Source organism: Agromyces sp. NPDC004153 (assembly GCF_053603635.1).
Window position 1 is genome coordinate 653 of the sequence record NZ_JBSGFY010000002.1, and the last position, 54,077, is coordinate 54,729.

Below are 54,077 nucleotides of genomic sequence, written 5' to 3' on the forward strand. Positions count from 1 at the left end.
CCGGGATCAGAAGCGTCCGTACGGTGACCGGGATCAGAAGCGTCCGTACGGTGACCGGGATCAGAAGCGTCCGTACGGTGACCGGGATCAGAAGCGTCCGTACGGTGACCGGGATCAGAAGCGCCCGTACGGCGAGCGGTCCGGCGCCGGCCGCCGCACCGACGATCGACGCGGCGGGCGTCCCGACGCTCGCGGCAGTCATCACGACGGTCCGCGCGAGACGCACGGTGCCTCTGATCGCGCGGTCCGTCCGCGTCACGACGACCCGATGCTGCCCGACCGGATCGAGGCGAAGCAGCTCGACAAGGGCGCCCGCGCGGAGCTGAAGACGCTCAGCAAGGACAACGCCGACTGGGTCGCGCGGCACATGGTCGCGGCATCCGAGTACCTCGACAGCGACCCGGAGCTCGCGCACCAGCACGCGCTCTCCGCCGCCCGTCGCGGCGGCCGGATCGCCGTCGTCCGCGAGACGCTGGCGATCACGGCCTACGCGACCGGCGACTTCGCGCTCGCGCTGCGCGAGCTGCGCACGTACCGGCGGATCTCGGGAAGTAACGACCAGCTGCCGCTCATGGTGGACAGCGAGCGGGGCGTCGGCCGTCCCGACCGCGCGCTCGAGGTCGGCCGCTCAGTCGACCGCGCTGAGCTGCCCGCCGCGGTGCAGGTCGGGCTCGCGATCGCCATGTCGGGCGCGCGCCTCGACCTCGAGCAGCCCGAGCTCGCCCTCGCGGAGCTCGAGATCCCGCAGCTCGACCCCGATCGCGCGTTCTCGTACAGCCCAGCGCTCTTCTCGGCGTACGCCGAGGTGCTCGAGGAGCTCGGGCGCGGCCCCGAGGCCGCCGCGTGGCGTGCCCGCGCCGACCGCGCCGAGGAGGTGCTGAACCCGCCGACGGAGTCCGAGCTCGTCGAGATCTTCGAGGTCGAGCTCGAGGACGAGGCGGACGAGGTCGACGAGACGATGGAGAGCGAGCCGGGGGCGGGCGAGTCCGTGGCGAGCGAGCTCGAGGACGAGGCGGACGAGGCATCCGGTGTCGCCGACGCCGTCGACGCGGCATCCGGCTCGGACGAAGCGACCCACGACGACCTGCCCGAGGACTTCGGTGCCGTGCTCGAGGAGGACGTCGCCGCGGTGCTCGCGGAGGGCGAGGCGCTCGAGCGCGGTGAGACCCTCGAAGCCGGCGACGCGGAGGTAGCGGACGTGGCCGCCGACACCGACGAGGACGGCGCCCGTGGGCCTGTTCCGACCGAGGACTGAGGCGACGACACCGCTCGAGGGGATCGACGCGGTGTTCGCGGACCTCGACGGCGTCGTGTACGCGGGTGCGGGCTCGATCCCGCACGCCGTCGACAGCCTGAACCGCACGAAGCGGGAGCGCGCCGTCGGCTACATCACGAACAACGCGTCGCGCAGCGACGCCTCGGTGGCCCAGCACCTGGCCGAGCTCGGCCTCGACGTGGTGCCCGACGACGTCGTGACGTCGCCGCAGGCCGCGATGACGCTGCTCGAGGAGCGCGTCGAGCCCGGCGCCCTGGTCTTCGTCGTGGGCGGCGAGGGCATCGTGACCGAGCTCGAGAAGCGCGGGTACCGGGTCACGCGGTCGGCCGACGACGGCCCGGCCGCCGTCGTGCAGGGCTTCGCGCCCGAGATCGGATGGCGCGAGCTCGCCGAGGCCTCGTTCGCGCTCAACGCGCACGGCGGGCCCGACTCGACCGAGGCCGGCATCCCGTGGATCGCGACGAACATGGACTGGACGATCCCGGTCGCGCGCGGCATCGCGCCCGGCAACGGCACGCTCGTCTCCGCGGTGCACACCGCGGTCGGGCGGTTCCCGGTGGTCGCCGGCAAGCCCGAGACGCCGATCTTCGAGGAGGCGAAGCGTCGCTTCGGGGTCGAGCACCCGCTCGTGGTCGGCGACCGGCTCGACACCGACATCCTCGGTGCGAACCGGGCGGGCATGGCCAGTGCGGTCGTGCTCACCGGCATCGACCGGGCGAAGCAGGTGCTCGCCGCGGATGCCGCGAGCCGGCCCGACTTCATCCTCGGCGACCTGCGCGGACTGCACGAGCCGTATCCGGTCGTCGAGACCGTACGCGACGGCGCCGTGCGCGTCGGGAAGGCGCGCGTGCGCGTCGACGGACGCCGCGTCGTGATCGTGTCCGACGGCGACGGCGGGCTCGACCTGCTGCGTGCCGCCTGCGCGGCCATCTGGCAGTCGGGCACCAAGATCCACGCGCTCGACGTGCCGGCGAGCCTGTACAGCTGAGCGGTCGGGGCGGCGAGGCCGAGCCCCGCCACGTCCGGTCGGCGGGTCGGGGTAGCGTTGGTCGGGTGAGCACTGACGACGACACCCCCGATGCCGAGGCCGTAGACGCGCGCGATCGGGCGTCGTCGACGGATGCCGCCGGGCCGAACGCGGGCGACGAACGCGCCGGGGCGGCATCCGATGAGCTGCGGGCCGCCCTCGACGAGCTCGAGTCGCAGCCGCTCGCCGAGCGCGCCCCCGGCTACCTGCGGCTCGCCGAGCAGCTCCGCAGTCAGCTCGAGGAGTCCGACCCGGCCCGCGGCACGAACGGGCGATGACCGAGCAGCGACTCGACGCGGCCCTCGCCGCACGCGGACTCGCCCGTTCCCGCACGCACGCCGCGACGCTCATCGCGGCCGGCGTCGTCACGGTCGACGGGAAGGCCGTCGTGAAGCCGTCGGCCAAGGTGGGCGACGCGAGCGAGATCGTCGTCGCGGCATCCGATCACTACGTCAGCAGGGCCGCGCACAAGCTCATCGCGGCGCTCGACGGGTTCGGCGTCGACCCCGAAGGCCGCGTCGTGCTCGATGCCGGCGCGTCGACGGGCGGGTTCACGCAGGTGCTGCTGGAGCGCGGCGCCCGCACGGTGCTCGCCGTCGACGTCGGCCACGGCCAGCTCGCCCGTGAGCTGCACGGCGCACCCGGGCTCGTGCTCGTCGAGGGATGCAACGTGCGCACGCTCGATCGGCCGACGCTCGCGAGCCTCACGGGCGTCGACGAGCCGCCGTCGCTCGTGACCGCCGACCTCTCGTTCATCTCGCTCACCACCGTGCTGCCCGCCCTGCGCAGGACGGCGACGGATGACGCGGACTTCGTGCTGCTCGTGAAGCCGCAGTTCGAGGTGGGGCGCGGCGGGGTGCGCGAGGGAGTGGTGCGCGACGCCGCGCTGCGATCGGAGGCCGTCGCGAACGTGCTCTGGGCCGCGTTCGACCTGGGCCTCGGCACCGTCGGCGTCCTGTCCTCCCCAATCGCGGGGAGCCACGGCAACCACGAATACCTCGCGCACCTCAGCGCGACCCGCGGGGTGAATCCGACAGAATGGATGCGTCGGGTGGACCAACTGGCAGGAGGCGCGAACGCGTGAACGACGCACGGCACTTCCTCGTGGTCTCCCACACCGGCCGGCAGAACGCCCTCGAGGCGACCGGTGAGGTGTGCACGCAGCTCCTCGCGTCCGGCGCGGTGCCCGTCATCGCCGCCGAGCACTGGGACGACGTGCACGCGTTCGTGCCCGAGCTCGACGGTGCCGTCAAGCGGTTCGAGGAGGTCGATCCGGCGCGCATCGAGCTCGTCATCGTCCTCGGCGGCGACGGCACGATCCTGCGCGCGGCCGAGCTCATGCGCGACCACCCCATCCCGCTGCTCGGCGTCAACCTCGGTCACGTCGGCTTCCTCGCCGAGAGCGAGCGCGACGACCTCGGCTACACCGTCGCCCGCGCCCTCGCGCGCGACTACGCCGTCGAGGAGCGCATGACGCTCTCGGTGCGCGCGAAGGTCGGCGAAGAGGTCGTCTACGAGAGCTGGGCGCTCAACGAGGCGACCGTCGAGAAGGCCGAGCGCGAGCGCATGCTCGAGGTCGTGGTCGAGGTCGACCGCCGCCCGCTCTCGTCGTTCGGCTGCGACGGCATCGTTATGTCGACACCCACGGGCTCCACGGCGTACTCGTTCTCGGCCGGCGGTCCGGTCGTCTGGCCGAGCCTCGAGGCCCTGCTGCTCGTGCCGCTCAGCGCGCACGCCCTGTTCGCCCGGCCGCTCGTGGTGGGCGCCGACTCCTCGCTCGCCGTCGAGATCCTGCAGCGCACCGAGGCCGCGGCCGTGATCTGGTGCGACGGCCGCCGCACGTTCGACCTCCCGCCGGGCGCGCGCGTGATCGTGCGCAAGTCGTCGGTGCCCGTGCGGCTCGCACGCCTGCACGAGGCGCCGTTCACCGACCGGCTCGTCAACAAGTTCCAACTGCCCGTCACGGGCTGGCGAGGGCCGGTCGGCCGTGAGTGAGGGCGGCGCATGATCGAAGAGCTCGGCATCCGCGACCTCGGCGTCATCGCCGAGGCCACGCTGCCCCTCGGCGCGGGGTTCACCGCCGTCACCGGTGAGACCGGCGCCGGCAAGACCATGGTCGTCACCGCGCTCGGCCTGTTGCTCGGAGCCCGGGCGGATGCCGGCGCGGTGCGCTCCGGCGCGAAGCAGGCGTGGGTCGAGGGTCGCTGGCTCGTGCCCGACGACGGCGCGATCGCCGAGCGCGTCAGCGAGACCGGCGGCGACGTCGAGGGCGGCGAGCTGCTGCTCGGACGCTCCGTCTCGTCCGAGGGTCGAAGCCGCGCCGTCGTGGGCGGCCGCAGCGCGCCCGTGGGCGTGCTCGGCGAGCTCGGCGAGGAGCTCGTCGTGGTGCACGGCCAGGCCGACCAACAGCGGCTCCGCTCGGCGGTCGCCCAGCGCGAGGCGCTCGACCGGTTCGCGGGCGCGCCCCTGCAGCAGGCCGCCGCCGAGTACCGCGAGGCGTTCTCGGCGTGGCGCGCCGACTCGGCCGAGCTCGAGCGGCTGCGCGAGGCGCACGACACCCGCGCCCGCGAGGCCGAAGAGCTGCGTGAGGCGCTCGACGAGGTCGAGGCCGCCGACCCGCAGCCCGGTGAAGACGTCGAGCTCGCCGAGCGCGCCGACCGCCTCTCGAACCTCGAGGAGCTGCGCCTCGCCGCAGCCCAGGCCCGCAGCCTGGTGTCCGCCGAAGAGCTCGTCGACGGTGCGCCCGACGCGATCGGGCTCGTCGACAGCGCCCGCAGGCACCTCGAGCGCGTGGTCGAACACGACGCCGCCCTGGCGCCGATCGCCGAGGCGCTGCAGACCGCGGGATTCCTGCTCGCCGACGCGTCGACCGAGCTCTCGGGCTACCTCGACGGCCTCGACGCCGACAGCGGGCGCGAGCTCGAGGTCGTGCAGGAGCGGCGCGCCCTGCTCGCCGCGCTCGTGCGCCGGCACGGCGGCACGCTCGACGACGTGATCGACTTCCGCCGCAACGGCGGGCTCCGGCTGGTCGAGCTCGACGGCGACGATGAGCGCATCGAGGAGCTCGCGGCATCCGTCGACCGGCTCACCGCCGAGGTCGACCGACTCGCCGGTCGCCTCACCGAACTGCGCACCGAGGCCGCGTCGCGGCTCGCCGACGCGGTGACGGCCGAGCTCGGCGCGCTGGCGATGCCCGACGCCCGGCTCACGGTCGACGTCGACGCCGAGCACGAGCCGACGGTCCACGGTCGCGACCAGGTCGCGATCCTGCTGCGGCCGCATCCGGGCACGGAGCCGCGGCCGGTGTCGCGCGGCGCCTCGGGCGGCGAGCTCTCGCGGGTGATGCTCGCGATCGAGGTCGTCATCGCCGGCAGCGACCCCGTGCCCACGTTCGTCTTCGACGAGGTCGACGCGGGCGTCGGCGGCGCCGCGGCGATCGAGATCGGCCGCCGGCTCGCCCGGCTCGCCGAGCGCTCGCAGGTCATCGTCGTCACGCACCTCGCGCAGGTCGCGGCATTCGCCACGAACCACCTCAGCGTCGTGAAGGGCACCGACGGGCAGGTCACGTCGTCCAGTGTTCGTCAGCTCGCCGGTGCCGAACGCGAGGCCGAGATGGCGCGGTTGCTCTCAGGGCTCAGCGACTCCGAGAGTGGGCTCGCGCACGCGCGCGAGCTGCTGGAGATCGCCGCGGATCGGGCGGCCTGACGGAGGCTGCGAACGCGCAGGCGGAGGCGGCGGACGAGAGCGGACGGGGACGCCGCAGAAGGAAAAGGGGGACCGCGTGGGGCATGTCGGCGCAGACGGTCAGGATCGTGGGTTAGACTACAAGCCCGTGGTGGATGATCGCGGCAGAGACAATTCGAACGGCACGACCAAGCACATCTTCGTGACTGGTGGTGTCGTTTCTTCGTTGGGCAAGGGACTCACGGCGGCGAGTCTCGGCAACCTCCTGACGGCCAGGGGCCTCAGGGTGGTCATGCAGAAGCTCGACCCGTACCTCAACGTGGACCCGGGCACGATGAACCCGTTCCAGCACGGCGAGGTCTTCGTGACCGACGACGGCGCCGAGACCGACCTCGACATCGGGCACTACGAGCGGTTCCTCGACATCAACCTGAGCCAGGCCGCGAACGTGACGACCGGCCAGATCTACTCGACCGTGATCGCCAAGGAGCGGCGCGGCGAGTATCTCGGCGACACCGTGCAGGTCATCCCGCACATCACCGACGAGATCAAGCGCCGCATGCGGCTGCAGTCCACCGAGACGCCCAAGCCCGACGTGATCATCACCGAGATCGGCGGCACGGTCGGCGACATCGAGTCGCAGCCGTTCATCGAGTCCGCGCGCCAGGTGCGCCACGAGCTCGGACGCAAGAACGTGTTCTTCGTGCACGTCTCGCTCGTGCCGTTCATGGGCGCGTCGGGGGAGCAGAAGACCAAGCCCACGCAGCACTCGGTCGCCGCGCTCCGCTCCATCGGCATCCAGCCCGACGCGCTCGTGCTCCGTAGCGACCGCCCGGTCACCGACGCGAACAAGCGCAAGATCGCGCTCATGTGCGACGTCGACGAGGCCGCGGTCGTGAACGCGGTCGACGTGCCGTCGATCTACGACATCCCCACGATGCTGCACGACCAGGGCCTCGACGCCTACATCATCGAGTCGCTCGGCCTCGACGGCAAGGCCGACGACGTCGACTGGTCGGGGTGGCGCGAGCTGCTCGAGGTCGTGCACGACCCGAAGCACGAGGTCACCATCGGCCTCGTCGGCAAGTACATCGACCTGCCCGACGCCTACCTCTCGGTCACCGAGGCGCTGCGTGCCGGCGGGTTCGCGAACGACACCAAGGTCAACATCGAGTGGATCCCGTCCGACGAGTGCCGCACGCCCGAGGGCGCGCAGAAGCACCTCGCGCACCTCGACGGCATCTGCGTGCCCGGCGGATTCGGCGTGCGCGGCATCGAGGGCAAGCTCGGCGCACTTCGCTTCGCCCGCGAGAACGGCATCCCCGCGCTCGGACTCTGCCTCGGCTTGCAGTGCATGGTCATCGAGTACTCGCGCAACGTCGTCGGCCTCCACGGCGCGTCGTCGAGCGAGTTCGACCCCGACACCGAGTTCCCGGTCATCGCGACCATGGAGGAGCAGGTCGAGATCATCGCCGGCGGGGATCTCGGCGGCACCATGCGCCTCGGCCTCTACCCGGCCAGGCTCGCCGACGGCTCGATCGCCGCCGACCTCTACGGCAGCAGCGAGGTGAGCGAGCGGCACCGCCACCGCTACGAGGTGAACAACGGCTTCCGCGACCGCATCGCCGACGCCGGGCTCGTGTTCTCGGGCCTGTCGCCCGACCGAAACCTGGTCGAGTTCGTCGAGCTGCCGCGCGACGTGCACCCGTTCTACGTGGGCACGCAGGCGCACCCCGAGCTCCGCAGCCGCCCCAACGACGCGCATCCGCTGTTCCGTGGGCTCGTGGGCGCGGCCCTCGAGCGGCAGCAGGCGAGCCTGCTGTTCGACGTCGCCAATGGCTGACGCCCCGTCGGCCGACGTTCCGGCGGTCGACCTCCCGCCGATCGCCGACGAGCCGTCCGCGCTGCCCGTGCGGTCGAGCGAGCAGGTCTACAACGGACGCGTCTGGGACCTGCGCCGTGACGAGGTGGAGCTCGGCGACGACACGATGGTGCGCGAGTACGTCGACCACCCCGGCGCCGTCGCGGTGCTCGCGCTCGACGACGACGATCGGGTGTTCCTGATCTGCCAGTACCGGCACGCCGTGCGCAGCCGCGACTGGGAGATCCCCGCCGGCCTGCTCGACGTGCCCGGCGAGGAGCCGCTCGCCGCCGCGCAGCGCGAGCTCGCCGAGGAGGGCGACCTCGCGGCATCCGACTGGGCGGTGCTCGTCGACTTCCACACGTCGCCCGGCGGCAGCGACGAGGCGATCCGCATCTACCTCGCCCGCGGCCTCACGCCGACGCACGAGCCGTTCGCGCGCGAGGAGGAGGAGGCGCACATGGAGACGCGCTGGCTCGACCTCGACGCGTGCGTCGACGCCGTGCTCGAGCGTCGCGTGCAGAACCCGTCGCTCGTGATCGGCGTGCTCGCCGCGCAGGCCTCGCGCGCCCGCGGGTGGGCCGGGCTCGCCCCCGCCGACGCCGCCTGGCCCGGACGCTCCACCCCGCGAGAGGAGCCCGCGCCCCGATGACGGATGCCGCGTGGACCGCCGGGTACCTCCGGCACCTCGCGGTGGAGCGCGGCCTCGCGCGGAACACCGTCACGTCGTACCGTCGCGACCTGGTGATCTACGCAGACTGGCTCGCGGCGCACGGCTTCGAAGGCCCCGGCGCGGTGACCGAGCAGGACCTCGCGGATTTCGTGCGCTTCCTCGGCGCCGAGCGGCAGCCGCCCCTCGCCACGTCGTCCATCGCGCGCGTGCTCTCCGCCGTGCGCGGCGTGCATCGATTCCTGGCCGACGAGGGCGCGATCGCGACGGATGCCTCGAAGGACCTGCGCCCGCCGAAGCTGCCGATGCGGCTGCCCAAGGCCATCCCCGTCGAGGACGTCGAGGCGCTCATCGCCGCCGCCGGCGGCGAGGAGCTGCACCAGCTGCGCGACGCCGCACTGCTCGAGCTGCTCTACGCGACGGGCGCGCGCGTCTCCGAGGCCGTGTCGCTCAACGTCGACGACCTCGTCGACGACGAGGTGGTGCGACTCTTCGGCAAGGGCGGCAAGCAGCGCGTCGTGCCGCTCGGCTCGTACGCGCGTCGTGCGGTCGACGCGTACCTCGTTCGGGCGCGTCCGACGCTCTCGGCGCGGGGTCCGGCGACGCCCGCGCTGTTCCTCGGGCTCCGCGGCCGACGGATGTCGCGCCAGGCGGCATGGGACGTCATCCATCGCGCGGCCGAGCACGCGGGGCTCGCGGCATCCGTCTCACCCCACACCCTGCGTCACTCGTTCGCGACGCACCTGCTCGAGGGCGGCGCCGACGTGCGTGTGGTGCAGGAGCTGCTCGGCCATTCGTCGGTCGCGACGACCCAGATCTACACGCTGGTCACAGCCGATACACTCCGGGAGATGTACACGGCTGCCCACCCTCGTGCTCGCTAGAATCGACCAAGCGCTCGGACCGGAGCCGGCTCGCAGGACGCAGGAGAGAGACCAGACGTGACCCACCAGACGCACGACCCGGCGGACGGAGTCCTTTCGCTGGAGCCGGAGGTCGGTCCGACCGGGCGTCCCCTTCGCGACTTCCCCGAGCCGAAGCGGCTGCGCTCGCACGGGCCGGCCCGCATCATCGCGCTCTGCAACCAGAAGGGCGGCGTCGGCAAGACCACGACCACCATCAACCTCGGCGCGACCCTCGCCGAGTACGGCCGCCGGGTGCTCGCCGTCGACTTCGACCCGCAAGGCGCCCTCTCTGCGGGCCTCGGCGTGCAGACGCACGACGTGCCCACGATCTACGACCTGCTGCTCTCGCGCGGCATCGACCCCGCCGACGCGATCCAGCACACCGGCCTCGACGGCCTCGACGTGATCCCGGCGAACATCGACCTGTCGGCCGCCGAGGTGCACCTCGTCACCGAGGTCGCCCGCGAGCAGATCCTCGCGAGCGTGCTGCGCCGCGTCGCGCCCGACTACGACGTCATCCTCATCGACTGCCAGCCGTCGCTGGGCCTGCTCACGGTGAACGCGCTCACCGCGAGCCATGGCGTGGTGATCCCGCTCGAGTGCGAGTACTTCGCGCTGCGCGGCGTCGCGCTGCTCATCGAGACGATCGACAAGGTGCGCGACCGCCTCAACCCCGCGATCGAGCTCGACGGCATCCTCGCGACCATGTACGACGCGCGCACGCTCCACTCGCGCGAGGTGCTCGAGCGCGTCGTCGACGCGTTCGGCGACAAGGTGCTCGAGACCGTCATCACGCGCACGGTGAAGTTCCCTGACGCGACCGTCGCCGCGACCCCGATCACCGAGTTCGCCCCCGACCACCAGGCGTCGCGGGCGTACCGGCAGCTCGCGAGGGAGCTGGTGTTCCGTGGCGCGGTCGCCTGAGGCCGAGCCGGCTTCGGGGGAGCGCGTGACCGGCGCGACGGCGCCGGCGGAGGACACCGTGGTCGATGGCGGGGGCGCGCCCGCGGGCGCGACATCCGAGAGCGAGGCATCCGACCCCGGCTTCCGGGTGGCGCTCTCGAACTTCGAGGGACCCTTCGACCTGCTGCTCTCGCTCATCGCGGAGCACGAGCTCGACATCACCGAGGTGTCGCTCTCGGCCGTGACCGACGAGTTCATCTCGTACCTGCGCGGCCTCGACTCCGAGGAGGAGCTCGACCGCGCCTCGGAGTTCCTCGTGGTCGCCGCGACACTGCTCGACCTCAAGGTCGCCGGCCTCCTGCCGCAGGGCGAGCTCGTCGACGCCGAGGACGTGGCGCTGCTCGAGGCCCGCGACCTGCTCTTCGCCCGACTGCTGCAGTACCGCGCCTTCAAGGAGGCGTCGCGCTGGTTCGCGGGGCACCTCGAGGCCGAGGCGCGACGACACGCCCGCACGGTGCGGCTCGAGGAGCGGTTCCGCCAGCGCGAGCCCGAGCTGCGATGGACGCTGACGCTCGAGGACTTCGCGGCGCTCGCGACCCTCGCGCTCACGCCGCGCGAGCTCCCCACGGTCGGGCTCGACCACCTGCACGCGCCGCTCGTGTCGATCCGCGAGCAGGCGGCCCACGTCGTCGCGGTGCTGCGGCGCGGCGACGCCGTGACCTTCCGCGAGCTCATCGCCGGCATCGGCCAGCCGGGCGTGGTCGTCGCCCGCTTCCTCGCCGTGCTCGAGCTCTACCGCCACTCCGCGATCGGCTTCGACCAGGTCGAGCCGCTCGGCGAGCTCACGCTGCACTGGGCGGCCGAGTCGTGGGACGACGCAAACCTCGAGAGCCTGGGGGCCGACTATGACGAATGACACGGATGCCGCGGGCATGACGGATGCCGCGACGAACGGCCCAGAGCTGTCGATCGTGACGCCGCTCGACGTGCCCGGCCAGCCGCGGCTCGACCTCGACCGCGCGCTCGAGGCGATCCTGTTCATCGCCGACGAGCCGCTCAGCGTCGTGACGCTCGCCGCGGCCGTCGCGCGTCCGGTGGCGGAGATCCGCGCGGCGATCGCGCGCCTGCGGACGGACTACGACGGCGAGGGCACGTCGGGGGAGCCGCGCACCGACGTGGCCGACGAGGAGCATGCCGCGCGCGGCATCCGTCGCGGCTTCGAGCTGCGGGAGGTCGGCGGCGGCTGGCGCTTCTACGTGCGCGAGGAGTACGACGCCCTCGTCGCGGACTTCGTGCTGACCCAGTCGTCGACTCGGCTGTCGCAGGCAGCGCTCGAGACGCTCTCGGTCATCGCCTACAAGCAGCCGATCTCGCGGTCGTCGATCGCGTCGATCCGCGCGGTGAACGTCGACTCGGTCGTGCGCACGCTGCTCGGCCGCGGCCTCATCACCGAGGTCGCGACCGACGCCGAGACCGGCGCGATCCTCTACGGCACGACCGACCTGCTGCTCACCAACCTCGGCATCAACTCGCTCGACGAGCTGCCGCACATCTCGCCGCTGCTCGACGACGGCCAGGAGGGGTTCGATCGTGACTGACCGGGAGCCGGGCGACCGGGGCGACGGCGTCGAGGGCGGCGCACGGCCGCCGGCCGGGGAAGGACAGCGGCTGCAGAAGGTGCTCGCCGCCGCGGGCGTCGCGAGCCGCCGCGTGTCGGAGCAGCTCATCGTCGAGGGCCGCGTCGAGGTCAACGGCCGTGTCGTGACCGAGCTCGGCTCGCGCATCGACCCGGCGACCGATCTGGTCGCCGTCGACGGCGTCGCCGTGCAGCTCGACACCGCGAAGCGCTACTACATGCTCAACAAGCCGCGCGGCGTGGTCTCCTCGATGCGCGACGAGCAGGGTCGGCCCGACCTCACGCGGTTCACGAAGGACCTCGACGAGCGGGTCTACAACGTCGGCCGGCTCGACGCCGAGACGAGCGGCCTGCTGCTGCTCACGAACGACGGCGAGCTCGCGCACGTGCTCGCACACCCGTCGTTCGGCGTCGAGAAGACGTACATCGCGAAGGTGCGCGGCCGCGTGACGCCGGCCACGCTGCAGCGGCTGAAGACGGGCATCGAGCTCGACGACGGCCCCATCCACGCCGACCGCGCGCGGATCCTCCAGGCGCAGGGCGACGCGCGCCACACCATGGTGGAGCTCACGCTGCACTCCGGACGGAACCGCATCGTGCGGCGCATGCTCGACGCGGTGGGGCATCCGGTGGTCGACCTCGTGCGGCGCAGCTTCGGGCCGCTCAACCTCGGTACCCTGCGATCCGGCGCCATGCGCGAGTTGACTAAGGTGGAACTCGGCCAGCTCCTCACCCTCTCCCGTGCGGCGGACGCCGGCCGGAAGGGGAAGCGCTGACGTGGTCGAATCACGCCTGATCGGGCCCGTGCGCGTCGTCGGCGCCGGCCTGCTCGGCACGAGCGTGGCGCTCGGCCTGCGCGCCCGCGGCATCGACGTCATCCTCGCCGACGCGTCGCCCACGCACGTCGCGATCGCGGTCGACCTCGGCGCGGGCCGGCGGGCGCAACCAGACGACGCCCCGCAGCTCATCGTGGTCGCGGTGCCGCCCGACGTCACGGCCTCGGTCGTCGCCGCCGAGCTGGCGGCCTTCCCCGAGGCGATCGTGACGGATGTCGCGAGCGTGAAGTCCAGCATCCTCGACGAGCTCGTCGAAGCCGGCGCCGACGTCTCGCGGTACATCGGATCGCACCCGCTCGCGGGCCGGGAGCGCGGCGGACCGCTCGCGGCGCGCGCCGATCTCTTCGCCGGCCGGCCCTGGGTGGTCGCCGCGCACGACGAGATCAGCTACCGGCGCGCGAGCGCGATCGACGACCTCATCCTCGACCTCGGCGCGACGCTCGTGGAGATGACGCCCGACGAGCACGACCGCGGCGTCGCACTCATCTCGCACGTGCCGCAGGTGGTCTCGAGCATCATGGCTCGGCGGTTCATCGAGGCGCCGAACGCCGCCCTCGGTCTCGCCGGCCAGGGCGTCCGCGACGTCACCCGCATCGCGGCGAGCGATCCCGACCTGTGGGTGCAGATCCTCGGCGCGAATGCCGCGCCCGTGCGCGACATCCTCCTCGCTTACCGCGAGGACCTCGACCGCTTCATCGATGCGCTCGACGATCCGGCCGCGCCCGGGGCCCGACGCCGCGTGGCGGAGGAGCTGACCGGCGGCAACACCGGCGTCGAGCGCCTGCCCGGCAAGCACGGCACCGACAAGCGCTTCACGACCATCGTCGTGATGGTCGACGACCGCCCGGGGCAGCTCGCCCGGCTCCTCGCCGAGATCGGCGAGATCGGCGTCAACCTCGAGGACCTCCGGCTCGAGCACTCGCCCGGGCGGCAGGTGGGCCTCGCCGAGATCGCCGTGCTCCCCGAGGCGGCCGACCGACTCACCAACGAGCTGGCCGAGCGCGGCTGGCGGATCGCAGGATGAACGTGACCCACACCCCCGTCATTCCCCTCGTCGTCGCCGTCGACGGGCCAGCCGGCAGCGGCAAGTCGAGCGTGTCCAAGGAGGTCGCGCGCCAGCTGGGCTACGGCTTCCTCGACACGGGCGCCGCGTACCGTGCGCTGGCGTGGCACGCCGAGGCATGCGGGATCGACACCGACGACGCGGCATCCGTCGTCTCGAGCCTGCCGAGCTTCGCCTACCGGATCGGCACCGACCCGGCCGGCTACGCGGTGCACGTGGGCGAGGTCGACGTGACGACCGCGATCCGCGAGCCGCACATCTCGGCGATCGTGAGCCGCGTCGCCAAGGTCCCAGAGGTGCGCACGCACCTCATCGAGCTGTTCCGCGGCATCATGGCCGACGAGCGGCATCCGGGCATCGTCGTCGAGGGACGCGACATCACGACGGTCGTCGCGCCCGATGCGCCCGTGCGGATCCTGCTCACCGCGTCGGAGGAGGTTAGAATTGCGAGGCGCTCCGCCGAGCTCGTCGACGTTCCGACCGAGTACACGGGGGAGCAGTTGCGCCGGCGCGACGAGGCCGACGCCAAGGTGGTCGACTTCATGACCGCCGCCGACGGCGTGACGACCGTCGACTCGACCGAGCTCGACTTCGAGCAGACGGTCGAGGCCGTGATCGGCGTGATCCGGGCCGCGCAGCCCGAGGCGGTGCGCTAGCGCCGCGACGGGCCGGAGCCCGGCGCATCCAGACTTCCGAGGAGACACCATGACCGACCAGCGCGACGAGTACGACGACGAGTCCGTCGCCGACGATGACCTCGCCGAGCGGCTCGCCGACGTCGACGAGGACCTCGCCGAGCAGCGCGCCGCCGCCCTGCGGTCGGGACTCTCCGACTACGAGCTCGACGAGGACGACCTCGAGGTGCTCGAGATCTCGGAGGAGGGCGAGGAGGGCATCCGCTACCTCCCGGCGCTCCCCGTGATCGCGATCGTCGGCCGCCCCAACGTCGGCAAGTCCGCCCTCGTGAACCGCATCCTCGGCCGCCGCGAGGCGGTCGTCGAGGACACGCCGGGCGTCACGCGCGACCGCGTCTCGTACAAGGGCGAGTGGCTCGACCGGCGGTTCACGCTCGTCGACACCGGCGGGTGGGAGCCCGACGCACGCGGCATCGACGCCTCGGTCGCAGCGCAGGCGGAGGTCGCGATCGACCTGTCCGACGTCGTGCTGTTCGTCGTCGACGCCATGGTCGGCGCGACCGCGACCGACGAGCACGTCGTGCGACTGCTGCGCAAGACGAAGAAACCCGTCTTCCTCGTGGCGAACAAGGTCGACGATGCGCGCCAGGAGCCAGAGGCCGCCGCGCTCTGGAACCTGGGGCTCGGCGAGCCCTACCCGGTCTCGGCGCTGCACGGACGAGGCGTCGCCGACCTGCTCGACGAGGTCTTCAAGGTGCTGCCGCAGGTCTCGGCGGTGGCGAAGGAGGAGTTCGGCGGGCCCCGCCGGGTCGCGATCCTCGGCCGTCCGAACGTGGGCAAGTCGAGTTTGCTGAACAAGGCTGCGGGAGAGGAGCGCGTGGTCGTCAACGAGCTCGCCGGCACGACCCGCGACCCCGTCGACGAGCAGATCGAGCTCGGCGGCAGGATCTGGCGGTTCGTGGACACCGCCGGCATCCGTCGTCGCGTGCACCTGCAGCAGGGCGCCGACTTCTACGCGTCGCTGCGCACGCAGGCCGCGCTCGAGAAGGCCGAGGTGGCGGTCGTGCTGCTCGACGTCTCGCAGCCGATCTCCGAGCAGGACGTGCGCATCATCGACCTCGTGCTCGAGTCGGGCCGGGCGCTCGTGCTCGCCTACAACAAGTGGGACCTGCTCGACGACGACCGTCGCCGCTACCTCGAGCGCGAGATCGAGCAGGACCTGCACCACGTCGCCTGGGCGCCGCGCGTGAACATCTCGGCGAAGACCGGGCGGCACCTCGAGAAGCTCGTGCCCGCCCTCGAGCTCGCGCTCGACTCCTGGGACACGCGCATCCCCACGGGCAAGTTCAACGCCTTCCTCACCGAGCTCACGCAGGAGCATCCGCACCCCGTTCGCGGCGGCAAGCAGCCGCGCATTCTGTTCGGCACGCAGGCGGCGACCCGCCCGCCGACGTTCGTGCTCTTCACGACCGGGTTCCTCGACCCGGGCTACCGCCGGTTCATCCAGCGGCGCCTGCGCGAGATCTACGGCTTCGAGGGCTCGCCGATCGTGCTGAACATGCGCGTGCGCGAGCGTCGCCAGCGGTAGCATCACCGCAGGCCACGGGGGATTCCGCAGGCGGGGCGATCGCACTACGGAGGAGACCCATGGAGATCACCGTCCGCGTGAAGCCCGGCAGCCGGCGTGGCCCGTTCGTGGATGAGACGCCCGAGGACCCCGGCGCCTCGCTCACCGTGCACGTGCGCGAGCGCGCCGTCGACGGGGCGGCCAACGAAGGTGTCATCCGCGCCGTCGCCGCGCACTTCGGGGTGCGCCGTGGCGACGTCGTGATCCTCCGAGGGCACACCGCACGCATCAAGCGCGTGTCCGTCGGCGGGGTCGACTGACGGTTCGCGACGCCCGCGCCTACGATGGCGACATGGGCGACGCCGAGGACGAGCGCGAGGACGCGGGCGGATCCGCGACGCAGGCGTCGGAGCTCGCCTGGATGGACGCCGGCGAGACGGTGCTCGCCGCGGTGCGCGCGATCGGAACTCGGCTCGAGGAACTCGAACCGGCCGCGCTCGACGACGAGCCCGACGCGGTGCACCAGCTGCGCACGCACGTGCGGCGCCTGCGCAGCGTGCTCGCCGCGTACGCGCCGCTCTTCGACGCGGGGGTGGTGCAGGCGGTGCGCCGCTCGTTCCGCGAGCTCGGCCATGAGCTGGGCACGGTGCGCGACATCGAGGTCCGCGTGCAGGTGGCCGAGGAGGCGCTGCAGCTGGCCATGGACGAGTGGGGGCTCGACTCCGACGACATCGCGTCGATGCGTGCACGACTCGTCGACGACGAGGTCGTGGCCCATCGCCTCGCGCACGCCCGCCTCGTCGAACGGCAGCGGATGCCGCGGGCGGCCGCTCGGCGCGAGGTGCTCGCCGCGTTCCTCGAGGCTCCCGCCCGCACGCCGAGGTCCGACGAACCGGCTCGCGAGGAGCTCGGGCGCCTGCTCGGACGGGAGGCGAAGCGCGCCGTCCGCCGTGCCCGGCGGGTCGACGCGGCATCGGGCACCGACCGGCTGCACGACGCGCGAAAGGCGGGCCGGCGCCTGCGCTACGCGGCCGAGGCGGTCGTCGAGGAGCCCGTGGCGCTCTTCGGCGATCGCGCGAGTGCCCTCGCGGAGGCGGGGGAGGCCGTGCACGACGTGCTCGGCGACCACCGCGACGAGGTGCTCTTCGCGGAGCACGTGCGGCGGGCCGGGGCGCACGCGGCGCACGACGGCGAGCCGATGGACGCGTACGAGCGGCTCGCGGAGGCCGCCGACCTGCGGGCCGCCGATCGGCTCGACCACCTGACGAAGGTCGTGCACGAGCTCGAGCACGCGGCGAAGGAGTGGTCGTCGCGCTGACGGCCGGGCGCTGCGCGCCGCGACCGGGCGGTCGGGGTTCGCGGGCTCGCGGTCAGTCGCGCAACCGGAGCTGCATGATCGCCCGGTCGGGCTTGGGTCGGGCCACCTCGGTGAACCCCGCACGCTCGAACATGCCGACGGTGCCGTGGAACAGCTCGGCGGCCGGGACCTTCTGTCGTGCGGTCGGATCGACGGCATAGGCCTCGAGCACCCGGGCGCCGTGGTCACGGGCGTAGGCGACCGCCGCCTCGGCGAGGACCCCGCCCACGCCGCGCTTGCGGAACGCCCGCGGCACGACGAAGCACGAGACCGCCCAGATGTCGGGGTCGCCGAAGTCGGGGTCGGGCGTTCCGCCTGCGACGAGGCGGCTGTGGGGGAGTCGCACGAGGTTGCGGCGCGGCTCGACCGCGCACCAGCCGACCGGCGTGTCGCCGTCGTAGGCGAGCAGCCCGGGACCGGTGTCGGAGGTCGCGAGTTGCGCCTCGAGGCGGTCGGACAGGGCGTCGTCGCCCACGGAGCGCCAGTTGCTGCCGGGGATCTTGTACCACTGGCACCAGCAGTGCGCCGGGTCGCCCTTCGTGCCGAACACGGCCTCGACGTCGGCGAACGGCGCCTCCTGCGCGGGCACGACGCGAAGCTCGCCGGTGCGGGGGTCGTCGGTCGTGGCTTGCTGCATGTCGTCACCGTAACCCGGGCGTGCGACATCCGTCGAGCGGGCGCGGTCGGGCTCAATTCGTGAAGTGAGGTAACGATGTAGTAGCATCACGATATGACCAGCGAACCCATCGATCGAACTGCCGCAGCCGCGCCCGTGCCGACCGTGCTCGATCGGCTGATCGAGATCGGCGAGCTGTTCCAGCACGACATGGCGCGGGCGTTCGAGGGCACGTCGCTCACGCCGGCCCGGGTGCGCGTGCTCTGGGAGCTGTCGCACGCGGGCCCGATGACGCAGCAGGCACTCGCCACGCGCCTCGAGGTGAGTGCGCGCAACATCACCGGTCTCGTCGATGCGCTCGAGGCCGGCGGTCACGTCGCCAGGTCGCCCCATCCGACGGACCGTCGGGCCACGATCGTCTCGCTCACGGCGCAGGCCCGTCGACGCATGCGCGAGATGCAGCGCGAGCACGCCGAGCTCACCGCCGACCTGCTCGACGCCGTCGACCCCGCCGATCGACCGGCCCTCGAGCGCGGCGTCGACGCGATCGCTGCTCGCCTGCGGGAGCTCGTCGAGGCCGACGTCGCCGCGCGGGCCGCGCGTGAGGCGGCCGGGGCATGAGCGTCACGTCCGAACGCCGCGTCGCGGCATCCGCCTGGCTGCGCACCGGGTCGTTCCTGAAGCGCGCGCTCCTCGTCGAGCTCAGCATCTACGCGAACATCGGGCGGTTCTTCGCCCGGCGGCCGGCGATCCCGCGCGGGGCTGCGGGATTCGGCTACCACAAGCCCGTGCTGACCGTGCTGGTCATCTTCATCGTGCTGTCGGCGGTCGAGGTCCCGATCGTCGACCTCATCGTGCACCGGTGGCCGGCGGTGCGCATCGGGTTCCTCATCCTCGGGATCTGGGGCGTCACCTGGATGTTCGGGCTGCTCTGCGCGTACCTCATGCGGCCGCACACGGTCGGGCCCGAGGGCATCCGGGTCAGGCAGGGCCTCGAGGTCGACCTGCCGCTCGCATGGGACGACATCGCGTCGGTCGCCCGCGTGAAGCGTGTCGACGAGCCGAAGTCGCCCCGCATCGTCGAGTCCGACGGCGGGCGCACGCTCGCGTTCCGGATGCAGGACGAGACGGTCATCGAGATCGAGCTCGAACGGCCGACCGTCGTGCGCCTGCCGGGTCTGCCGCCCAAGGGCGGCGAGCAGGAGATCACCGCCGTGCGCATCTGGGTCGACGACCCGAAGGCGTTCATGGACGAGGTGCGGAAGCACCTCTGAACGCCTCCGAGTCGCGTCCTCGGGTCAGGCCTTCGGGCGGTCGGTGTCGGATGCCGCGGACTCGTCGGTCTCGTCGGTCTCGTCGGTCTCGGCCGCGGCGGGCTCGGCGTCGGATCCGGGCGTCTCGGTCGCCGTGACGGCGGCGGATGCCTCGGCGGCCTCGTCGCCCGTGGTCTCGGCGGATGCCGCGGCGGGCACGGTGGCGGCAGCGGCCTCGTCACGCGCCGGAACGTCGGCTGCGGCATCCGCGTCGTCGAACTCGTCGAACTCGTCGACCTCGACGAACCCGACCGGCGCGGCGGCGGCGAGCGCCCCGCGCGCCACGACCGAGGCGTGGCGGTTGCGCGCGTGCACGGCCAGCGCGACGAGCACGCCGACGATGCCGGCGATGATCAGCATGCCGCCGATCGTTGACTGCGTCTGCAGGTCGAGGAAGGTGAGGTAGTCGGATCCGCCGGTGTTGTAGAAGTCGGCCTGGCCGGCGTTGCCCGCGCGCAGCTGCCAGTAGCCGATCGCGCCGACCGCGATCGAGGCGACCCACAGCACGATGAGCGGGATGTTCAGGGCGAGGCGGCGGGGGGTGGCGTCAGGCAAGGTGTCCTCCGGGGATCGGTCCGCGCGGGCGCGGGCATTCGACGATCGAATGCATGGGTCGTGCCGAGCCTATGCCTGAACCCTATGTGCGGGGTATGTCCCGGCGATGCATCGGCTGGGTGGTTCCCGTCGCGGCCCCGGGCGGCAGGCGGGCGGGCGCGTGCACGAGCACGCCTCCGGATGCCGCTATGATGGTCGAGTTGCCTTCCGAGGAATCGGTCGGCATCGGGCTGTGGCGCAGCTTGGTAGCGCACTTGACTGGGGGTCAAGGGGTCGCAGGTTCAAATCCTGTCAGCCCGACCGGGACGAAAAAGCCCCGGTGAGATGCGATTTCTCGCCGGGGCTTTTCTGCGTCTCGATGCGGCGTCCGATCTGTGGTGAGGGCCGGAGAGGAACCAACCGGTGTCGACCGGGAGTACTCGGAACGCCCGGCACCGGGCTTGTCGTTTGCTCAGTGCAGGAGTTCCGTCCCATTTCGGGTCGTCTACGAGGCCGCCAGCGACCGAGTCGGCCTCGGGCACCGTTGGCACTGCCTTCGCGAGCGTGGGAGCGACGGCGGAATCACTCGCCATGCGGTCACGACAGACCGGACGTCCACTGCTGGCGAGGGGTCGATGCCGCGAGAATCCCGGCCGGGGTGTCAGGATGTCCCCATGACGCTGTCGCCGTGGCCTGACCTGATCGAGGAGGCACGGCGCTATCCGTCGCCGCACAATTCCCAACCCATCAAGGTGCAGCCGATCGGCGACCGCGCGGCGCGGGTGTTCTACGACCTCGACCTGGGCCTTCCGGCAGAGTCGTACGGTATTCCGTTCGGCCATGTGTGCGCCGGGGTCTTCCTCGAGAGCCTCGCGACCGTTGCCGCCGGCCATGGGTTCGCCGTGGTCGAAGACCTCCGCCATGCCGATATGGACTTCGGAGCCGCCGATCGCCTGCATCCGATCGGTACGGTTCGCCTGGAGCCCGCACCGGTCACCGCCGAGGCATCCCGGCGGCTGGAGGCCTTTCGCGAACGACGCACGTCGCGACGGCCCTACGATCGAACCCTCGTTCGGCCAGACGTCATCGCCCGGGTCCGCGAGGTCGCCGCTGCGGACGGGCAGCGCTTCGAGACGACGGCTGACGAGCAGACGGTGCGCGACCTCGTGCACATCAATCAGGCAACGCTGTTCTCCGACCTACAGAACGACGCGGTATACGCGGAGATCATGCACTGGCTGCGCTTTTCGCGGTCTCAGGCGGCGGCAACCGCCGACGGCCTGTCCGCCGAGACGATGCTCATCCCCGGCGGCATCCTGAAACCGGCGATGGCCCACCGCGAGTGGTGGTCGGCGCCCGTCGTCGGGCGAATCATCCGCTCGATCTACCTGAACACCATGCGGGGGGTGCGTCAACTGGGCTGGCTGACCGGCCCGTTCGACGGCCCCGCCGATTTTGTCGAGGCCGGTCGCACGTTCATGCGGGTGTGGTTGGAGTTCACCCTGCATGGGGTGCGGCTGCACCCGTTCGGCACCGTCATCACGAACCCCGACTCCCATGCACGATTCGCCGAGGCCGTGGGCGTCGTCGAGAGCGAGGGACGCATGGCGTGGATGCTGTTCCGGTTCGGCCACTCCGCCGAGCCGCCGTTCGCGCACCGGCGTCCCGCTGCCGCGATGCTCCTTCGGGAGGAATCCGCGTGAAACCGTTCATCTTCGCTTTCGTCTGGGCGCAGGACGCCGTCGTGCGGCTCTTCACGCACAGCGTGCACACGCACAAGGTTCTGCTCGGTCCGGGCATCGAGCCGGTGCGCTGGGTGCTCGGCCGCTGGCGGGCCTGGCGGACGTTCGAGTTCGCGGCGCGTCGGGTGCCCGCATATCGGGCGTTCCTCGACGAGCGGGGCACGCCGAGCAAGCTGCGGCCCAAAGGCGATCTCAGTGCGGCATTCGCGGCGTTGCCGGAGATGGACAAGGACAGTTACGTCAAGCGGTGGCCGATCGCCGAGCGCAGCATCGGCGGACACCTGCCGCGGCGCGGTGTCGTCGTCGACGAGTCATCCGGCAGTTCGGGAACGCCGACGAGTTGGGTGCGCGGCCCAGATGAGCGGCTCGCGACACGGCAGCTCCTCCAGGTCGGCTTCTGGCGCACGGCGCACACGCTGAGGAAGCAGCCGTTCGTGCTGAACGCATTCTCGCTCGGGGCCTGGGCGACGGGCATGAACGTGACGACGAGCCTCACCGAGGTCACGATGATCAAGTCGATCGGGCCCGACCGGAACAAGATCATCCAGACGATGGCCGAGTTCGGCACCGACTATACATACATCATCCTGAGCTACCCGCCGTTCCTGAAGGCGCTCTTCGAGGACACGCGCATCGACTGGGAGCAGTACGACATCGTGGCGGCGTTCGGCGGTGAGGGAATCAGCGAGAGCATGCGCGCACACATCCTGCGCTATGCGCACAGCGCGTTCGGGTCGTACGGGGCATCCGACCTCGAGATCAACATCGCGATCGAAACCGACTACACGGTCGAGCTCCGCAAGGCGATCGCCGCGAGCCCGAAGCTCGCCAAGCGCATCACCAGGCACGCCGAGTACGGGGTGGTGCCGATGGTGTTCCAGTTCAATCCGTACGACTATCTGATCGAGACGAACGAAGCGGGCGAGCTCGTCATCACGATCGTGCGCAAGCAGAACATCAACCCGCGCATCCGCTACAACATCCACGACCGCGGGCACGTCATGCGCATCCGGGAGTTGACGCCCATTCTCGAGGAGTTCGGCCTGCATCGCCTGGTGCGTCAGCAGTTCCTCGACCTGCCGCTCCTGTTCCACTACGGCCGCAGCGACATGTCGATCGACTACAACGGTGCGGTCGTCGCCCCCGACGCCCTGCGCGACGTCATCTACGGTGACGCGAAGCTGCTCGAGGCGGTCGAGAACCACCGGCTCATCAGCTTCGAAGACGAGCGCGGCGACCGTCAGCTCCATATCGCCCTGCAGCTGACGGATGCTCCGGCCGCCGCCGCGATCGACGAGGCCGCGTATCGCACGCACATCGTCGCGGAGCTCCGCGCCCTGAACGGCGATTTCAACAACGCGATCCTCACTGCTCCCGATCACACGATGCCCACCGTCGCGTTCTACCCGCACCGCACGGGGCCGTTCTCGGGCGATGGCCGAAAGCTCAAGAACGAGTACGTGTGGCAACTCGAGGCGGACGAACTCGCCCAGTGGGACGTCGACCTCAGCCACCCCGCCGAGCGCTAGGCCGTATCTTCGTTATCGGTGGTGAGTCTCGCGGGATGCTGGCTGGATGAGTGAATCGCCCCGGGTTCGGCAGGGTCAGCTGGGCTGGAGCCGGCCGCGGAACGTTATTGGGACGGCGGCATGTGGACGGAGCACCGGCGGACCGCCGTAGCACCGGTCCATTACGCGGCCCCCGCGAATCGGCAGCCGGTGAAGAACCCGCGGGCGACCACGGCGCTCATCCTCGGGATCGTCGGGATGATCTTCGGCTTCTGGGGCATCATCTCCCTGATCGCCCTCATCTTCGGGATCGCCGGCCTCTCCAACAGCCACGAGCTCCCGCACCCCGACCAGCCTGGCAAGTTCGTCGGGAAGGCGGCTTCCATCTGGGGCATCGTCCTAGGCAGCATCGGCATCATCTACGGCATCTACACCCTCACGCAGCTCGCATAACCTCCCACGCGAGCGAGGCTGGAGGCGGAACGGTGACGAACCGCTCCTCCCGAGAAGCCCGAACCTTTGCGGGTGGTGCGTGCGCGCGTGGAACGCACGTGTGCACGGTCCCTGGTGGCAGTGCCCCGGTGGGGATGCGTGACGTCAGGCCACCAGTGAATGTTCGGGGGCGGAGGAGCGCTGCAGGACGCCCTGCGTGATCCCGCGGATGACCAGCCATGCCAGCGGCACGGCCGCCAGTGTGAGAATCTCGCCCGCGATGCTCATCCACATCGCGACACGGAACTGCTCGAGGTCCTCGGCCGTCGTGTAGATGCGGGCCGAGATCTGGACGAGGTAGTTGCTGACGACAAAGAGCAGCCACCAGGTGATCTGCCACGGGGGCCGAGTGCGCCCGACCGCTTGCCAGAGGTCTGAGATGTTCTGGTACGGGAACCAGAGGCTGACGATGGGCACGAACCAGGATCCGGCGTGCCAGCCGGCCGAGCGCCGCGTTCGGCCCGTGACCTGCTTGGCGGCTCGGTACTGCCACATGGCCCAGAGCACGCCGGTGACGACATAGGCGAGTACGGACAGCATGCTGACCACGAACGCACCTTGGTCGTACGTGTTCATCATGTCGATGGCCGCGTCGTGACCGTTGAGGTAGCCCGTGACCGAACTGATCCCGAATGTCTCGATCCCGATCGTGGTGACGGACATGACGCCGCAGACGATCAGGAGCGCTTGGGTCGCGATCGCGAGCTTGGCGATGGCGTTGGTCGTCGCGGGTTGCTGGCCGGCCTCGTGGTGCGGCAGCGCCCATCGTGTGCCGTCCCACCACCACGTTGCCGACGATCCGTCTGTCGCTGGGTACCAGCCGGCGGGCGGCGGCGGGGTGGGGGTGTCGGTCATCGGCTGGCTTCCTGGGGGTCTTCGAAACGTCGTGCGATCCGGACAACGCTGTTCGCTGGATCGCGTGCAACTCTAGTGATCCATCCGGGGGATCAGGACCACCGGCCATACTGTGTTGAGATGCGCAGCCGGGGGAGCACCTCTACGACACGGGGTGCTCGTGCACGGCTGACTCCAGCATCGTGCCGTTGACCTCGAGGTACATGCGGCGCTCGGTGATCGAGAGCGCGATCGAGTTGCGTCGTTCGAGCTCGGCGACGGCGGCGTCGACGAAGCCCGGGTCGAAACTGAACAGGGTGATCTCGTCAGCTCGGTGAATCCGCTTGCCGGCCCACGCCGCGGCGACCTTCGCAGGATCGCGGTGCGTGTAGACGACGGTCCGCTCGGCCTGCATGCTCCCGTAGTGCAGCCGGGCCGCGTCGGGCGCGCCGACTTCGATCCACGCGGTGAGCTTTCCGGTGAGGTCGCGCACGTACACCGCCGGCTCGTCCGTGGCGGCGATCCCGTCGCTGAACGCGATTCCCTCGGAGAACTCGAGGCAGTACGCGAGCACACGCATCATCATGAACGCGTCCGTCTCGGAGGGATGGCGCGCGACGCGGAGCGTGACGTCCTCGTAGACGCCGCGGTCCATGTCGGCCAGTTGTACCGCGAAGGTGTGGATCGTTGCGCCAGTCGCCATGGTGAGCGAGCCTACGCGGAGTTGTGACGCTGCCCGCGACCGCGGGGATCGCGATTCTCGTAGTCACGCCGAGGCCGTGGTGGGCAGCGCCCCGATCTGATTCATCAGGATGAAGAGGTCGCAGTACTGGGTGATCTCAGCCACACGCCCGTCACGGATGACCATGAGATCCCAGGCCGCGAATCTGACAGCACTCCCCGTGGGGGACACGCCCGCGAATTCGCCCTGATGCCGCCCCTCATACCTCAGCCAGGTTGAGACCAGATCCCCCTCGACCACGACGTGCTTCGGCGTGATGATCAGGTCGGGGAAGGCGGCCACGAACGCGCCGATGGACGCCTTGAGTGCCGCGAGGTCGGCACCCGCTCCGCCGTGGCCCTGGAGGTCGGGCGAACAGATCTCGTCGAGCTCGTCCAGCGCACCGGAGTTGATCGCCTCGTAGAAGCGAGCGGCCACAGCGTGCCCTTCTCGTGGATCGGTCATCTCAGCCGTCTCCGCTCCGTGCGGCCTCGGTCTTGCTCGCCCGGCTCTCGATGATCTCCTTCGCCCTGCGGAACTGCGCCTCGTCGGCTCGGCGGGCATCGATCGCGATCAGCGGCGCGAGCATCCGAAGGAGCGCCCGCCGGGGGTGAAGATCCGTGACGCAGGTCATGATCGTGCCCGCGCCGGACTCCGTCTCCTCGAACGTGAAACGGGACGTCGCGCTCAACGCACCACCGAACTCGATCTCGATCGACGCGGGCGGCAGGTATTCCGTGACCTCCCACGGGGCGACCAGGACGCGCCCGAGAGAGCGCAGCTCGTCCACTCCGGTGGTTCCCAGTGCGATGCGGTCTCCATCGACGGTCTTGCGCAGCAGTTCCGTGCTCCATTCCGTCGCATTGCGCGGATCGGTCAGGTATGCGAACACCTCGGGCCGTGGTCGGTCGATCTGGACTGTGGTCGTGATCCCAGTCATCGTCGGCCTCCTCTCATCACCGACCACGCTTCCAGCGACGGCCGTCTTCAGCATCGGGAAGCTGCCCTATTCCTGCGCCGGCTCTGTTCGCACCTGGGACGCGTTGACCACGGCGAACGCCGCGACCTCGGTTCGGCTGCGCAGGCCGAGCTTCTGAAGGATGCTGCTGACGTGATGGCCGGCAGTCTTGCGGCTGATGAACAGGCGCTGGGCGATCTCGGGGTTCGAGAGCCCCTCGGCGACGAGTCGCATCACCTCGCCTTCCCTGGCCGACAGGCGCCCGACATCGCGCGCTCCCGGCCCGGTCGGCACACCCATGCCCCGCAGGAACGCGCTGGCTTCGTCCGTGTCGATCGTGGCGCCCATCCGATGGAACGCGGCGCGAGCAGCTCGGGCCTCGGCGACGGCTGACCCGGGATCGGACTGCGCGGTGGCTCTCGCATACAGGAGCCGAGCGCGGGCGGCCGGCAGCGCCATCGCCACCTCGCTGAATCCGAGCATCGCCGCACGGAGCTCGGCCGGAGCGGATGCAGAGGCCTCCTGCAAGGAGATCTTGCCCGCCGCCAGATGCGCCTGCGCCGCATGCCGTGGGCTGCGGGTGCGGGCGGCGACCCTGGAGATGCGGACCGCGGTCCGATGGGCGGCCGCGACGTCGCCCTCGGCGAGCAGCGCGTCGACGAGCAGCGTCAGCAGCGGCAGTGATGCAACGGCATCGGTCGGCAGCTGCCCAGCCGCTTTCGACAGTCGGCTGACGGCGGATGGAGCATCTCCGGTGGCCAGGTCCAGGGAAGCCAGCGGGCGAACCGCCTCGGGGAGATCGGCGATGGAAGTGAGCAGCGCCGACGCCTCCTCGAACCTGCCCTGAACGGTCCGCAGGTCGGCGAGCAGGGCACGTGGGTGGACGCATCGAGATCTCAAGCCGGACCGCTCGAGGCCAGCGTCGGCCGTCAGCAGTGCGCCCTCCGCGTCGTCGAGTCGGCCGACCGCCAGGAAGATCCCGCCGCAGCACGATCCGCAGAACGCCGAGAGCGTGGCTTGGGCGCTGACCGCTCCGAACCCTGTGAGCGGACCGAGATCCAGCTGCTGGGTTCGCATCAGGTCGGTGCTCCATTGCGTCAGGGACTCGCTCCCGCCCAGCAGTTCGGTCGCGTCGACGAGTGCGCAGTAGACCTCCGCCAGCGTGCGTCGCTCGCGCGTCTCGCCGCTCACGGCGGCTGCCATCGCGCCATCCAGATCGCGGATCCCGTCGTCGGGGTCCGCCTGTCCGACGACGAGCAGGCCACGGCGGGCCAGCGCCAGGCACTCCAGGTCGGCATCGTCAGACGCTCGCGCCACCGCGATCGCCTGATCGTATTCGGACGCGGCGAGCACGACGTCCGCGGTGGACTCCGCGTCGGCGATCAGCACCCAGCCGAGAGCGGACGTGCGGGGCGCCCGCTCGGCAGCCTTGCGTGCGCGGACCCGCCATCCGCGGGGAACGGATCCCTCACCACGTTGGGCGCGCTTCTCACGCGCCACCCAAGCCGCTGCGCGAGCCGCCATCTCGTGGTCGCGGACCCGTGCGTACGCAGCGTAGGACTGGCTGCGCACGTCCGCGGCCTTCTCCACTTCGCCGAGCCACCAGAGTGCTTCGGCCAAGCCGTCGAGGCTTGCGCCGTCCGGTGAGGCGGCGGCGGCCCTCGCGTATGCCTCCCGTGCGGCGAGGTAGTCACCCAGCGCGAGACGCTCGGACCCGAGCTCGAGGAGCGCCGACGTATCAGTCATCACCTCTATCGTCCTCTCGGATCGGATCCCCGGCCAGACCAAGGAACGTGGCAGCGTACGAGAGGAACCGAGGAGTCGGCTCGCGGCCCGTTCAGGCTCGGCGCGGAACGTCCCGGCGGATCAGGAGACCTGCCGGGACTTCTCCATCTGGACCGATCAGCCGGTCACCAATCTCGGGCAGGACTTGAACGCCGGGAAGTCTGGATCGGGCGCGATCAGCTCCAGGTAGATCGGCCCCGGGCCGATGACCACGAACACGCCGGTCCCGACGACCTTCACGTTCGGCAGGTCGTAGTTGAACTCGACGAGGAGTCCGGGCCCTGCATCCCCGGTGAAGGGGACGAGGTCACCAGTGACGAAGCCGGACGCGATCAGGGGCCTCGCGAAGTTGTCCGCGTTGCTTCCGCCGGAGATCCCGGGCGGTGCGAGCTCATCCTGGCCGGAGCACCACTGGCCGACGATCTCGTGCACGGTGGCCGACGCCGGCGCCGCCTGAACGAATACGAGGCCGACCGTCGCGGCCACGGCGATCAGAGTTCGCGCGACGAGGTGTTTCCTGTGATGTGGCATGTTCGCCTCCTGGGTCGCAGTTCCGTCCGGTCGACCGGCCGGACGTCCTCTGCGAGGCGACGGGTTGTGATGGAACGCGCATCGCCCCGTAGGGGTCACTCACGCCACTCCGCACGTTACACCCGGGCACGCAGTGCAGGGAATCATCGTCGAGGATGCCTCATGTCAATCGACGGGTTCGTGGAGCCGAGCGTCCTTCGTGGCTACGGTGCCTTCGACACCTCGAGGACGACCTTCCCGGGAGGGCCCGCCAGGCCCCTGCTCGCGTAGGCGGCACGCCCGTCGGAAAGCGGATAGGTCCGCGCGACCGCGACCTCGATCCCGCCTTCGGACAGCAGCGCCGCAAGACGGCCGAGGTGCTCGGCATCGGGGCTGACCACGAAGAACTGCGCATCCACGTCGAACGCTCGGGCGACGTCGGCGTCGGGGGCTTCCTGCAGCGTGATGACGCGCCCCCGGGGACGAACCGCGCGATAGAGCCACTCGGGCGTGCCGGCCCCGACCGCGTCGATCGAGGCGTCGAAGCTCGCCGGCGCGATCGCGGCGGGCTCGTCGGCGACGAGCACCTCGTGCGCACCGAGGTGCTCGACGTACTCGACGGCAGCGCTCGACCGCACGGTCGCGGTGACCTCGATCCCCATGCGGCGCCCGAACTGGATCAGGAACGAGCCCACGGCACCGGTGCCGCCGCGGATGAGCAGGCGCTGCCCGGGTTCGAGTCGCAGGTGCTCCTCGAGCGCCTCCATCGCCGTGAGCGCGGGGAGCACCGCCGCAGCCGCCACGACCGCCGTGACGTTCGCCGGCTTGCGGGCGAGGTTGGCGGCCGGGACGCGAACGACTTCCGCGGCCGCACCGTCGTGGTCGAACGGCGCGAGCCCGAAGACCGCGTCGCCGATCGAGAGGTCGCGCACGTCGGGCCCGACCGCGGTGACGACCCCGGCGAACTCGTGCGACGGGATGACCGGGGTCCGGTCGACACCATCGGACTCCCACGTCTCGGGCCAGGTCAGCTCATCGAACGTGACGGCTGCAGCGCTCACCCGCACGCACACGTCCGAACCGGTCGGCGCGGCGGGCAGGGGCGCGTCCTCGTAGACGAGTTGCTCGGGCCCGCCCCGCGCATGCGCGCGGAGGGCCTTCATCAGTCGAGGCTGTTCGTCGGGAGACACTGCGGTGGTCATGGGCACACTCCTCTCGTAGCGTAGCCGGGCGGATGCCGCGACGCGCAAGGTTGACCGAGGCGCATGCATAGTTAATGTTATCGGATAAGCTTAACCACGTTCGCCGCTTGATGAAGGATACGTGGATGCCCCGATCGACGACGCCGCAGTCCGCCGCCGGCACGGCCGTGCGCTTCGAGACGCGTCCCTGGCACCCCATGGTCGCCCAGGACGTCGTCAGCCGACGCGTCTGGGAGCAGATCACCCGCCCGTACGAGGCATCCGTGCCCGCCGTCATCGCGGATCTCGAGTTCGACCTGCCCGACGAGGTCGTCGAGGACGTGACGAACGCCCAGCAGCAGCTCGTGCGGTTCGACACCGAGGTCGGCTCGATCACCGCGCCGTTCGCGTCGATCCTCCTGCGGAGCGAGTCGGCGTCGAGCTCGCAGATCGAGAACCTGACCAGCGGCGCGCGTGCGATCGCGGAAGCGGAACTCGGCGAGCGCGCCGACGGCAACGCCCCGCTGATCGTGAACAACGTCCGAGCCCTGCAGGCGGCGCTCGATGCCGCCGACGACCTGAACGCCGCGACGATCATCCGGATGCACCGGGAGCTGCTGCATCGGACGGATCCGGGCATCACCGGCAGCTACCGGACACAGCAGGTGTGGATCGGCGGCGGCAGCTACAGCCCGCACGACGCGGACTTCGTCCCGCCGCATCACGAGCGCGTCGCTGCAGCCATGGCGGACTTCGAGGCGTACTCCGGCCGGGTGGCGACGCTTCCGCTCGCGAGCATCGCGATCGCGCACGCCCAGTTCGAGACGATCCACCCGTTCCCCGACGGCAACGGCCGCACCGGCCGCGCGCTCGTGCAGGCGGCGCTCCGACGCACCGGCCTGACGAGGAGCGTGACGGTTCCCATCTCGGCCGGCATCCTGCAGCAGCGGAACCGCTACTTCAGCGCGCTCGACGCCTACCGGGCGGGTGACGTGGTGCCGATCGTCCGGGTGTTCGCCGACGGCGCCGTGCTCGCGATCGTGAACGGACGACAGCTCGTCGACGACATCGAGGCTACCCAGACGCACTGGGCCGACCGGATGTCGGGGCTGCGCGCGGATTCCGCAGCTCGCGAGATCGCCCGGCTTGCGATCGGCCACCCGGTGCTGACGTCGGCCTTCGTGCGGCGCGAGGTCGACCGGTCGGGCCCCGCGGTGTTCCGCGGCCTCGACCAGCTGGTCGAGCGCGGCGTGCTCACCGAGACGACGTCGCAGAGCCGCAACCGCCTGTGGGTGGCGCAGGACGTGATCCGCAACCTCGACGGGTTCGCGAAGCGGAGTATGCGCACGCGCTGAGCCGCCGAGCCCTACGACTCCGTCACGCAGCGCTCGGAGAGGGCGTACCGCAGCAGCGCCATGTCGCCGACCTGACGGCTCTCGGCGAGCACGGCGTGGCGCTCGGGCGTCCACGGGAACGTGCCGTCGCCGATCAGCCGCGGCGCTCGCGGGTCGCCGACGAAGAACGGGGCGATCGCCAGCTGCAGCTCATCGACGAGGTCGGACGCCAGGAACTGCGTGATCATCGTGCGGCCGCCCTCGACCAGGAGCGTGCGCACGCCGCGGCCGCCCAGGTCGTCGACGAGATCGGCCATCGTGATCTCCTCGCCCAGCCCGACCACCGTGGCGAACCCACCGAGCCGGTCGCGGATGCCACGGGCCGCCGATCGCGGGCAGTAGACCAGCTTCCCGCTGGTTCCGACGGCGAAGAACCTCGACTGCGGATCGAGGTCGCCGGTCGCGGTGACGGTCACCTTCAGGGGCGTCGGCGACAGGCCCTCGGCCTCGCGTCGGTCACGTCGCTCGTCGCTGCGCACCAGCAGCCTCGGGTTGTCGAGGCGCACGGTGCGCGCACCGACGAGGATGGCGTCGCTGTGCGCCCTCACCTCGTCGACGCGATCGAAGTCCGCCGCGTTCGAGAGGGCGAGGCGGGGCGGGGCCGCGGTGTCGAGGTACCCATCGATCGACATCGCCGCGCTGAGGATGACGTACGGCCGATCCGTCACGATCCCACCCTCTCATGCGCTCCCTCCGAGATGGCGGGGGATGCCGGCGCAGGGGTCCGCGGGCGGCGGAGGGCGGATGCCACGGCGAGCACGAGCCCGGGTGCGACGGCGATCATCGCGAGCACCCCGAAGAGGGCGGATGCCGCGACCCCCGTCGCCGCGCCGAGACCGGCGACGGCGAACGTCCAACCGGCGACTCCCTCGCGCGGGCCCCACCCGCCGAGGTTCAGCGGGATCGATCCGGCGAGCAGGATGACGAGCGCGAGGGCGGCGAGGCGCGGCGGCGGCACGCTCGCCCCGACGGCGGCGACCGCGACGCCGAGGGTCGCGACGTGGCATCCGACCACGACGATCGAGGCGACCACGACGCGCACGAACGCACCGGGTGAGCCCAGGCCCGCCGCGAGCTCGCCGAGCTCGCGTCGCAGCGCGCGTCGCGCTCGGGCGCTCGCCGCGGCCGTCGCGAGCACGGCCACGGCGAGCACCGTGAGGCCGATGCCGAGCACCGGGAGCACGTACCCCTCGAACTCGAGGCCGAAGCCCGCGAGCACGACGACCGCCAGCGCGATCTGCACGACCTGCCCGGCGGTGCGCTCGATGACGACGGCGCGCGCGGCCTGCGCGACGTTCCCCGCGTCGCGCCCATGGGTGACCGCACGCTGGACGTCGCCGACCACCCCGCCGGGGAGCACGGTGTTGAGGAACTGCGACCGGTAGTAGTGTCCGACCGCGTCGCGAAGGCGGACGCCGACGCCGAGCCGCCCGGCGATGACGCTCCAGCGCCAGGCCGCCGCGATCGTCGCCACGGCCGAGAGCGCGAGCGCGACCGCGATCACGGGGAGGTCGATGCTGGCCAAGCCGTGCAGGAACGGCTCGGACCCCACCTGGGCGACGACTGCGACCAGCACGGCGACGCCCACGAGCGAACGAACGGCGAGACGAACCCACGTCCTCGACAGGATCGCGCGGACCCGGGATGCGCTCGCCGACGCGAACATCACGGCCACGCTAGGAGGTCGGTGTGCACGACGACGGCCGAGAGCTCGCCGCGGCGGAGCTGCTCGGAACGCAGCGCCCGGTACGCCGCGCCCTCGTCGCGGAGGTCGGCGCGCTGCTCGAGCGCCGCATCGACCCATCTGTCGAACCACTGCTCGAGGAGGACGGGATCGTGATCGCCGAGCCGCCAGCGAGTGTCAGCGGTCCGGATGCTCCAGCCCGCCTCGCGGAACAGGCGCTCGGCGCGCCCGGCGGCGGCCGGCCCCAGGAGGCGGCGCCCGCCCGCGAGCCGCTGCTGATGCGCGTTGAAGGATGCCGCGAACACCTCGTCGCGGGGATCCGGGGGATCGAGGCGCACCTCGCCCGTGACACTCAGGCTCAGCAGCACGGGGCATCCGACCGCGACGCATGCCCGGATCACTGCGCGAAGCTCCCTCGTCGTCAGCACGTCGAGCAGTGCCGACGCGGTCACGAGCGACGCGCCCGCGAGCGCGCCCGCATCGAACCGTTCGAGTTCCCCGGTGCGCGCGCGAACGGAGACGGGCCGTCCGTCACGATCGAGCGGGACGACGCCGTTCGTCGCACGCTCGGTGAGGTCGGGGTTCCAGTCATGCAGCACCCAGGCCTGCGGGCCGGGCAGCAGGGGTGCGAGCCACCGCATCATCGAGCCCGTGCCGCTGCCCAGGTCGTGGACGACGACCGGAACCGATCCGAGCCTGCCGGATGCCGCGACGGCGAGTTCGCGGGACCGGGCGCGGGAGTCCTCCGCCTCGCGCAGGGCGAGCCAGTCGCTGCTGACCGCGATGATCTCGCTCATGCGCTGCGCCGCCGCTCGCGTCCCATGGCGTCCGTCGACGGGCGGACCTCGCGCAGCACCACGGCGACGGCGGTCGCCGTGGCCCCCCAGGTCCGCGTCGCGAAGACGGTTCGCGAGCGCATCGCCTCGGCCTTGAGCACCGCACCCCACCCGCGATCCACCTGCCAGCGACGCAGCACCGCGCGGAGCGCCACCGGGTCGTCCGGTCGGGTGAGGATGCCGCCCCGACTGCCGGCGATCGCCTCGGCCACGCCGCCGACCCGCGCGGCAACCACTGGGATGCCGCGAGCGAGCGCGTCGGCGACGACCATCCCGTAGCTCTCGGACCGCGACGGGACGACCACGAGATCAGCGCTCCGGTAGGCGTCCCCGAGTCGGCGACCGGTGAGCACCCCCGTCAGGTCGACGCGCTCCGAGAGCGCTGCCGACCGGATCACGGCCCTCACGCGGTCCGCGAACTCGCGATCGGCGTCGAGCGAGCCCGCGATCGTGCAGCGCCAGCCGGGCAGGTCGGTCATGCCCGCCAGCGCGTTGACGAGCACGTCCTGTCCCTTGTGCGGTGCCACGGCCCCCACGCACAGCAGGTGGCCGCCCGATCCCGATCCGGGCGTCGCCGTGACCGGGTCCGTTCCCGGGATCGCGACGGCGATCCGATCGGGCTCCGCGAGCCTGCGTGCGATGAGCTCGGCGCGGGTCCACTCGCTGGTGGTGATCACGCGCCGCGCGGCCTGCAGGGCCACCCGCTCGCGCTCGGCCGTTCGGGCATGGCCGGGCGCGCGATGCAGGGCACCGGCGACCATGTGGGCCAGCACGACGATCCGAAGGCGCGGCGCGTGCGCGCGGAGCACCTCCGACGCCGCGACGGCGATCAACCCGTCGACCAGCACGAGGGCGCCGTGGGGGAGCGCGGACATCGCGCTCGCGGCATCCGTCACGCGGTTCGCGGCCACTGGAACCAGCCGCATGTCGAGGCCCTGCGCCCGCAGGCCCTCGGCGAGGCGCCGGTCGTAGACGTTGCCACCGCTGACGCGGTCGTCGTCGTCGATGCCGTCGGGGACGAGGAAGTGCGCGGTCGGGTCCGTCATCCGTTCACCTCCCGCTCGTAGCTCGCCCACGCGATGTGCGACTCGTGCAGGGTCACCTCGATCGACGAGATGCGACCGCCGGATGCCCCGAGCCGGCCGTCTGCGACACGCTCGGCGAGGCGGTCGGCGATGACCTGGCACAGCCGTTCGGTCGTCGTGTTGATCCCGGCGAACTCCGGTACCTCGTCGAGATTGCGGTAGGTCAGTGCACCCGTGATCTCGCCGAGCGCCTCGGACGCCAGCGCGATGTCGACGACCACGCCGTCGGCGTCGAGCTCGCTCGCACGGAACGACGCGTCGACGATGAAGGTCGCACCGTGCAGGCGCTGCGCCGGGCCGAAGGTCTCTCCCGAGAAGCTGTGGGCGATCATCATGTGGTCTCGCACGGTCAGGGTGAAGGTCACGAGGCGTCCGTCCAATCGATGGTGCGGCAGAGTTCGGCGTCGGGTTCGGCGGCGAGTGCCGCCATCACCCCGGGCAGCTCGCTCCATGGGGAGTCGCCCGTGAGCAGGGCGTCGAACGCGTCGTCGCGCAGGAGCTCGAGGGCGAGCGTGAGCCGGTCGCGCGTCGACCGCGAGCCGCGTCGGCGTCGGGCCACCGCGCCCACCTGGCTCGACCGGATGGTCAGGCGGCGCGAGTGGAAGTCGGCGCCGAGCGGCAGGGTGACCGGCCGGTCGCCGTACCAGCTGGCCTCGATCACCTCCCCGTCGGTCACGACGGACTCGAGCGCGAGCCGCAGCCCGGCCTCCGACCCGCTCGTGTTGACGACGAGGTCGCGCTCGCCCGGTGCGTCCCCGGGTGCGGCGAAGCCGACGCCGAGTCGGTCGGCGACCGCGCGCCGCGACGGGTCCACGTCGACGAGCACGACGTCGAGACCCGGGATGCCGCGGGCCAGTCGGGCCACGCAGCATCCGATCATGCCGGCGCCGACGATCGTGACCCGGTCGCCCAGGAGCGGCGCGGCATCCCACAGCACGTTCACCGCGGTCTCGACGGCCCCGGCGAGCACCGCGCGTCGGGCAGGCACGCCGGACGGCACGGGAACCACGGCGTCGGCGGGAACGATGAACGCCGACTGGTGCGGGAACAGGGTGAAGACGGTCCGGCCGCGGAGCGCTTCGGGCCCGTCCTCGACGACCCCGACGTTGAGGTAGCCGTACTTCACCGGCCCGGGGAAGTCGCCCTCCTGGAACGGCGCGCGCATCCGCTCGTGCTCGCCGACCGGCACGCGACCCAGGAAGACGGATGCCTCGGTGCCGCGGCTGATGCCCGTGTACCGGGTGCGCACGAGCACCTCGCCGGCGCCCGCGCGCGCGATCGGCTCGCGGCGCAGGGCCCCGACGCCCGGTTCGTCGATCCAGAACGCCACGGCCTCACGCAACGGTGCTTCCCCCTCGGTGAACCATCCGGCGATCTCCTCCGTATACATGAATATGCTCCGTGCGACGCTCCCGAACAAGGACACGTGATGGCGGGCGACGAGGTTCAGCTCCCACCCATCGGGTCGGCCCTCCTCGGGGCGGTGGGCGTCGCGGCGATCTGGACCGCCGGCGGACTGCCCGCGATCGGCTGGATCGCCGCGCTGGCGTACCTGACGGTGAGCACGGCACTCCTGCTCCGCGCGCTGCGCCTCCGGCACACCCTGCGCTTCGGCTGGGCGAACGTCGTCACGGCCACGAGATCGGCACTGGTCGGCATCATCACCGGCCTCGTCGCCGCGTCCTTCGTCGAGCCGATCCCAGTGCCGCTGCTCATCGGCCTGGCGGTTCCGGCGCTCGCGCTCGACGCCGTGGACGGCTGGGTCGCACGGCGCACCGATTCCATCACCGAGCTGGGGGCGCGCTTCGACATGGAAGTGGATGCGTTCCTCCTCCTGGTGCTCAGCGTGTACGTGGCGCAGGTCCTCGGGCCGTGGGTGCTGGCGATCGGCCTGATGCGCTACGCGTTCGTCGTGGCCGGATGGATGCTTCCGTGGCTTCGCGCGCAGCTCCCGGCGCGGTACTGGCGCAAGGTCGTGACCGCCGTGCAGGGGATCGCGCTGACGCTCGCGGCATCCGGCCTGGTCGCTGATCTCTCGGGCGTGCTCGTGGTCGTCGCACTGGCCCTGCTCGTGGAGTCGTTCGGCCGTGACGTGGTGTGGCTGGCGCTCCGCAGCCGCAGCAGCGTGCGCACCCGCAGCCGCGCTCGCCCGGCGGAGGTGGATGCGTCGTGATCGACGCGCCCACCGGTCCGGGTGAGGAGGAGCTGCGGTCACGCCGTACGCGGCGCGCGGAGCACCACGGCCGTGGCGAAGGCGAGCACCACGATGCCGATCGACTCGATGACGACCGTCTCGGGGACGAGCGTGAAGTTCCACGTCTCGGTGATGCCGAAGAACCCGACCGTCAGCGCGAGCAGGAGCGCCGAGAGCGTCGCGATGACGAACAACAGGCTCAGGACCGTCGTGATGCTGAGGAGCCGCCCGTGCAGGAACAGCATCCCGATCGCCAGCACCAGGCCCGCGATGGCGTTCAGGACGAACAGCACGCCGAGCAGGCCGCCGACGCCGACGAAGACCAGGTAGAGGTGGATTCCGCCGACGACGAGGAGCACGATCGCGCTGAGGATCCGCATGACCCACAACATGGTCGAGTTGGTTCTCGTCGTCGTACTCGTGTTTCCAGTCATGGTCTGACCCGCTTCCGATCGAAGCCTCCGGCGGAGACGCTAGGAGTGACACGAGACGGCGGGGGAAAGAGTTCACCGGGCAGGAGGATGACCGTGCGCGAGCGGGTCTGGCTGGTGGTCGCCGTGCTGCTGCTCATCGTGGTGCCCCTCGTGCCGGCGGCCATCACGGACAGCTCGCCGGCGCCGCTCATCGCCCTTCCGGTGGAGTCCATCGTCGTGCTGGCCCTGCTCGTGCTGCTCCCGTGGCGGGCCGCCCGCGTCGTCGTCGCAGCCGGCTTCGGCGTCCTCGTCGTCCTCGCGCTCGTGCTCGCCGGGATCGACTCCGGCTACCGGACGGTGCTCGACATCCACTTCGATCCGCTCGACTGGCAGCAGCTGGGCGACGCGTTCGGGGTCCTCCGGGGCTTCATCGGCGGGCCGGCCGCGAGCGCACTGCTCGCGCTGCTCGTGATCGTCGCGGCCGGCACGATCGTCGTGCTCTCATGGGCGGCGCTCCGCGTCGCGAGTGCGCTTCGGCCGCGAGTACGTGGCACGACCGTGCTCTCCACGGTCGCAGCGGCATGGATCATCGCCGCCCTGGTGGGCGCGCACGTCGTCGCAGGTCAGCCGACCGCGGCGGCCGCCTCCGTCCGGGCGATCTCCGCGTCGGCGACGCGCGCCGCCGAGGGGATCGCCGCGGTCGCCGAGCTCTCGCAGCAGATCGCAACGGATCCGTACCGTGACGTCCCCGGCTCCGACCTGCTGACCGCGCTGCGCGGCAAGGACGTCGTCTTCGCGTTCGTCGAGAGCTACGGCCGGGTGGCCCTCGAGGGATCCGACGTGTCGACGGGCGTGCGCGAGGTCCTGCGCGACGGCGAGGAGCAGCTCCGTGCCGACGGCTACGCGTCGCGGAGCGCGTTCCTCACCTCCCCGACGTTCGGCGGGCTCAGCTGGCTGGCGCATTCGACCCTCCAGACCGGATTGTGGATCGACCGGCAGCCGCTGTACAGCAAGCTGATCCGGAGCGACCGGTTCACGCTGAGCGCCGCGTTCGGCTCGGCCGGTTGGCGCACGGTGAGCGTCATCCCCTCGAACACCGACCCGTGGCCGTTCGGCACCTCGTTCTACCACTGGGACACGCTGCTCGACGCGCACGACGTCGGATACCGGGGTCCCTCGTTCGGCTACGCGCGGATCCCCGACCAGTACACGTGGAAGCACTTCGCCGACACCGAGCTCGCCCGTGACGCCGAGCCGGTCATGGCCGAGATCGACCTGGTCTCCTCGCACACCCCGTGGGCGCCGCTCCCGAAGCTGGTGCCCTGGTCCGAGATCGGCGACGGCTCCGTGTTCGATCCGCAGCCCGCGGAGGGGCCGTCGGCGACCGAGGTCTGGCAGGATCCCGACCGGGTGCGCCAGGCGTACGGGCAGTCCATCGAGTACTCGCTCGGCGCGACGTTCGACTTCCTGCACGAGTCCGACGACGGGGACCTCGTGCTCGTGGTGCTCGGCGACCACCAGCCGGCGACGATCGTGAGCGGGCAGGACGCCGGCCACGACGTGCCGATCAGCATCATCGCGAAGGACCCGGCGGTGCTCGCGTCCATCGACGGATGGCGGTGGCAGGACGGGATGCTGCCCTCACCCGACGCACCCGTCTGGCCGATGAGCGACTTCCGGGATCGATTCCTCGACGCGTTCAGCGACGGTTGAGGGCAGGGCTTCACGGATGCCGCGCCGCGGTGTCCGAGGCGGGTGGGACGATGTGCGCATGACCAGGTACTGGCTCGGCGTCGTGCAGCGTGCGCACGTGCTCCTCGGCGTCGAGTGGGGGATCGCCCAGACGAACCACGGCAAGCGAGGCGGCGTGCAGCGGATGCAGCCGGGCGACGGGTTCGTGTACTACTCGCCGAAGACGAGCTATCCCGACGGCGATCCGCTCCGCGAGTTCACCGCGATCGGCCGCGTCGCCGACGGCGACGTCTACCAGGCCGAGGAGGATCCGAACCTGATGGCCGGCTTCCGTCCGTGGCGCCGCGCGATGGCGTACTCGTCGCACGCCCGGTCGGCGCCGATCGCGCCGCTCCTGCCCGTGCTCGACCTGACGCGCGGCAACGCGAACTGGGGCTACCAGCTGCGGCGCGGCCATCTCGAGATCACGAAGCACGACTTCGCCGTCATCGCCCGCGAGATGGGCGCCGACGAGCTGGTGGGCTGAGGCGAGCCCGTCGACTCGGTGCGGCCCCGGCGGGGCTGCACCGAGTCTCCGAGCTACTTCGACAGGGCCGCGATCCGCTCCGCGACGATCGTGCCGATCTGGACGATGTTGGAGCGGGTCATCTCGACCTCATCGGTGAGTTCGTCTCCGTCGATCCGCTTCGGAGGTACCCCGACGCTCACCCAGTCGTCGCCGACCACGAAGTCGATCCGGCAGTCGCGCGTGTCGTCCTCGCAGCGCGACAACGCGGTGCCACCGTTCGCCGCAGGAAGTCCGACGCTCACCGCGTCACTCGCCGACCATCCAGCGGCGTATCGCTCGAACGCCCAGGCACCGTTCGGAAGCACGCCGATACTGCCGAGGTGCCGATCGCTCATCGGAAGCTGCAGGAGGCAGCGATCCGCTCCGACCTGGTCCTTCGCGTACCAGTACTGGCCGATCCTCGGTCCGTCCCAGAACTCGGCGACACGCAGATCCGCGACGCCGGTCAACGGCATGATGGCGTCGGTCGGCGCGATGGTCGCGCACTCCGCTGCCGCGCTCGGGCTCGATGAGGCGGGCGTCCAGGGCTCTGCGATCGACACGTCGGACAGGCGTGAGACGAGCGGGTCCGTGACGTTCCGGAAGCGAGCGCGAAGGTCCTCGACCGAACTTCCCGTCTGGACGATGCCGTCGATGCGCAACTCGACCCACGTCGAGCCGACGACGCCGAAGAGCTCGCAGTATCCGATCTCCGTGACGCATCGGGGTCCCTGAACGTGGTCGCCGTAGGTCGGGTCCGCACTCTGGTAGGCATCGACGTATCGTGCCGCTGCATCGAGGCCCTCGGGCAAGACCGCCAGGGACACGGCCTGGCGGAGCGGCTCCCCGCTCCACGGCTGCCCGCTCCCGGCCGCTACGCCGTTCGACCAGACGCAGGTCAGAGCGCCGAGCTGTTCGGCAGCGGCCCGATCGGGTGTGGACATGTACAACTCGTCCGTGTCGGCGATCTGGCTCACCGGGCCGAGCACCGGCGTGCCGCTGTCACCGAGGAACGCGACGAGCGCGGCCGTGTCGACGAGGTCGTCGCAGGTGAGCCCGATCCGAGGCGTCGGCCCGGGATCGACGGGTGCGGGCGGCGCGGTTTCGACCGGGAACGTTCTCGCGGGTGGAGCGGTCGCGGCCGGGCTCGCGATGGACGCAGGTTCGGGCTCGGTCGGCGTCTGCGGCAGGATCCCGAACGCGAATGCCGCGCCGGCGGATCCGAGTCCGAGCGCCAGGACCGCGGCCACGACGGCGCCGACGATGCGGTCGATCCGGGTGCGCCGGGCCGCCGGCGTGTGCGCCGCGGCATCCTGCACCCTGCCCTTGATGTCGGCGAGCATGCGGTCGAGTTCGTCGCCCTTCGGAGGTTCAGTTCTCATCGACGGTCACCGCCTTCCGCAGTCGTGCCCGGCTTCGAGACACCCGTTGCTTCACCGCACCGACGGTGAGGTTCATCCGGCGTGCGACCTGGGCGTAGGGCACGCCCTCCACGAGGCACAGCTCGCACACCTGGCGATCGATCGGATCGAGTCGCTCGATCTCCTCGAGCACCCAGCGCAGGTCCTCACGCGCACGCTCCGCATCGCCGCGCCGGCCGTCGAGCGCGAGCAGGTCGCGGGAGTGCTCCTCGGGGAGCGCGTCCGCGCGGTTGCGTGCCGCCTTCCGGGCGGCGTTCCGTGCGAGGAACCGGCAGGTCACGAGCAGCCACGGCAGCAGCGATGCCTCGGCGATCGTGATCGACGCCGCCTTGCGCCACATCGTGACGAACGTGTCCTGCACGACCTCCTCGACGTCCGTGCGGCTCGGGGCCAGTGCCCACGCGTACCTGGTCACGGCCTTCGCGTGCCGATCGAACACGATCGACAACGCCTTCTGGTCACCGGCCGCCACCCTCCGTAAGAGATCGGCATCGGTGTCCTCCTCTGCATCCACGTGCACCTCCTCACCTTGGGAATGTCGCCGGCGAGGCGAAGGTCACACGCGGGCCGCAGAATCGTCTCATGGGATTCACGCGCGCCGAACTCGAGTCGTTCCGGGGCGCCAGCGTCGACGACCTGATGCCCGCGCATCCGCGGCTCGTCTTCGTCGGCATCAACCCCGGGCTGTGGACGGCCGCGACGGGCACCCACTTCGCGCATCCCGGCAACCGCTTCTACCCGGCGCTCGCGGCGGCGGGCATCATCCCGCGCGTCCCCGACTTCGCCGATGGGCTCACCGAGGCTGATCAGCGGATGTTCCTCGACGCCGGGATCGGCATCTCGAACCTCGTGCACCGGGCGACCGCCCGCGCCGACGAGCTCGATCGGGCCGAGCTGCGCGAGGGGGCGGTGCGCCTGGCCGACGACGTCGCGCGCTGGCGGCCGCGCGTGGTCGCCATCGTCGGCCTGACCGCCTACCGCCAGGGCTTCGATCACCCGAAGGCTCGCGCCGGGCGGCAGGACGAGCCGATCGCCGACGCTGAGCTGTGGGTCGTGCCCAACCCGAGCGGGCTCAACGCGCACGCGTCCGTCGCCGACCTGGCGCGCGCATACGCCGAGCCGGCCCGGGCCGCGGGCGTCCTTCCCGAGGGGCCCGAGACGGCGAGCTGAACGACCGTCCTACGAGGATCGGTGGGCTTCCCACACCGCGGGCGGCGTGGCAGCCGTGGGCTCGCCCATCCGCTCGGCCTGCTGGGGTGGAGAGCGCTTCCATCACGAGCCCTCGTAGCATGAACGCATGCCGCCGACGTCAGCAGATCCCCGATCCGAGCTCCTGGCGCTGTGCGAGCGGGGTCTCGAGTGGCGTCCCGACCTCACCGAAGCGCTGGCGGATGCCGGGGGAGCGCGTCCGGCCGCGGTGCTCGTGCTGTTCGGCGACCTCGACTCCATCCCGGCGCGTTCGGCGGGTCCGATGCCCCGGGACCTCGACGTGCTGCTGCTCCGTCGGGCGGCCACGCTCGCGAGCCACGCCGGGCAGATCGCGTTCCCGGGTGGGCGGCTCGAGGCATCCGACGACGGCCCGATCGCGGCCGCGTTGCGCGAGGCGGTCGAGGAGACCGGCCTCGATCCCGACGGCATCGAACCGCTCGGCACGCTGCCGCCGATGCCGGTCCCGGTGAGCAACCACGTCGTGACGCCCGTGCCGGCCTGGTGGACGCGTCCCTCGGAGGTCGCGGCGGTCGACCACGACGAGTCGGTGGAGGTGTTCCGCGTGCCGGTGGCGGACCTGCTCGATTCCGCGAACCGCGGGAACGTCGTGGGCAGCTACCAGGGCCGCATGTGGCGGTCGCCGGCGTTCGAGGTCGGCGGTCGCGTCGTCTGGGGCGTGACCGGGCTGATGCTGTCGCGCATGTTCGACGAGCTCGGCTGGGTCGAGCCGTGGGACGAGGACCGGGTGGTCGAGCGCGACGACCTGCCGCGGGGCTGATCGCGGGGTCATGCAGTCACGAGCAGCAGCACACCGAGCGCGATGAGCCACAGCGACCAGTCGTGTAGCCGATCGGCACGAGCACGGGAACCGGTGCGCGAACCTGCGGCTGCAGCACCCGCTGTGCCGCCGCGCGAGTTCTCGACGAGGCCGCCGACGTCCTCGTCGACTCCTCGGATCCCTCGCGCGGCGGGGGTGGAACTCAGGGCTCCCGACGGGACTGTATCCGATCGATGCTGTGAGCCCGCCGCGAGTTCCACGACACGCCGACACGGAATTCTCGAGCGCCCGATCGCAGCCCGCGAGTAGGTTGTGGCATGAGACGACCTGCCGCGCCGGCGGGTCCTGGGGCGGGCGAAAGGGAAGCGATGAACTTCATCGGCAGTGTCTGGGACATCTTCTGGTTCTTCTTCTGGGTCTTCGTGTGGGTCGCATACCTCTTCGTGCTCATCTACATCGTCATCGACATCTTCCGCGACCACTCGCTGAACGGGTGGCTGAAGGCCGTCTGGCTGATCTTCCTGATCTTCGTGCCGTTCCTCACCGCGCTCGTCTACCTCATCGCGCGCGGCAAGGGCATGGCCGAACGCTCCGCGGAACGCCGGCCCGAGTACGTGGAGTACTCCGACGCCGAAATGCGGAAGATCTCGTTCGCCAGCCCGTCCGACGAGATCGCGAAGGCGAAGGCGCTCCGCGACCAGGGCGTCATCAGCGACGGGGAGTACGAGGCGCTGAAGAACAAGGCCCTCGGCGGCAAGTTCTAGCCGTTCCGACGACGAGCGCCCCGGCCGCGCCGAAGCAGCGGCGGCCGGGCGCTCGGGACTGGGCTACGGCTCGATCGAACCTGCTGCGGCAAGGATGGCGTCCACCGTCGCATCCGGATGCGACACCATCGACACGTGGGACGCGTCGAGTTCGCTCACCGTCGACCCGGCGCGCTCCGCCAGGCGGCGGAGGACATCGACCGGGATGACCCGGTCAGCGGTGCCGATCACCGCCCAGCTGGGGATGGTGCGCCAGGCGGGTGGCCCCGACGGGACGACGTTCGCCACGAGCGACGCCGGCCGTTGGCTCGCGACGATCGTCCAGCGGTCGGCCTCGGGCAGGTCCTGCGCGAACGACCCGTGCACGACCTCGGGCTTCAGGAAGACTTCGGCCGCGCCCTCGGGAGCGCCCGGATAGCCTGCGATGTCGAACACGGTGGTGGGGTCCGCGACGGCGAGCGCCGACGACGACCCCTCGAGGATCTGCAGCACGCTCTCGCCCTCGTCGGGCATGAAGGCGTTCACGTACACCAGTGCTCGGACATCGCCGGCCTGGTTCCCCGCGTTCGTGATGACGGCGCCGCCGTAGGAGTGGCCGACGAGCACGACCGGTCCGCTCGTCCGCTGGGCGAGGAACGACGCCACGTACGCGGCGTCATCGGCGAGTCCTCGCAACAGGTTCGGCGGCACCAGCACGGTATAGCCCTGCGCCTGCAACGCCCTCGTCACGGCGTCCCAGCTGGAACCGTCGGCCCACGCCCCGTGCACCAGCACGATCGTGGGCTTCGTCGTCGCATCCGTCATGTCGTTTCCCCTCATCCATACGAAGCGGCGACTCGTCTCCGGTCGCCACGCCGAACGCTACGGCAGCCCGCATCGCGCCGCCAGAGCCGGAAGCTGGGAGTAGCCTCGGGCCATGACGGTGAGCGCGGCCCACCATGAGCCCACGGCATTCGACGTGCGCGAGTTCGCCCGCACCGCGCAGGGGAGCCTCCGCGATGAGCTCGACCTCGCGGCGATCGCCGCCGAGCCGCTGCCGCCCGAGGTCGCACGCACGCTCGGCGCGCTCGGAGTGCTCGAGGGCGCGACGATGGCGCACCTCCGGAACGTGCTCGTCACGACGACCCACAAGGACGCCCGGGTGACCGCGTTCCTCGTGACGTGGGCGTTCGAGAAATTCTGGATCGCCGACGCGCTGCGCGCGATCGTCGCTGTGGGCACCGGGGGTGAGCCGGGCGGTCACGGCCGACCGGGTCATTCGAGTGAACCGGCCGCGCCGACCCGACGGGTCGAGGCATCCGCGGGTCGAGGCCCGGTGCGCCGTGCGCTCGCGGGGTTCTCGCAGGGCTGGGCCGTCGTCGGCGTGCACATGGCCGTCGGCTTCGTCGACGATCGGATGCTGCGCGCCGCCCACCTGCGCGTCGTCGACGTCGCGCACAGCCCGGCGCTCGCCGCCGCGGTCGACCGCATCCTGCGGGTGAAGGCGCGCCACGCGGAGTTCTTCGAGGCGGAGGCCCGGGCGCGGCTCGGGGGTTCCACTCGGGCGGCCCGGCTCGCCCGACGCGAGCTCCGCCGCACGGCGTGGCCCCTCGGCCGATCCGCGGTCGGGCCGGCGGAGCTCGCCGCGTTCGCCCGGCTCGCGTTCGGCGGCGCGGCCGGCGACGCCGCCCTGCGCACGCTTGCGCACGACATCCGTGCACTGCCGGGCCTGGACGCGCGCACCGCGGCATCCGTCACCGCCGGCCTCACGACCCTCGCGGCCCGGCCCATGGCGTGATTGCATGGTCGCAGGCGGGAAGGGGGCCTGATGGCGTTCGACATCGACCGCTACACCGCGACCTCCGTGAGCGTCGCCTGGGACGACCTCGACCTCGAGTCGTTCCGCGACCGGCCGCTGCCCGCCGAGTCGCTGCGAACCCTGCGGTACATGGCCGACGTCGAGTACCACACCGTCTGCTACACCCGCGACCTCCTCACCACGCCCTCGCACCGCGAGGCCGACGTCAGCGCGTTCATGACGATGTGGAACCGAGAGGAGTTCTGGCACGGCGAGGCGCTCGCGGCGGTGCTCGCGATGCACGACGTCACGGTCGACTACGACGCCCTGAAGGCGAGCCGTCTGAAGCTCGGCTGGCGCGACCGGCTCGATCCGATCAAGCAGTCCGTGCTCGGCTCGCTCGTCGGCTCGGACTTCGTCGCCGTGCACATGTCGTGGGGCGCGGCGAACGAGTGGTCGGCGATCACGGCGTACCAGCGCATGGCCGACCTCGAGGAGCATCCGGTGCTCGCCGAGCTCCTGCAACGCATCGCGAAGCAGGAGGCGAGGCACGTCGCGTTCTACACCTCGCAGGCGCGCGAGCGGCTCGCGGCGAGCGCCAAGGCGCGGAAGGTGACGCGCTTCGCGCTGAGCCGGTTCTGGGCGCCGGTCGGCTCGAGCATCTCGACGGATGACGACGTCCGGCACGTGATGACGCACCTCATGAGCGGCCCGGAAGGCCGGCGCGCGGCCCGCAAGGTCGACGACAGCATCAGCGGGATGCCGGGCCTCGAGGGCCTCACGATCGTGCAGGATGCGCTCGACCGCATCGGCGTGCCCGGGTAGCGTGATGGCATGGCTCAGCAACGCGGGCCCGACACGTGGACGCACGGACGCGCCTACGAGTCGTACATCGGACGGTGGAGTCGCGAGATCGCGCCGCGCTTCCTCGACTGGCTGCGCATGCCCGCCGGGCTGCGCTGGCTCGACGTCGGCTGCGGCACGGGCGCGCTGAGCGCCGCGATCCTCGAGCACGCGATGCCGGCCACCGTCGACGGCGCCGACCCGTCCGAGGGGTTCCTCGAGGCGGCAGTCACCGAGCTCGGCAACCGCGTCACGTTCCACCGGGCGGGAGCCGAGGCGCTGCCGATCGACGACGCCTCAATGGACGTCGTGGTGTCGGGGCTCTCGCTCAACTTCGTGCCCGATCCCGACCGCGGGCTCGCCGAGATGACCCGCGTCACGGTCGGCGGCGGCGTCGTGGCCGCCTACGTGTGGGACTACGCCGAGCGCATGGAGCTCATGCGATGGTTCTGGGACGCAGCCGACGACCTCGACCCGGCGGCGACGGCGTTCGACGAGCGCGACCGCTTCTCGGACTTCACGCCCGAGGCGCTCACGTGGCGGTTCGCGGGAGCGGGCCTCCTCGACGTCGAGACGACGGGCATCGAGATCCCGACGGTCTTCCGCGACTTCGAGGACTACTGGACCCCGTTCCTCGGCGGGCAGGGCGTCGCGCCGGCCTATGCGATGTCGCTCGACGAGCCGACTCGCGCGCGGCTGCGGGAGCGGCTGCGCAGGCTGCTCCCGTTCGAGGACGACGGGTCGATCCGGCTCGTCGCCCGGGCATGGGCGGTGCGCGGCATCATGCCGGACTGAGCGCGGAACGGCCCCGGCGGGATACCCGCCGGGGCCGTTCACATCAGGTCACGCCGATTACGCCACGGTCTCCGCGTCGCGCTTCGGCAGCTTCCAGCCGGGTCGCACGTAGTGGCACGTGTACCCGTTGGGGTAGCGCTCCAGGTAGTCCTGGTGCTCGGGCTCCGCCTCCCAGAACGGACCAGCGGGGGAGACCTCGGTGGTCGCCGGCCCCGGCCAGATGCCGGAGGCGTCGACGTCGGCGATGGTCTCGTACGCCGTGACCTCCTGCTCGGGCGTCGTCGGGAAGATCGCCGAGCGGTAGCTCATCCCGATGTCGTTGCCCTGGCGGTTCCTGGTCGACGGGTCGTGGATCTGGAAGAAGAACTCGAGCAGGTCGCGGTACGACACCTTCGACGGGTCGTACACGATCTCGAGGGCCTCGGCGTGCGTGCCGTGGTTGCGGTACGTCGCGTTCGGCACGTCGCCGCCGGTGTAGCCGACACGCGTGTCGAGCACGCCGGGGCGCTTGCGGAGCAGGTCCTCCATGCCCCAGAAGCAGCCGCCCGCCAGCACGGCGGTCTCGGTGCCGGGGATGCTGGTGATCTCGCCGGGGTTGGTCATGATGCGTCCTCCTTCTCGGATGCCGCGGCATCCGGGGTCGTCGTCGGGAACAGCGAGCGGTACTGGCCGTACCCCTCCGCCTCGAGGTCGGCGGCGGGCACGAACCGCATCGCGGCGGAGTTCATGCAGTAGCGCAGGCCGCCCTCCTCGATCGGGCCGTCGTCGAACACGTGCCCGAGGTGGCTGTCGGCGCCCGAGGAGCGCACCTCGATGCGCTTCATCCAGAGCGTCCGGTCGACCTTCTCGGTGACGGCGTCGGGCTCGATCGGCCGGGTGAAGCTCGGCCAGCCCGACCGGCTGTCGTACTTGTCGGTCGAGGCGAACAGCGGCTGCCCCGAGACGACGTCGACGTAGATGCCGGGCTCGTGATTGTTCCAGTACTGGTTGCGGAACGCCGGCTCGGTGGCGTCCTCCTGCGTGACCTTGTACTGCTGGGGGGTGAGGCGGGCGACCGCCTCGGGAGTCCTGCGGTAGTCCTGTGGCACTTCGTATCCTCCTTCGCGGGCGCCGCTGGCTGTGGCGCTCGACGCACGATCGACCGGCTGGCGATTCACGGCGTCACCAGAGAAAACAGGTGACGCGGCCATCCTGTTCCGCACTTCGGGCCTCCCCGCTGTGACTTCCCTGTGAGCGCCGACGTCGGTTGGCGGACGCGCCGCCGTCGCTCCGCGGACGTACGATGGAGCCACGCCGGCCGGGGCGCTCTGGAAGGAGCAGCACTGGCCACCACCTGGCACCCGATCCTCGCCGCGGCCGAGCCCGAACCCGGATGCTGGCGCCTGATCGACAGCACCGGCCGCGAGTACGGCACCGTCACGATCGTGCGCGTCGACGGCCTGGTGCGGTACCGCGCCGAGTTCGGCGGGCGGCTGCTCGGCTGGGGCACGACCCTGCGCGGCGCGTGCGAGCAGGTGCACCACGCATTCGTGCGTTCGCACGGCCCGGGGGACTGGCCGGGGTATCCCGACTTCCACGATCGCTGAGCCGCGTCCGAGCCACGATCGCCGAGCCGTCGTCGCGCCCGCGGGCCGCCATGCGCCAGACTTGGCGGCAGGATCCCGGGGGAGGTGATCGTCGGTGGAGCTCCTCGTCGTCGTCGTGCTCGGCCTCCTCGGCATCGCCGCCGCGACGGCGCTCGGCCCGCGCGTCCGCGTCTCCCCGCCGCTCCTGCTCGTCATCGTCGGCATCCTCGTGAGCTTCCTGCCGTTCGTGCCCGACATCGAGATCGACCCCGAGTGGATCATCGCGGGCGTCCTCCCGCCGCTGCTCTACTCGGCCTCGGTCGCGATGCCGTCGATGGAGTTCCGGCGCGAGTTCGGGGCGATCAGCGGGCTGTCCGTGGCCCTCGTCGTCGTGAGCTCGGTCGCGATGGGACTGCTGTTCACCTGGATCGTGCCCGGGCTGAGCCTCGCCGCGGGCATCGCGCTCGGCGCCATCGTGAGCCCGACCGATGCCGTGGCCACCTCGATCGTGAAGCGCGTGGGCGTGACGCCCCGCATCGTGACCGTGCTCGAGGGCGAGAGCCTGCTCAACGACGCGACGGCGCTCGTGCTCCTCCGCTCGGCGATCGCCGCGACCGCCGCGTCCATCACGTTCTGGGAGATCATCGGCGACTTCGTGTTCGCCGTGACGGTCGCCGTGGTCATCGGGTACGTGGTGGGCAAGGTCAACCTGTGGGTCCGGTCGCGGGTCACGGATGCCACCGTGAACACGGTCATCTCCTTCGCCGTGCCGTTCGTGGCTGCGGTCCCGTGCGAGGCGCTCGGGGCATCCGGGCTCGTCGCCGCCGTCGTGGCGGGACTCGTCACCGGTCGCGGCGCCATCCGCAGCCTCTCGCCCCAGCACCGGATGTCGGACGTGCAGAACTGGCGCACCATCGAGCTCATCCTCGAGGGCGCGGTCTTCCTCGTGATGGGCCTCGAGCTGTCCACGATCGTCAGCGACCTGACGAACGAGGTGCGCGGCATCGAGCTCGGCGCGCGCGTCGCGGGGGTCACGCTCCTCGGCGTCGTCGTCGTGCGCGCGCTGTTCGTCTTCCCGATGCTCGGGCTGCAACGCCGGAGCTTCCGGCGCGGCGAGCGCATGAAGCCGCACCTCACCGCCGTCCAGGAGCGGCTCGACCGCGCGGACCCGACGCAGGCCGACCTGCTGCTCGACCCGACGACGGACGAGGGGGAGGACTCCGAGGAGGTGACCGCCCGCCGTCGGCGGTTCCGGCGACGCCCGCCCGACCGGGCGATCTCCTCGGCCTCGCTGCAGCGGTTCCAGTCGCGGCTGCGACGCAAGGTCGCCGACATCGACTACTTCATGGCCGAGCCGCTGGGGTGGCGCGAGGGCACGGTGATCGTCTGGGCGGGCATGCGCGGCGCCATCACGCTCGCCGCGGCGCAGACGCTCCCGCAGGGCACGCCCGACCGATCCCTCGTCATCTTCATCGCGTTCCTCGTCGCCGCCGGATCGCTCATCATCCAGGGGGCGACGCTCCCGTGGCTCGTGCGGCTCGTGAAGCCGGCCGGCATCGACCGGGAGGCGGCGCGCACGGAACGCGCCGACCTGCTCGAGATGCTCCGCGGCGTCGCCGACGACGTCGTGCGGGAGCACCGCGAGGCCCGCACGGCCGCCGGCGAGCCGGCCGGACCACGCGACGCGGAGGCCGATCGCGAGCTCTACCGCAGCCTGCGCCTCGACATCATCGCTGCCCAGCGCGAGGCCCTCCTCGCGGTCCGCGACGAGGGCACGTTCAGCGCCTCGGTGCTCACCGGCGCGCTCGAGACCCTCGACGCCGACCAGATCAGCATGGAGCTGCGACGGTCGCACCAGGACGAGGCCTAGGCACGGCATCGGGCCGGCGTCGGGCGACGCGCGGGCGCGGCATCCGACCGCCGTCGAACGACCGCGCAGGATGCCCACTTGCTCCCACGAATCCTGAGCAAGGGTCGGAATTTGGAGGACATTCACAGGAACGCAGGAGGGTTTGTACAGAACCCCTCGGCAGACTGGCCACTTCGCCCGGGCGCCCCCGCGCCCGCGGAACGTCGAGTCAAGGTTCACGCGCCTACCCAAGCCCGAGAGCCGCCCCGTGAAAGTCATGCAGAACCAGTCTTCTTCCACTCCTTCCCACAACTCCATGTCCATCCAGGCGGCCGATCCCGAGACCGCCCCCCGCCGCGATCGTCGCGGCCACCGCGGCCGGCGTCGCGGAGCGTGGCTCGCAGCCGGAGCCGTCGTCGCCATCGGCGCCATGGTCGGCACCGGCTTCGCCGTGCAGGGCGCCGTGGCCGCGCAGAACGACCGCATCGCCGAGACCCGAGCGCTCACCGACGCCGCCAACAGCGACGTGCAGCAGCTCGACGCGCACGGCGGCATCCTCGAGGCCCGCGCGGTGCAGCAGGCCGAGGACACCCTCGCCGGCGCCAACGACACCATCACCGCGGCCCAGGGCAAGACGGATGCCACGGCGCTCGCCGCCGAGGTCTCCGCCCTCGGCGACTACAAGCTCCTCGCCCCCGAGCGCGTGTTCGACCTCGTCGACTCCACGCAGGCGCACGCCGAGACCGTCCGCGCCGCCGTCGCGGAGGTCGACCGCGTCGCCGCCGAGCAGGCCGCAGCCGCCACGGCCGCCGCGAAGGCCGCCGCCGAGGCTGCCGCCGCCGCCGAGGCCAAGCAGTCGTCGTCGTCATCGCGCCCCGGCGCGCCCGCGAACCCGACGGCCGCCCAGGCCATCGCCCGTGACATGCTGCTCCAGCGCGGCTGGGGCGACGACCAGTTCGGCTGCCTCGTCGAGCTCTGGAACCACGAGTCGGGCTGGAACGTGTACGCCTCGAACCCGAGCGGCGCCTACGGCATCCCGCAGGCACTGCCGGGCAGCAAGATGGCCACGGCCGGCGCCGACTGGGAGACGAACCCCGCCACGCAGATCTCGTGGGGCCTCGGCTACATCGCCGGCCGCTACGGCACGCCGTGCGGCGCCTGGGACACGTTCAACTCGCAGGGCTGGTACTGATCCGTCGCCGACCCGAAGCGACCCCCCAGGGAACGCCCCCGACCGCCGAGCGGTCGGGGGCGTTCCCCTGTCCGGGCGTCATCCCATCGCGAGAGCACGCCTGTCAAGCGACTGCGGTCACGACCCCCGCCTCGATAGCCTGACCGCATGGCCGAGCAGCAGACGCAGCGACGACCGGGTGGCCCGTTCGCCGGGATCGTCGCGTGGGGCACGAAGGTCACCGCCTGGGCACTCGCGACGCGGCCCGTGCGCGCGTGGTTCATCTACCTCGAGCACCACGGCCCGATGCTCGCCGACAGCGTCACCTATCGCACGCTCTTCTCGGTGTTCGCGGGGGTCTTCCTCGGGTTCGCGATCGGCGGCATCTGGCTCGCCGGGCGCCCCGACGCCGTGGAGGCGCTCGTCACGACGATCAGCATGGCGATCCCGGGCCTCATCGGTGAGAACGGCGTCATCGACCCCGACGACCTCATCCACCCCATCACGTTGAGCATCGCCGGCGTCTTCGCGCTCGTCGGCCTGGTGGGCGCGGCCATCGGCGCCGTCGGCTCGCTGCGCATCGCCTTCCGCAACCTCGCCGACCAGCCCGACGACCAGACCTTCTTCGTGTGGGTGCTGCTGCGGGACTTCGTGCTCGCGGTCGGCTTCGGCGCCGCGCTCACGGCGGCGGCCGTGGTGACCTTCGTGAGCACGAACGCCCTCACCACCCTCTTCGGCTGGCTCGGGATCTCGACGCGCGAGCCGGCCTTCGACGTCCTCGTCAGGATCGGCTCGATGATCGTCATCTTCGCGATCGACACGCTCGTCATCGCGGCGATGTTCCGGGTCCTCTCGGGGCTCCGGCCGAGCGGGCGGGCGCTGTGGACGGGCGCCCTCCTCGGCGGCGCCGGCCTGCTCGTCCTGCAGCTGCTCTCGAGCCTCTTCGTGGGCGGCGCCTCTGCCAACCCGCTGCTGGCGTCGTTCGCGTCCCTGATCGCCCTGCTGCTGTGGATCAACCTGTCGGCGCAGGTGATCCTCATCGCCGGCGCCTACATCGTGGCGGGCGTCGACGAGGACCACGACCGCGTGCATGCTCGGCACGGCGCCCCGACGCTCGCCCTGCGACGGCTGCAGCGGGCCGAGCGACGGGCGACGGATGCCGCGACGGAACTCGCCTCGGCCCGCGAGGCGGTCGAGAAGGAGCTGGCGGCGCAGCATCCGCCGGCGCCGTGATGCGGGCACCCTGACGCGTCGGGTTCTCCCGCGCCGGCGCGGGCGCGTGCGACGGCCGGGCGCCGATCCCTGCCATCGTGCGCCCGGCCGCCAGTCTTCGGGTCAGCGTTCGGGGGAGGTGGTGCCGTCGTCGATCTCGACGATCTCGACGACCTCGACCTCGTCGACCTCGTCATCGCCGCGCCCGTCCCGGTCCGCGTCGACGACCTCCTCGACCTCCTCGTACTCCTCCTTCGGCAGCTCCGCGCTGAGCGGCAGCTCCGAGTCGGTGTACTCGCCCTCGAAGGGCGCTCCCGGGCGCGCGTCCGACATGGTTCCTCCGATCGTCGCGGCCGATCGCGATCGCGGCGGCCTGCGCCCACGGTACGGCTGGGCACGGTGCGGCCGCAGGGGATTGACGAGCCGCGGTCAGCGGGGTAGCCGCCCGAGCCGGGCCGACGCCGGCCGGCGATCCGCGGCGCGAGGTGCTTCCCGAGGTCGTGCGCCCCGAGCAGAATGGGCACGTGCCCACCGTGCTGCAGGTCGTCCGCTCCGTGATCGCGCCGATCACGCGCACCCGGCTGTTCCGGGCGATCGGGCCCGTGCTGCTGCCGCCGGCCGAACGCCTCGTGGCGGCGCTCACCGGCGGGCGCGTGCAGCTGAGCGGTCTGCTCGTGCCGTCGCTGGTGCTCCACACGACCGGCGCGAGGTCGGGCGAGCCCCGCGACACGTACCTCATGTACACGCCCGACGGCCGTGGCCGCGCGATCGTGGCCGGCACGACCTTCGCGCAGGAGCGGCATCCGGGCTGGACCTACAACCTGATCACGCACCCCGACGCGTCGATCACCGTGCGCGGACGACGCATGCACGTGCGCGCGAGCCGCATCCCCGACGACGAGCGCGACGCCGCCTGGGCGCGCATCGAGGCGCAGTGGCCCGGCTATCGGGGATACGAGCGGGACTCGGGTCGGGTCGTGCGCCTGTTCCGGTTGCAGCCCGTGGCCGGTCCGCACGACGCGTCGATGTGAGCACGCTGCGTCCCGGCGCTCAGGCGATGGCGGATGCCTCGACCCGCCGTCCGGCGTCGAGGAGCAGGCGCACCGCGCGGCGGATGCCCGCGCTCTCGGCCATCGACCGGCGATAGGCCACGCGGATGTCGCGCACCTGGCTGTGGTCGGCGAGCGGTCGGGCGACGACGCCCTCGGGGAGGGCGGATCGGCCGAGTCGCGGG

General features: G+C 71.5%; 62 protein-coding genes, 1 tRNA gene and 1 pseudogene (1 of these 64 cut by a window edge). 40 read left to right on the forward strand and 24 right to left on the reverse strand.

What is annotated here, in order from left to right:
• Positions 1 to 259: hypothetical protein (locus ACWEOH_RS13925; protein WP_452031964.1), on the reverse strand; the 259-nt coding region annotated here is incomplete at its 3' end.
• A gap of 9 nt (positions 260 to 268) precedes the next feature.
• Here ACWEOH_RS13925 and ACWEOH_RS13930 point away from each other — a divergent pair.
• From ACWEOH_RS13930 to ACWEOH_RS14015, 18 genes are all read left to right on the forward strand, one after another.
• Positions 269 to 1,255, forward strand: a complete 987-nt coding sequence (locus ACWEOH_RS13930; protein ID WP_452031966.1) for a hypothetical protein — start codon at positions 269 to 271, stop codon at positions 1,253 to 1,255.
• Positions 1,230 to 2,264, forward strand: a complete 1,035-nt coding sequence (locus ACWEOH_RS13935) for an HAD-IIA family hydrolase (RefSeq protein ID WP_452031968.1) — start codon at positions 1,230 to 1,232, stop codon at positions 2,262 to 2,264. Before ACWEOH_RS13930 ends, ACWEOH_RS13935 begins: the two co-directional genes overlap by 26 nt.
• A gap of 65 nt (positions 2,265 to 2,329) precedes the next feature.
• A complete protein-coding gene (locus ACWEOH_RS13940) occupies positions 2,330 to 2,581 on the forward strand; it encodes a hypothetical protein (protein ID WP_452031970.1) in 252 nt (83 codons plus the stop codon).
• Positions 2,578 to 3,387, forward strand: a complete 810-nt coding sequence (locus ACWEOH_RS13945; RefSeq protein WP_452031972.1) for a TlyA family RNA methyltransferase — start codon at positions 2,578 to 2,580, stop codon at positions 3,385 to 3,387. Before ACWEOH_RS13940 ends, ACWEOH_RS13945 begins: the two co-directional genes overlap by 4 nt.
• The gene (locus ACWEOH_RS13950; protein ID WP_452031974.1) at positions 3,342 to 4,298 is read left to right on the forward strand and encodes an NAD kinase; all 957 of its coding nucleotides are present in this window, start codon (positions 3,342 to 3,344) and stop codon (positions 4,296 to 4,298) included. Before ACWEOH_RS13945 ends, ACWEOH_RS13950 begins: the two co-directional genes overlap by 46 nt.
• Before the next feature lie 9 nt (positions 4,299 to 4,307).
• Positions 4,308 to 6,008: a DNA repair protein RecN gene (gene recN, locus ACWEOH_RS13955; protein WP_452031976.1), complete on the forward strand. Its 1,701-nt coding sequence runs from the start codon at positions 4,308 to 4,310 to the stop codon at positions 6,006 to 6,008.
• A gap of 127 nt (positions 6,009 to 6,135) precedes the next feature.
• The gene (locus ACWEOH_RS13960; RefSeq protein WP_452031978.1) at positions 6,136 to 7,830 is read left to right on the forward strand and encodes a CTP synthase; all 1,695 of its coding nucleotides are present in this window, start codon (positions 6,136 to 6,138) and stop codon (positions 7,828 to 7,830) included.
• Complete coding sequence (locus ACWEOH_RS13965) at positions 7,823 to 8,500, forward strand: NUDIX domain-containing protein (protein WP_452031980.1); 678 nt, start codon at positions 7,823 to 7,825, stop codon at positions 8,498 to 8,500. Before ACWEOH_RS13960 ends, ACWEOH_RS13965 begins: the two co-directional genes overlap by 8 nt.
• A complete protein-coding gene (gene xerD / locus ACWEOH_RS13970; protein ID WP_452031982.1) occupies positions 8,497 to 9,402 on the forward strand; it encodes a site-specific tyrosine recombinase XerD in 906 nt (301 codons plus the stop codon). Before ACWEOH_RS13965 ends, xerD begins: the two co-directional genes overlap by 4 nt.
• Before the next feature lie 57 nt (positions 9,403 to 9,459).
• Positions 9,460 to 10,347, forward strand: a complete 888-nt coding sequence (locus ACWEOH_RS13975) for a ParA family protein (protein WP_148735304.1) — start codon at positions 9,460 to 9,462, stop codon at positions 10,345 to 10,347.
• 58 nt (positions 10,348 to 10,405) lie between these two features.
• A complete protein-coding gene (locus ACWEOH_RS13980) occupies positions 10,406 to 11,242 on the forward strand; it encodes a segregation and condensation protein A (protein ID WP_452033872.1) in 837 nt (278 codons plus the stop codon).
• Positions 11,243 to 11,258: 16 nt separating this feature from the next.
• A complete protein-coding gene (scpB, locus tag ACWEOH_RS13985; RefSeq protein WP_452033874.1) occupies positions 11,259 to 11,924 on the forward strand; it encodes an SMC-Scp complex subunit ScpB in 666 nt (221 codons plus the stop codon).
• Positions 11,925 to 11,994: 70 nt separating this feature from the next.
• A complete protein-coding gene (locus ACWEOH_RS13990; RefSeq protein WP_452033876.1) occupies positions 11,995 to 12,738 on the forward strand; it encodes a pseudouridine synthase in 744 nt (247 codons plus the stop codon).
• Position 12,739: 1 nt separating this feature from the next.
• Positions 12,740 to 13,822 (forward strand): prephenate dehydrogenase, encoded by a 1,083-nt coding sequence (locus ACWEOH_RS13995; RefSeq protein ID WP_452031984.1) that lies wholly within the window; start codon positions 12,740 to 12,742, stop codon positions 13,820 to 13,822.
• Positions 13,819 to 14,517, forward strand: a complete 699-nt coding sequence (cmk, locus tag ACWEOH_RS14000) for a (d)CMP kinase (RefSeq protein WP_452031986.1) — start codon at positions 13,819 to 13,821, stop codon at positions 14,515 to 14,517. The genes ACWEOH_RS13995 and cmk overlap by 4 nt, the downstream gene beginning before the upstream one ends.
• 49 nt (positions 14,518 to 14,566) lie before the next feature.
• Positions 14,567 to 16,084 carry a ribosome biogenesis GTPase Der gene (gene der / locus ACWEOH_RS14005; protein WP_452031988.1) on the forward strand — a complete coding sequence of 506 codons (1,518 nt, stop codon included), beginning with the start codon at positions 14,567 to 14,569 and terminating at the stop codon, positions 16,082 to 16,084.
• Between the two features lie 59 nt (positions 16,085 to 16,143).
• Positions 16,144 to 16,383 carry a DUF167 domain-containing protein gene (locus ACWEOH_RS14010; RefSeq protein WP_452031990.1) on the forward strand — a complete coding sequence of 80 codons (240 nt, stop codon included), beginning with the start codon at positions 16,144 to 16,146 and terminating at the stop codon, positions 16,381 to 16,383.
• A 32-nt stretch (positions 16,384 to 16,415) separates the two neighbouring features.
• Entirely contained in the window at positions 16,416 to 17,381 is a 966-nt protein-coding gene (locus ACWEOH_RS14015; protein WP_452031991.1) for a CHAD domain-containing protein, read from the forward strand.
• Positions 17,382 to 17,433: 52 nt separating this feature from the next.
• Here ACWEOH_RS14015 and ACWEOH_RS14020 read toward each other — a convergent pair whose 3' ends face one another.
• Positions 17,434 to 18,057 (reverse strand): N-acetyltransferase family protein, encoded by a 624-nt coding sequence (locus ACWEOH_RS14020; protein WP_452031993.1) that lies wholly within the window; start codon positions 18,055 to 18,057, stop codon positions 17,434 to 17,436.
• Between the two features lie 93 nt (positions 18,058 to 18,150).
• On the opposite strand from ACWEOH_RS14020, the gene ACWEOH_RS14025 reads away from it, so the two are divergent.
• Positions 18,151 to 18,657, forward strand: coding sequence for a MarR family winged helix-turn-helix transcriptional regulator (locus ACWEOH_RS14025; RefSeq protein WP_452031995.1), 507 nt, complete (start codon positions 18,151 to 18,153; stop codon positions 18,655 to 18,657).
• A complete protein-coding gene (locus ACWEOH_RS14030; protein ID WP_452031997.1) occupies positions 18,654 to 19,310 on the forward strand; it encodes a hypothetical protein in 657 nt (218 codons plus the stop codon). Before ACWEOH_RS14025 ends, ACWEOH_RS14030 begins: the two co-directional genes overlap by 4 nt.
• Positions 19,311 to 19,334: 24 nt before the next feature.
• On the opposite strand, the gene ACWEOH_RS14035 is transcribed toward ACWEOH_RS14030, so the two are convergent.
• Positions 19,335 to 19,904 carry a hypothetical protein gene (locus ACWEOH_RS14035; RefSeq protein WP_452031999.1) on the reverse strand — a complete coding sequence of 190 codons (570 nt, stop codon included), beginning with the start codon at positions 19,902 to 19,904 and terminating at the stop codon, positions 19,335 to 19,337.
• A 226-nt stretch (positions 19,905 to 20,130) separates the two neighbouring features.
• On the opposite strand from ACWEOH_RS14035, the gene ACWEOH_RS14040 reads away from it, so the two are divergent.
• From ACWEOH_RS14040 to ACWEOH_RS14060, 5 genes and pseudogenes are all read left to right on the forward strand, one after another.
• Positions 20,131 to 20,204: transfer RNA gene (locus ACWEOH_RS14040), tRNA-Pro, on the forward strand.
• A gap of 353 nt (positions 20,205 to 20,557) precedes the next feature.
• A complete protein-coding gene (locus ACWEOH_RS14045) occupies positions 20,558 to 21,586 on the forward strand; it encodes a hypothetical protein (protein ID WP_452032001.1) in 1,029 nt (342 codons plus the stop codon).
• Positions 21,583 to 23,154, forward strand: a complete 1,572-nt coding sequence (locus ACWEOH_RS14050) for a CoF synthetase (protein WP_452032003.1) — start codon at positions 21,583 to 21,585, stop codon at positions 23,152 to 23,154. Before ACWEOH_RS14045 ends, ACWEOH_RS14050 begins: the two co-directional genes overlap by 4 nt.
• Positions 23,155 to 23,238: 84 nt before the next feature.
• Positions 23,239 to 23,304: pseudogene (locus ACWEOH_RS14055) on the forward strand (DUF2510 domain-containing protein); the annotation flags it as partial.
• 39 nt (positions 23,305 to 23,343) lie between these two features.
• On the forward strand, positions 23,344 to 23,586 hold the full coding sequence (locus ACWEOH_RS14060; RefSeq protein ID WP_452032005.1) for a hypothetical protein: 243 nt from the start codon (positions 23,344 to 23,346) through the stop codon (positions 23,584 to 23,586).
• Between the two features lie 144 nt (positions 23,587 to 23,730).
• Here ACWEOH_RS14060 and ACWEOH_RS14065 read toward each other — a convergent pair whose 3' ends face one another.
• The 7 genes from ACWEOH_RS14065 to ACWEOH_RS14095 form a co-directional block, all read right to left on the reverse strand.
• Positions 23,731 to 24,480 carry a DUF4328 domain-containing protein gene (locus ACWEOH_RS14065; protein WP_452032007.1) on the reverse strand — a complete coding sequence of 250 codons (750 nt, stop codon included), beginning with the start codon at positions 24,478 to 24,480 and terminating at the stop codon, positions 23,731 to 23,733.
• A gap of 142 nt (positions 24,481 to 24,622) precedes the next feature.
• Positions 24,623 to 25,162 (reverse strand): YaeQ family protein, encoded by a 540-nt coding sequence (locus tag ACWEOH_RS14070; RefSeq protein WP_452032009.1) that lies wholly within the window; start codon positions 25,160 to 25,162, stop codon positions 24,623 to 24,625.
• Between the two features lie 63 nt (positions 25,163 to 25,225).
• The gene (locus ACWEOH_RS14075) at positions 25,226 to 25,645 is read right to left on the reverse strand and encodes an ester cyclase (RefSeq protein WP_452032011.1); all 420 of its coding nucleotides are present in this window, start codon (positions 25,643 to 25,645) and stop codon (positions 25,226 to 25,228) included.
• Position 25,646: 1 nt separating this feature from the next.
• Entirely contained in the window at positions 25,647 to 26,174 is a 528-nt protein-coding gene (locus ACWEOH_RS14080) for an SRPBCC family protein (RefSeq protein ID WP_452032013.1), read from the reverse strand.
• Positions 26,175 to 26,186: 12 nt separating this feature from the next.
• The gene (locus ACWEOH_RS14085) at positions 26,187 to 27,884 is read right to left on the reverse strand and encodes a response regulator transcription factor (RefSeq protein ID WP_452032015.1); all 1,698 of its coding nucleotides are present in this window, start codon (positions 27,882 to 27,884) and stop codon (positions 26,187 to 26,189) included.
• 156 nt (positions 27,885 to 28,040) lie between these two features.
• Positions 28,041 to 28,409, reverse strand: a complete 369-nt coding sequence (locus tag ACWEOH_RS14090; protein ID WP_452032017.1) for a hypothetical protein — start codon at positions 28,407 to 28,409, stop codon at positions 28,041 to 28,043.
• Between the two features lie 248 nt (positions 28,410 to 28,657).
• Positions 28,658 to 29,635, reverse strand: a complete 978-nt coding sequence (locus ACWEOH_RS14095; RefSeq protein ID WP_452032019.1) for an NADP-dependent oxidoreductase — start codon at positions 29,633 to 29,635, stop codon at positions 28,658 to 28,660.
• Positions 29,636 to 29,760: 125 nt separating this feature from the next.
• Between ACWEOH_RS14095 and ACWEOH_RS14100 the strand changes: the two genes are divergently transcribed.
• A complete protein-coding gene (locus tag ACWEOH_RS14100; RefSeq protein ID WP_452032021.1) occupies positions 29,761 to 30,969 on the forward strand; it encodes a Fic family protein in 1,209 nt (402 codons plus the stop codon).
• Positions 30,970 to 30,980: 11 nt separating this feature from the next.
• Here ACWEOH_RS14100 and ACWEOH_RS14105 read toward each other — a convergent pair whose 3' ends face one another.
• The 6 genes from ACWEOH_RS14105 to ACWEOH_RS14130 are packed head-to-tail and all read right to left on the reverse strand — an operon-like array spanning position 30,981 to position 36,003.
• Positions 30,981 to 31,676, reverse strand: coding sequence for a RibD family protein (locus ACWEOH_RS14105; protein ID WP_452032022.1), 696 nt, complete (start codon positions 31,674 to 31,676; stop codon positions 30,981 to 30,983).
• Complete coding sequence (locus ACWEOH_RS14110; RefSeq protein ID WP_452032023.1) at positions 31,673 to 32,674, reverse strand: lysylphosphatidylglycerol synthase domain-containing protein; 1,002 nt, start codon at positions 32,672 to 32,674, stop codon at positions 31,673 to 31,675. Before ACWEOH_RS14110 ends, ACWEOH_RS14105 begins: the two co-directional genes overlap by 4 nt.
• Positions 32,674 to 33,489 carry an SAM-dependent methyltransferase gene (locus tag ACWEOH_RS14115; RefSeq protein WP_452032025.1) on the reverse strand — a complete coding sequence of 272 codons (816 nt, stop codon included), beginning with the start codon at positions 33,487 to 33,489 and terminating at the stop codon, positions 32,674 to 32,676. Before ACWEOH_RS14115 ends, ACWEOH_RS14110 begins: the two co-directional genes overlap by 1 nt.
• The gene (locus ACWEOH_RS14120; protein WP_452032027.1) at positions 33,486 to 34,574 is read right to left on the reverse strand and encodes a glycosyltransferase family 4 protein; all 1,089 of its coding nucleotides are present in this window, start codon (positions 34,572 to 34,574) and stop codon (positions 33,486 to 33,488) included. The genes ACWEOH_RS14115 and ACWEOH_RS14120 overlap by 4 nt, the downstream gene beginning before the upstream one ends.
• Positions 34,571 to 34,978 (reverse strand): 6-pyruvoyl trahydropterin synthase family protein, encoded by a 408-nt coding sequence (locus ACWEOH_RS14125; RefSeq protein ID WP_452032029.1) that lies wholly within the window; start codon positions 34,976 to 34,978, stop codon positions 34,571 to 34,573. The genes ACWEOH_RS14120 and ACWEOH_RS14125 overlap by 4 nt, the downstream gene beginning before the upstream one ends.
• The gene (locus tag ACWEOH_RS14130; protein WP_452032031.1) at positions 34,975 to 36,003 is read right to left on the reverse strand and encodes a zinc-dependent alcohol dehydrogenase; all 1,029 of its coding nucleotides are present in this window, start codon (positions 36,001 to 36,003) and stop codon (positions 34,975 to 34,977) included. Before ACWEOH_RS14130 ends, ACWEOH_RS14125 begins: the two co-directional genes overlap by 4 nt.
• A gap of 39 nt (positions 36,004 to 36,042) precedes the next feature.
• Here ACWEOH_RS14130 and ACWEOH_RS14135 point away from each other — a divergent pair, with 39 nt between their 5' ends.
• Complete coding sequence (locus ACWEOH_RS14135; protein WP_452032033.1) at positions 36,043 to 36,786, forward strand: CDP-alcohol phosphatidyltransferase family protein; 744 nt, start codon at positions 36,043 to 36,045, stop codon at positions 36,784 to 36,786.
• Positions 36,787 to 36,824: 38 nt separating this feature from the next.
• Here the strand turns inward: ACWEOH_RS14135 and ACWEOH_RS14140 are convergent, their stop codons facing one another.
• On the reverse strand, positions 36,825 to 37,187 hold the full coding sequence (locus ACWEOH_RS14140; RefSeq protein ID WP_452032035.1) for a hypothetical protein: 363 nt from the start codon (positions 37,185 to 37,187) through the stop codon (positions 36,825 to 36,827).
• 147 nt (positions 37,188 to 37,334) lie between these two features.
• On the opposite strand from ACWEOH_RS14140, the gene ACWEOH_RS14145 reads away from it, so the two are divergent.
• Positions 37,335 to 38,933: a CDP-alcohol phosphatidyltransferase gene (locus ACWEOH_RS14145; RefSeq protein ID WP_452032037.1), complete on the forward strand. Its 1,599-nt coding sequence runs from the start codon at positions 37,335 to 37,337 to the stop codon at positions 38,931 to 38,933.
• A 58-nt stretch (positions 38,934 to 38,991) separates the two neighbouring features.
• Complete coding sequence (locus tag ACWEOH_RS14150; protein ID WP_452032039.1) at positions 38,992 to 39,438, forward strand: EVE domain-containing protein; 447 nt, start codon at positions 38,992 to 38,994, stop codon at positions 39,436 to 39,438.
• A 53-nt stretch (positions 39,439 to 39,491) separates the two neighbouring features.
• Here ACWEOH_RS14150 and ACWEOH_RS14155 read toward each other — a convergent pair whose 3' ends face one another.
• Together ACWEOH_RS14155 and ACWEOH_RS14160 are read right to left on the reverse strand one after the other, a co-directional pair.
• The gene (locus tag ACWEOH_RS14155) at positions 39,492 to 40,841 is read right to left on the reverse strand and encodes a hypothetical protein (RefSeq protein WP_452032041.1); all 1,350 of its coding nucleotides are present in this window, start codon (positions 40,839 to 40,841) and stop codon (positions 39,492 to 39,494) included.
• Positions 40,831 to 41,394, reverse strand: coding sequence for an RNA polymerase sigma factor (locus ACWEOH_RS14160; protein WP_452032043.1), 564 nt, complete (start codon positions 41,392 to 41,394; stop codon positions 40,831 to 40,833). Before ACWEOH_RS14160 ends, ACWEOH_RS14155 begins: the two co-directional genes overlap by 11 nt.
• A gap of 68 nt (positions 41,395 to 41,462) precedes the next feature.
• Here ACWEOH_RS14160 and ACWEOH_RS14165 point away from each other — a divergent pair, with 68 nt between their 5' ends.
• From ACWEOH_RS14165 to ACWEOH_RS14175, 3 genes are all read left to right on the forward strand, one after another.
• On the forward strand, positions 41,463 to 42,050 hold the full coding sequence (locus ACWEOH_RS14165) for a mismatch-specific DNA-glycosylase (protein ID WP_452032045.1): 588 nt from the start codon (positions 41,463 to 41,465) through the stop codon (positions 42,048 to 42,050).
• A gap of 127 nt (positions 42,051 to 42,177) precedes the next feature.
• Positions 42,178 to 42,867 (forward strand): NUDIX hydrolase, encoded by a 690-nt coding sequence (locus ACWEOH_RS14170; protein ID WP_452032047.1) that lies wholly within the window; start codon positions 42,178 to 42,180, stop codon positions 42,865 to 42,867.
• A gap of 368 nt (positions 42,868 to 43,235) precedes the next feature.
• The gene (locus tag ACWEOH_RS14175) at positions 43,236 to 43,631 is read left to right on the forward strand and encodes an SHOCT domain-containing protein (protein WP_452032049.1); all 396 of its coding nucleotides are present in this window, start codon (positions 43,236 to 43,238) and stop codon (positions 43,629 to 43,631) included.
• A gap of 63 nt (positions 43,632 to 43,694) precedes the next feature.
• Here ACWEOH_RS14175 and ACWEOH_RS14180 read toward each other — a convergent pair whose 3' ends face one another.
• A complete protein-coding gene (locus tag ACWEOH_RS14180; protein WP_452032051.1) occupies positions 43,695 to 44,435 on the reverse strand; it encodes an alpha/beta fold hydrolase in 741 nt (246 codons plus the stop codon).
• A 112-nt stretch (positions 44,436 to 44,547) separates the two neighbouring features.
• On the opposite strand from ACWEOH_RS14180, the gene ACWEOH_RS14185 reads away from it, so the two are divergent.
• Genes ACWEOH_RS14185 through ACWEOH_RS14195 form a run of 3 tightly spaced genes read left to right on the forward strand, consistent with a single transcriptional unit; the run spans position 44,548 to position 47,046 of the window.
• Complete coding sequence (locus tag ACWEOH_RS14185) at positions 44,548 to 45,408, forward strand: hypothetical protein (protein ID WP_452032053.1); 861 nt, start codon at positions 44,548 to 44,550, stop codon at positions 45,406 to 45,408.
• A gap of 30 nt (positions 45,409 to 45,438) precedes the next feature.
• The gene (locus ACWEOH_RS14190) at positions 45,439 to 46,233 is read left to right on the forward strand and encodes a ferritin-like domain-containing protein (RefSeq protein ID WP_452032055.1); all 795 of its coding nucleotides are present in this window, start codon (positions 45,439 to 45,441) and stop codon (positions 46,231 to 46,233) included.
• Positions 46,234 to 46,242: 9 nt separating this feature from the next.
• A complete protein-coding gene (locus tag ACWEOH_RS14195) occupies positions 46,243 to 47,046 on the forward strand; it encodes a class I SAM-dependent methyltransferase (protein WP_452032057.1) in 804 nt (267 codons plus the stop codon).
• A gap of 57 nt (positions 47,047 to 47,103) precedes the next feature.
• On the opposite strand, the gene msrA is transcribed toward ACWEOH_RS14195, so the two are convergent.
• Both msrA and msrB read right to left on the reverse strand, forming a co-directional pair.
• Positions 47,104 to 47,649, reverse strand: coding sequence for a peptide-methionine (S)-S-oxide reductase MsrA (msrA, locus tag ACWEOH_RS14200; protein WP_187432725.1), 546 nt, complete (start codon positions 47,647 to 47,649; stop codon positions 47,104 to 47,106).
• The gene (gene msrB / locus ACWEOH_RS14205) at positions 47,646 to 48,134 is read right to left on the reverse strand and encodes a peptide-methionine (R)-S-oxide reductase MsrB (RefSeq protein ID WP_452032059.1); all 489 of its coding nucleotides are present in this window, start codon (positions 48,132 to 48,134) and stop codon (positions 47,646 to 47,648) included. Before msrB ends, msrA begins: the two co-directional genes overlap by 4 nt.
• 141 nt (positions 48,135 to 48,275) lie before the next feature.
• Between msrB and ACWEOH_RS14210 the strand changes: the two genes are divergently transcribed.
• The 4 genes from ACWEOH_RS14210 (at position 48,276) to ACWEOH_RS14225 (ending at position 52,864) form a co-directional block, all read left to right on the forward strand.
• Positions 48,276 to 48,632: a hypothetical protein gene (locus tag ACWEOH_RS14210; protein WP_452032061.1), complete on the forward strand. Its 357-nt coding sequence runs from the start codon at positions 48,276 to 48,278 to the stop codon at positions 48,630 to 48,632.
• A 94-nt stretch (positions 48,633 to 48,726) separates the two neighbouring features.
• Complete coding sequence (locus tag ACWEOH_RS14215) at positions 48,727 to 50,481, forward strand: cation:proton antiporter (RefSeq protein ID WP_452032063.1); 1,755 nt, start codon at positions 48,727 to 48,729, stop codon at positions 50,479 to 50,481.
• Positions 50,482 to 50,776: 295 nt separating this feature from the next.
• Positions 50,777 to 51,652: an aggregation-promoting factor C-terminal-like domain-containing protein gene (locus ACWEOH_RS14220; RefSeq protein WP_452032065.1), complete on the forward strand. Its 876-nt coding sequence runs from the start codon at positions 50,777 to 50,779 to the stop codon at positions 51,650 to 51,652.
• A 147-nt stretch (positions 51,653 to 51,799) separates the two neighbouring features.
• The gene (locus ACWEOH_RS14225) at positions 51,800 to 52,864 is read left to right on the forward strand and encodes a YihY/virulence factor BrkB family protein (RefSeq protein WP_452032067.1); all 1,065 of its coding nucleotides are present in this window, start codon (positions 51,800 to 51,802) and stop codon (positions 52,862 to 52,864) included.
• A 102-nt stretch (positions 52,865 to 52,966) separates the two neighbouring features.
• Here ACWEOH_RS14225 and ACWEOH_RS14230 read toward each other — a convergent pair whose 3' ends face one another.
• Positions 52,967 to 53,176, reverse strand: coding sequence for a hypothetical protein (locus ACWEOH_RS14230; protein ID WP_452032069.1), 210 nt, complete (start codon positions 53,174 to 53,176; stop codon positions 52,967 to 52,969).
• A gap of 191 nt (positions 53,177 to 53,367) precedes the next feature.
• On the opposite strand from ACWEOH_RS14230, the gene ACWEOH_RS14235 reads away from it, so the two are divergent.
• On the forward strand, positions 53,368 to 53,874 hold the full coding sequence (locus ACWEOH_RS14235; protein ID WP_452032071.1) for a nitroreductase family deazaflavin-dependent oxidoreductase: 507 nt from the start codon (positions 53,368 to 53,370) through the stop codon (positions 53,872 to 53,874).
• 19 nt (positions 53,875 to 53,893) lie between these two features.
• On the opposite strand, the gene ACWEOH_RS14240 is transcribed toward ACWEOH_RS14235, so the two are convergent.
• Positions 53,894 to 54,077, reverse strand: the 3' portion of a protein-coding gene (locus ACWEOH_RS14240; RefSeq protein ID WP_452032073.1) for a LysR family transcriptional regulator. It continues 734 nt past the right edge of the window; the window shows 184 of its 918 coding nt (coding positions 735–918); its start codon lies off the right edge, out of view; its stop codon occupies positions 53,894 to 53,896.

What these genes read in the sequence shown, in the direction of transcription:
- ACWEOH_RS14020 (WP_452031993.1), bottom strand. Translation starts at nt 18,057, where the DNA reads ATGCAGCAAGCCACGACCGACGACCCCCGCACCGGCGAGCTTCGCGTC.
- ACWEOH_RS14165 (WP_452032045.1), top strand. Translation starts at nt 41,463, where the DNA reads ATGGGATTCACGCGCGCCGAACTCGAGTCGTTCCGGGGCGCCAGCGTC.
- ACWEOH_RS14135 (WP_452032033.1), top strand. Translation starts at nt 36,043, where the DNA reads ATGGCGGGCGACGAGGTTCAGCTCCCACCCATCGGGTCGGCCCTCCTC.
- der (WP_452031988.1), top strand. Translation starts at nt 14,567, where the DNA reads ATGACCGACCAGCGCGACGAGTACGACGACGAGTCCGTCGCCGACGAT.
- xerD (WP_452031982.1), top strand. Translation starts at nt 8,497, where the DNA reads ATGACGGATGCCGCGTGGACCGCCGGGTACCTCCGGCACCTCGCGGTG.
- ACWEOH_RS14115 (WP_452032025.1), bottom strand. Translation starts at nt 33,489, where the DNA reads ATGAGCGAGATCATCGCGGTCAGCAGCGACTGGCTCGCCCTGCGCGAG.
- ACWEOH_RS14025 (WP_452031995.1), top strand. Translation starts at nt 18,151, where the DNA reads ATGACCAGCGAACCCATCGATCGAACTGCCGCAGCCGCGCCCGTGCCG.
- msrA (WP_187432725.1), bottom strand. Translation starts at nt 47,649, where the DNA reads ATGACCAACCCCGGCGAGATCACCAGCATCCCCGGCACCGAGACCGCC.
- ACWEOH_RS14140 (WP_452032035.1), bottom strand. Translation starts at nt 37,187, where the DNA reads ATGCGGATCCTCAGCGCGATCGTGCTCCTCGTCGTCGGCGGAATCCAC.
- ACWEOH_RS14075 (WP_452032011.1), bottom strand. Translation starts at nt 25,645, where the DNA reads ATGACCGATCCACGAGAAGGGCACGCTGTGGCCGCTCGCTTCTACGAG.
- ACWEOH_RS14180 (WP_452032051.1), bottom strand. Translation starts at nt 44,435, where the DNA reads ATGACGGATGCGACGACGAAGCCCACGATCGTGCTGGTGCACGGGGCG.
- ACWEOH_RS14185 (WP_452032053.1), top strand. Translation starts at nt 44,548, where the DNA reads ATGACGGTGAGCGCGGCCCACCATGAGCCCACGGCATTCGACGTGCGC.
- ACWEOH_RS14065 (WP_452032007.1), bottom strand. Translation starts at nt 24,480, where the DNA reads ATGACCGACACCCCCACCCCGCCGCCGCCCGCCGGCTGGTACCCAGCG.
- ACWEOH_RS13930 (WP_452031966.1), top strand. Translation starts at nt 269, where the DNA reads ATGCTGCCCGACCGGATCGAGGCGAAGCAGCTCGACAAGGGCGCCCGC.
- ACWEOH_RS14100 (WP_452032021.1), top strand. Translation starts at nt 29,761, where the DNA reads ATGCCCCGATCGACGACGCCGCAGTCCGCCGCCGGCACGGCCGTGCGC.
- ACWEOH_RS14085 (WP_452032015.1), bottom strand. Translation starts at nt 27,884, where the DNA reads ATGACTGATACGTCGGCGCTCCTCGAGCTCGGGTCCGAGCGTCTCGCG.
- ACWEOH_RS14130 (WP_452032031.1), bottom strand. Translation starts at nt 36,003, where the DNA reads ATGTATACGGAGGAGATCGCCGGATGGTTCACCGAGGGGGAAGCACCG.
- ACWEOH_RS13950 (WP_452031974.1), top strand. Translation starts at nt 3,342, where the DNA reads ATGGATGCGTCGGGTGGACCAACTGGCAGGAGGCGCGAACGCGTGAAC.
- ACWEOH_RS14120 (WP_452032027.1), bottom strand. Translation starts at nt 34,574, where the DNA reads ATGACGGACCCGACCGCGCACTTCCTCGTCCCCGACGGCATCGACGAC.
- ACWEOH_RS13965 (WP_452031980.1), top strand. Translation starts at nt 7,823, where the DNA reads ATGGCTGACGCCCCGTCGGCCGACGTTCCGGCGGTCGACCTCCCGCCG.
- ACWEOH_RS14220 (WP_452032065.1), top strand. Translation starts at nt 50,777, where the DNA reads ATGTCCATCCAGGCGGCCGATCCCGAGACCGCCCCCCGCCGCGATCGT.
- scpB (WP_452033874.1), top strand. Translation starts at nt 11,259, where the DNA reads ATGACGGATGCCGCGACGAACGGCCCAGAGCTGTCGATCGTGACGCCG.
- ACWEOH_RS14170 (WP_452032047.1), top strand. Translation starts at nt 42,178, where the DNA reads ATGCCGCCGACGTCAGCAGATCCCCGATCCGAGCTCCTGGCGCTGTGC.
- ACWEOH_RS14010 (WP_452031990.1), top strand. Translation starts at nt 16,144, where the DNA reads ATGGAGATCACCGTCCGCGTGAAGCCCGGCAGCCGGCGTGGCCCGTTC.
- ACWEOH_RS13945 (WP_452031972.1), top strand. Translation starts at nt 2,578, where the DNA reads ATGACCGAGCAGCGACTCGACGCGGCCCTCGCCGCACGCGGACTCGCC.
- cmk (WP_452031986.1), top strand. Translation starts at nt 13,819, where the DNA reads ATGAACGTGACCCACACCCCCGTCATTCCCCTCGTCGTCGCCGTCGAC.
- ACWEOH_RS14030 (WP_452031997.1), top strand. Translation starts at nt 18,654, where the DNA reads ATGAGCGTCACGTCCGAACGCCGCGTCGCGGCATCCGCCTGGCTGCGC.
- ACWEOH_RS14155 (WP_452032041.1), bottom strand. Translation starts at nt 40,841, where the DNA reads ATGAGAACTGAACCTCCGAAGGGCGACGAACTCGACCGCATGCTCGCC.
- ACWEOH_RS14080 (WP_452032013.1), bottom strand. Translation starts at nt 26,174, where the DNA reads ATGCTGAAGACGGCCGTCGCTGGAAGCGTGGTCGGTGATGAGAGGAGG.
- ACWEOH_RS14195 (WP_452032057.1), top strand. Translation starts at nt 46,243, where the DNA reads ATGGCTCAGCAACGCGGGCCCGACACGTGGACGCACGGACGCGCCTAC.
- ACWEOH_RS14225 (WP_452032067.1), top strand. Translation starts at nt 51,800, where the DNA reads ATGGCCGAGCAGCAGACGCAGCGACGACCGGGTGGCCCGTTCGCCGGG.
- ACWEOH_RS14070 (WP_452032009.1), bottom strand. Translation starts at nt 25,162, where the DNA reads ATGGCGACTGGCGCAACGATCCACACCTTCGCGGTACAACTGGCCGAC.
- ACWEOH_RS14045 (WP_452032001.1), top strand. Translation starts at nt 20,558, where the DNA reads ATGACGCTGTCGCCGTGGCCTGACCTGATCGAGGAGGCACGGCGCTAT.
- ACWEOH_RS14190 (WP_452032055.1), top strand. Translation starts at nt 45,439, where the DNA reads ATGGCGTTCGACATCGACCGCTACACCGCGACCTCCGTGAGCGTCGCC.
- ACWEOH_RS14095 (WP_452032019.1), bottom strand. Translation starts at nt 29,635, where the DNA reads ATGACCACCGCAGTGTCTCCCGACGAACAGCCTCGACTGATGAAGGCC.
- ACWEOH_RS14230 (WP_452032069.1), bottom strand. Translation starts at nt 53,176, where the DNA reads ATGTCGGACGCGCGCCCGGGAGCGCCCTTCGAGGGCGAGTACACCGAC.
- ACWEOH_RS14175 (WP_452032049.1), top strand. Translation starts at nt 43,236, where the DNA reads ATGAACTTCATCGGCAGTGTCTGGGACATCTTCTGGTTCTTCTTCTGG.
- ACWEOH_RS14150 (WP_452032039.1), top strand. Translation starts at nt 38,992, where the DNA reads ATGACCAGGTACTGGCTCGGCGTCGTGCAGCGTGCGCACGTGCTCCTC.
- ACWEOH_RS14015 (WP_452031991.1), top strand. Translation starts at nt 16,416, where the DNA reads ATGGGCGACGCCGAGGACGAGCGCGAGGACGCGGGCGGATCCGCGACG.
- ACWEOH_RS14110 (WP_452032023.1), bottom strand. Translation starts at nt 32,674, where the DNA reads ATGTTCGCGTCGGCGAGCGCATCCCGGGTCCGCGCGATCCTGTCGAGG.
- recN (WP_452031976.1), top strand. Translation starts at nt 4,308, where the DNA reads ATGATCGAAGAGCTCGGCATCCGCGACCTCGGCGTCATCGCCGAGGCC.